Source organism: Chondromyces apiculatus DSM 436, from assembly GCF_000601485.1.
Taxonomy (GTDB): Bacteria; Myxococcota_A; Polyangia; order Polyangiales; family Polyangiaceae; genus Chondromyces; species Chondromyces apiculatus.
The window spans coordinates 1-57,209 of the sequence record NZ_ASRX01000049.1 but is presented as its reverse complement, the minus strand read 5'-3'; the positions used below and the strand labels follow the sequence as shown (position 1 = coordinate 57,209).

Here is a 57,209-nt window from a genome sequence, read left to right as displayed (position 1 = left end):
GGTGGGCGCTTTCGTTTACTCGCGCGCGGCGTTCATTCTCGGACCCCAATCGCCGGACATCGAGGACGCGACGACCGACGCCTACATCAATGTGCTGGAGGCGGTGGGCGGCGGCGCGGTGAGCTGTGAGCCCCAGGAGAGCTGCTCCGCGTGGTTAACCACGGTGAGCACCAGGGTCGCGATCGATCACTACCGCAGGCGCGCGAGGACCGCGCAGACGGACATTCCCTTCATCGACGAGGAACACGAGACCTCGGGTGGTGAAGCCGATCTGGATCTCGCGCTGGACACCGCGCATCGGGGTGAGCTGGTCCGCGCGCTGCTCACCGAGCTGGAGCCGGAGCACCGCGAGGTCATCGTCCTTCGCTACTGGGAGGATCTGACCCAGCGAGAGATCGCGCTGCGGCTCGGCCTCCCCGAGGGGACCGTGAAGTCCAGGTTGCACCGCGCCGAAGCGCGACTCCGCGCGGCGATCCTGAAGGTGTCGCAATCGGGGGGGATGGAGCCGATCGTCAGAGTGAGAGGGTCTGGTGAGTAAAGACTGCCTCTACAGCCCGGAAGAGCCCTTGATCGAGGAAGCCCTCGACGCACTCCCCGAGTTCCAGGCGCCACCTGCCCTCCTGACGCGCCTGGTACAGCTCACGGAGAAGCATCTCGCCGAGCGTGCTTCACAAGGTTCCGGCATCCGTCTGTGCCGTGAAGCGGGCGGCTCAGCGCGTAGCGCTGCGAGCAGCTCAGCGAGCAGCGTGGCGAGCAGCGCAGGAGGAGCCGTGGAGGCGACCGCTCCCTTCGAGGACGCCGCGCAGACAGACGCGCCAGAGCATGGAGTGGGTTCTGCTACGGGGCTGCCTCCGGGCATCGCGGAGATCCTGAGCACGCTGGTCACCGAGTCCGGAGGCCTCCGGTTCCTGCTCAAGACTGCGGTCGTGAGCGTCACCGTGGGCCTCTCGTTCGGGACCACCCTCGGCATCTGCGCGCGGCTCCCCGGAGACCCGAGCACGTCCCCCTCCTCCGACGAGCGCGCGTACCCGGTGTGGAGAGAGCGCTGAGCGCGCTCGATGTCCGCTCATCGGGCGCGGTGCTCCGTCGAGGTGAGCACCGCGCGTGATGTGTACGTCGCCGCGTCACTGTGAGTTTGCACGTGCGAGAGATGGCTCGTTTGGCGCTTGATCGCATCCTGATGGCGATGCAGAGCGCTCGCGCTGCAGTGTTCCTGCAAGCTCGCAGTGAGACGATCGATGACACGAGAACGTCATGGTTTGCAGCGTTGACAAGGGCGCGCGCGCGGCCTACTTGCTCGCCTACCAAGGAGGTCCGGTCATGAGGATTCGTGCTCTCGTTCTCGGTGGCTTCGTCGCGCTCGCATCGTCGGCGTGTGCCGGTCAGGATGCGGTCAGCGAGGAGGCTCTCGGCGAGGTCTCCGAGGCCGCAGCGGTCACCAAGATCGCTGCCACGGAGGGCGCGCTGACCCTCACCTTCGACACCCTCGGGACCTTCCAGGATCGGGCGAACGGGCGCGCGCTCATCCTGACCGCGACGGCGAACCGGTACCTCTCGAACGTCTTCACGTTCGTGCCCGACGACGCCTTCGGCACGGCGCGCATCATCAGCGAGCGGCGCCTGGAGATCGAGCTGCCGGTGGGGCACGAGCTGAACACGGTCCTCTCGGGCCTGCCGCTCTTCCTGACGGTGCAGACCTTCACGGGGACGCCGAACAGCTACACCGCGCGCGTCGACATCGGGCCGCGCTTCTACGACTTCCGCGGCTCGAACGAGATCTGGATCGACGAGGTGGTCAAGCCGGTCTACGGCGCCGCCGGTCTGCCCAACCCGCTCGTGTACCGCGGCCACGCGGACGTGACGGGGACCAACCTCACCGTGACCGCGCCGGACGGGGCGCCGGTGATGCAGCTCCTCGGCGGCGGCGAGTACAACATGAACTGGACGTACACCGCGGTGCACCAGGCCGTGGATCCCCACACCGTGCCGCTGACCTTCACCGCGCAGCTCCCCTCCGGCGCGACGGCGCAGAAGACGGCGCGGCTCGTGACCCGCGTGACCGGCCTCGCCCTGACCTCGGGCGACCCCTACGAGGTGTGGGCGACGCCCGGCTGTCAGGCCAACGTGCTCGCTTGCGTGAACGGCATGCCGGCGGGGACCACCGACTTCGGCTGGTGCGGCTCGTACCGCGAGGTGTCGCGCTGCCTGAACGCGACCACGTGCGACGTGCTGCCCACCGAGCCGTTCTCGCTCTCCCCCCTCGACACCTCGTCCCTGGAGCCGGCGCGTGACGCCTGGAACGACGGCTCGAACGGCGGCGCCTGGCACGGCATCGACACCATCCGTGGCTTCGACACCCCAGAGTGTCCGGAGGAGCCGATCACCATCGCGCAGGTGGTCGCAGAGGTGGAGGAGCTGGGCCAGCAGCAGCAGCAGCAGGGCGGCTGGTACTCCGAGACGTACACCGACCGCGCCGGCCTCTCGCAGAGCATGTTCTTCAACACGTACTACGGCAACGGCGTCGACCTCCTGGCCGCCGTCGACACGTACGCGGGCGGAGGCCCCATCCAGGCCTGGATCGCCTGGGAGGAGACCTCGTGCCACAACTGCCACTCGTGGCGTGACCGCGCCATCCTGTACTACCCGGACAGCGGCATCGTCGTGGTGGTCGACGGCTACCACGGCTACGACTCCTGAACCTGCCCCGGGCCGCGCGCCGCCGGTTCAGGTCCCGGTGGTGCGCTGGATCCCGAGGCGCTTCATGCGGCTCTGCAGGGTGGTGGGCGGCAGGCCGAGGATCATGGCGGCGCCCCCCTCCCCGTAGATGCGGCCGCTGGTGGTGGTGAGCACCCGCTCGATGTAGCGGCGCTCGTTCTCGGCCAGCGACACCAGCTCTTCCTCCGGGGTCCGCCCGGCGCTGCGCCGGCGGAGCCGCTGGTTGCTCAAGCCCAGATCGAACCCTTCGATGACCCCCGACGCCGCGCGGATGGCGCCGCGTTCGAGCAGGTTCGAGAGCTCGCGGATGTTGCCCGGGTAGTCGAGGCGCCCGAGCGCCTCCAGCGCGGCGTCCGACAGCGCGGGGATGGGGCGACCGACGCGCGGGGCGATCTCGCGCAGGAGCGCCGCGCAGAGCTGCGGGAGGTCTTCGAGGCGCTCGCGGAGGGGCACCAGGCGGAGCGGGAACACGGAGAGCCGGTAGTAGAGATCTTCCCGGAAGCGCCCGGCGGCGGCGGCGTGCTCGAGATCCAGGTGGGTCGCGGCGATGACCCGCACGTTCACCTTCACGCGGTGCTCGGAGCCCACCGGCTGGATCTCGCCCTCCTGAAGCGCGCGCAGCAGCTTGCCCTGCACGTCGAGGGGCAGCTCTCCGATCTCATCGAGGAACAGGGTGCCGCCGTCGGCCGCGCGGAACAGCCCGGGGCGGGCGCGCACGGCGCCCGTGAAGGCCCCCCGCTCGTGGCCGAACAGCTCGCTCTCCAGGGTGCCCGTGGGCAGGGCCGCGCAGTTCACGGGGACGAAGGGGCGCTGGCGGCGGCGGCTCCGCTCGTGGATGAACCGCGCCAGGCGCTCCTTGCCCGTGCCGGTCTCGCCGATCAGGAGCACCGTCGAGCCGGTGGAGGCCACGAGGACCGACTGGCGCGCCAGCTCGCGGACCCGGGTGTTCGCGCTCTCGCCGAGGACACAGGCCTCCTCGGTGATCTCCTCGATGTGCCGATCGAGCGCCGCGATGCGCTCCTCGCTCGCGAGGTTCCTCTGGGCGAGGCGCTGGCCCTGGCGCACGCAGTGGATGGAGAGCGCGAGGAGCTTGCCGAAGACCTCCGTGAGGTCGATGACGGCGCGCGGGTAGGAGACGCACTGCGCCCTGTCGAGCGACATGACCCCGAAGACCTCCGGGCCCGTCACGAGCGGGACCACCATGCACGCGTGCCCATGGGGGAAGTCCATCACGCCATCGAAGGGGTCCCCATCGCCGAAGGCGTGGTCCTCCTCGGTGAAGACGCGGCTCCTGCGCTCCTCGATGGCCAGGCGGATGGAGGGGAAATCGTCGAGGCGCAGCCGGTGCTCCCGCACCTCGGGCCGCGAGAGGGGGCCGCACGCGGCGCGGGCGCGGAGCTCGTCGCCCTTCAGCTCGAACACCACCGCCAGATCGTAAGGCGCGAGCCGCCCGAGCCACTCGAGACCCCGCTGGAGCAGCTCGTCGAGGGTGACCTCGGTGCCGTCGGCGAGCCGCGCCAGATCCGCAAGCTCCTGTGCCCCCGCCGTGAGCCAGTGATCGAGGGTCATGGTGGCAATGCTAGAGAAGGGGAGGGGCGCGCCGCTGCAACGAAATGTCGGTGCGAGCGCAACGTCAGGTCGTTGTCCAACGCCCGGCCGGTGCCTGCTGCGCAGCGTCAACAGAGGGAATTCGAGGGGTTGGGCAGTTCCCCCGCCTGGCACGGGTCGTGGAAAGAGGTGGAAAGAGCGGCCAGGGACGGCTGGGTGGGTTGGCGCGGCCAGCGCGTCTGGCGTGGCCAGCGCGTCTGGTGTGGCCAGCGCGTCTGGCGACCCTCGCGCCGCGGCGTGGGCCGCCGAGGGTGGCGCCGGGGACCCCCGGGAACGAGGCGAGGACGCGACGAGGAGGAGGATGACATGAAGTGCGAAGAAGTCACGAAGGTGCGGCGAGGCCGTCTGGGCTGGCGGCCGCAGGTGAGCCGTGTGGGCAGCGTGATGGCCGCGGCCGTGATGCTGGGGGCCTGCGGCGGCGATGAGGGGGCATCGACGCCCCTGCAGAACGAGTCCAATCTGGACGAGCAGCTCGCGGCGCTGCTCACCGAGCAGGAGGTGCGGCCCGTGGAGCCGCCCGCCGCGCAGGATCCGAAGCGCGTGGAGCTGGGGCGAAAGCTGTTCTTCGAGAAGGAGATCAGCGGGCGCCGCAACATCTCGTGCGGGACTTGCCATCACCCGCTCCTCGGGTCCGCCGACGGTCAGAGCCAGTCGCGCGGCCAGGGCGCGGTGGGGCTCGGGCCGCTGCGCAGGCACGAGGGCGAGAGCCTGTTCCTCGCGAGGAACACGCTGTCGCTCTGGAACCGCGGCGTCGCCGGCTGGGACACCATGTTCTGGGACGGGCGGCTCGCCGGCAACCCGGAGGAGGGATACATCTCGCCCTCTGGCGACCCGACGCCGCAGGAGTTCTCCAGCGCGCTCGCGGCGTTCACGATCATCCCCGTGACACCCGACGAGGAGATGCGCGGGTTCCCCGGAGAGCCCGACGTGTTCGGGAACCCCAACGAGATGGCCGACCTGACGAACGACGACTTCGCCGAGATCTGGCCGCTTGTGGTCGCGCGCGCGATGGGGGTCGAGGAGTACCGGCAAGAGCTGCTCGCGGCCTTCCCCGGCACGACGGAGGACACGATCAGCATCCTGCACCTGGGCGAGGCGATCGGCGCGTTCATGATCGACGCGTTCACGATGCTCGACACGCCGTTCGATCGTTACCTGGCGGGGGACACGGAGGCCCTGTCGGACTCGGCCAAGCGCGGCGCGCTCCTGTTCTACGGTCGCGCGAGCTGCTCCTCGTGCCACACCGGGGCGCTACAGACCGACTTCAAGTTCCACAACGTCGCCGCGCCGCAGGTGGGCACGGGCAAGGGCGAGGAGGCGCCGCTCGACTTCGGCCGCGGCCGCATCACGGGTGAGATGTCAGACCGCTTCAAGTTCCGCACGCCGTCCCTGCGCAACATCGAGCTGGAGGGGCCCTGGATGCACAACGGGGCCTATGCCGATCTGGAGGACACGGTGCGCCATCACCTCGATCCAGCGGCCTCCCTGAGCGCCTACGACGACCGGCAGGTGGAGCCGGAGCTCGTCGGCACCTACCAGAAGAACAGCGAGGAGTTGCTGTCCACGCTCGCCCCGGAACTCGCGGTGAAGGGTGACCCGCTCTCGGACAAGGAGGTGGTGGACCTCATGGCCTTCCTATCGTCGCTGACCGATCCGCGGTCGCTGAACCTGATGCACCTGGTCCCGGATACCCTGCCGAGCGGTCTGCCCGTCGACGACTGAGCCTCGACGGAGCCCCCGCGTGGGCGCGCCCTCGTCCCTGACCAGCTCGGCTCAGGGAGGGGGGGCCGCGAGGGTGGGGAGGGCGTCCTTCAGCTCGGCGAAGCGGGCAGCGAGGTCGGCAGGCTGGTAATGGGCGTTGAGGCCGCTGGGGTTGGGGAGGATCCAGACGGTGACGCCTTCGAGGGGCTCGGGTTGCCGGCCCATGAGGGCGCGGGGCTTGGCGAAGGCCACGCGGTAGGCGCCGACGCCGAGGACGGCGAGGACCCGAGGCGCATAGCGGCGGAGCTTGCGGCGGAGGATGACGCCACCCTCGCGGAGCTGGTCGGGGGTGAGTTCGTCGGCGGTGGCAGTGGCAGGTGAGGCGACGTTGGTGAGGCCGTAGCCGAGCGAGGGGAGGAGGAGGTCTTCGTCGGGGGTGAAGCGTCGGGGGGTGAAGCCGCCTGCGTGGAGCGCTGGCCAGAATCGGTTGCCGGGGCGGGCGAAATGGTGGCTGACAGCGGCGGAGTAGAGGCTGGGGTTGATGCCGCAGAAGAGCACCTGGAGGCCCTTGGCGATGCGGTCGGGGATGGTCCGGCCATGGGCCGCGGCGATCTCCGCGGCGGTGGGGCGCTGCATGGGGCCTGGCCTAACATCTGGCGGCGGTGTGCTCCAGCGTCGTTCCACGAATTCGTCAGGAAGCGGTCAGGAGAGGGGGCGAGGCGAGGGGAGGGAGGCCCAAAACGTGGGGGATCCTGGGGGGATGACCGACGGATGACGGATGCGTGACCCTGGTCGTCTGGAGGGATCCGTACAAGCATTGGATGGCCATCGCGCTTTTTCTCGTGGCGCACTCGACTCTCGCGGTTTTCTTCCAGACGTTCTTCCTCCACCGCTATGCGTCGCACCGGATGTTCACCTGCTCGCCAGGCTGGGAGCGGGTGTTCTTCGTGCTGACGTGGATGACCCAGGGGGCGTCGTTCCTGATCCCGCGGGCCTATGCGGTGCTGCACCGGATGCACCACGCTTACAGCGATACGCCGAAGGATCCGCACTCGCCGCGGCATGCGTCGGGGTTCCTGGCGATGATGTGGGCGACGAAGGTGCAGTACTTCGCGATCCTGCGGGGCGAGGAGAAGCCGGAGGCGCGGTTCGAGGGGGGCTACCCGGAGTGGGCGCTGCTGGAGAAGGTGGGGGATTCGTGGGTGTCGCGGATTGCGTGGGGGGCGGGATACACGGTGTTCTATGGGGTGTTCGCGACGGCGTGGTGGCAGTTCCTGCTGCTGCCGGTGCACTACCTGATGGGGCCGATTCACGGGGCGATCGTGAACTGGTGCGGGCACCGGTACGGGTATCGGAACTTCGACAGCGATGACGATTCGCGGAACACGCTGGTGTTCGATTTCGTGACGCTGGGGGAGCTGTTCCAGAACAATCACCACAAGTACGGGCAGCGGGCGAACTTCGCGGTGCGGTGGTTCGAGGTGGACCCGGCATACCAGGTGATGCGGGTGATGCACTGGATGGGAATCATCCGGCTGGGAGAGAAGCCGCAGGCGGCGGGGAAGGGGGGGCGGTGGGGAAGGTGGGGTAACCTTCGAGCAGCGGAGCCGCAGCCATGAGCGATGTAGACCCTATCTCCGAGGCACTCGCAGCCGGGCCAGAGGCTGTTCACAGGGCCGTCGAGGCGGCCATCGAGAGGGGGGAGTCGGCCTATTTCTTTGAGCACCTCGGGAGAATGGCCAGTTACAGGGTGTTCCATGGGACCAGCTTCGAGCTGGTGCTGGCGTGGACTGAAGCGTCCATCACGGCGTATGCGGCTGCGGCTGCGCGGATTTCCAATGCCATCGATCGCAATGGTCGGGAGATCTGTGAACTCGGGCTGCGGGCCGTGTTCATCGGGCGGTTCGGTATGGGGTCCGAGCAGGCGAAGAAGTACCTGGCCGACATCGAGGGGGTTCTGTTCGAGAGCGTGGCTGGCATCGAGAGCCCTGCGCAGGTGCGCGCGGACCTTGCTGGGAGCCATGCGCAATGGGAGCGTGTCTCGGTGGCGCGGGAGCGTTTCCGGCACGTGGGAAAGCTCCGGGAGATGGGGCTTCTCCACGGAGATCTCGAGCCGTGGTTTGCGGTGTTCGCCCGGAGCTGAGCCGAGAGGGGGCCTCGGGGCTCTGTTGACGCCTGCCTTGGTGCGTGGTGGAGATGGGGGATGTCGTCGGGTCGGGCCTCGTACTCGGTCGTCGAGGCGACCCCGGGGTGGGTCGCAGGGCGGCTGGAGGCGCTGGCGGGGGACTTGATGCTGCCTTGTCCGGTGCGGGACGGGTTCCTGTTCCGCGCGGATGAGGAGTTCTACGAGGCCTGTACGGGGTCGGTCGTGTCGCTGCAGCAGGCGGCGCGGAAGGTGATCGAGCACCTGGGGCTGGCGTGCGGGGCGGTGGTGGTGGGGTTCCGGTCAGGGGTGGAGCACGCGGGGAGCATCCAGCGGAAGGGGGGGGACTGGTTCATCGAGATCTCGGAGCGGTTCCGGGGGGATGGATATGCGATCGGGGCGGTGCTGGCGCACGAGTGCTGTCACATTCTGCTGGTGGAGCGGGGGGTGGGGGAGATGGGGTCGGCGGTGGACGAGGTGCACGTGGACCTCGCGGTGATGCTGACGGGGCTGGGGGCGCTGACGCTGAATGCGATCACGGAGCGGACGCGGTTCGGCGAGGGGCAGGCGGTGAGGGTGTACCAGTCGCTGGGGTATCTGAGCATCGGGATGCTGGAGTATGCGTATGCGTATGTGGCGGATGCGCTGGGGGTGGGGCGGGAGCGGGCGCTGCGGGATCTGAGCGATTCGGCGCGGGGGAGTGTGAGGTTTCTGCTGGTGGAGCGGGCGATGGGGCGGGTGATGGGGCGGGAGAGGGGGCTGGCGTATCAGGGGCTGGGGTCGCATGTGGTGGTGCCTTGCGTGGGGGAATGCAGGCAGCGGTTGCGGGTGCCGGCAGGGGCGGTGGGGAAGGTGCGGTGTCCGGAGTGTGGGCACGCGCGGGGGTTCGATGGGCGGGGGTGCGTGGTGGCGGCGAGGGGGGAGCGGGTGAAGATGGTGCGGGTGGGGGTGCCGGAGTTGACGGCGCTCTATCGGGTGCGGGTGTTCCTGGGGAGCCTGTCGCTGCCGGAGAAGGTGGTGTACCTGGCGCTCGTGGCGGCGATCGGGTGGTTCGGGTCGTCGCCGCTGCGAGGGCTCCATTGACGGGCCGGGGTGAGGCGTGATGCAGATGGGGTATGGGGATGACTCCGGACGCCGCCGCGAGTGGCGGGCGAGAGGGGGCGGTGGACGCGGGGGTCGCGCCGCGGGCGGGGTGGCCCTGGTGGTCCGCGCGTGCGGGCGAGGCGCCCAGGGGGCCTTCCGCAGACCCTGAGCTGGAGGCGCTGGAGGCGCGGGTGGGGCTGCGCGCCGAGGTGGCCTGGGGGTGGGCCCGGCTGGCGCCGAAGATCCTCGGGCCGTTGCTGGAGCTGGGGCCGAGGTGCAGGCCGCTGTCGATGACGGGTGGGCGGCTGGTGGCGGTGGAGCTTCACGCGATGCCCACGATTCCGGACGTCGAGGGGTGGCTGCGCGACGTGCGGCATGTGCAGACGGGGAGCGTGGAGGTGTGCGCGGCGCTCGCGGACGGGACACGGAGCTTCGTGGTCGACTCCGAAGCGTGCGCGCGGGTGGTGCTTGCACGCACGGATGCGCGGCTGGTGCGGCAGGTCGACCGGGAGCGAGGGAACAGGGAAGGGTGGCTGGAGGCGCCGGATCTGGATGCGGGGTTCGTGCCGATCCTGCGGCTGTCGCACGCGGTCTGGCTGGCCTGGGATGGAGACGATGGGCGCGCGATCAGCGTGATGACGGGGAAAGGGCGGCCGCACTTCGTGGGGCGCGGGGCGGACCGGCTCGGGACGCGCATCGGGCCTCAGGGGCCGATGCCCTACCGCGTGGCGCCTCATCCCGGCGCGGAGGAGAGCCAGCGGGCGGCAGGGGGGTCGGGCTGGGCCGCCGCGGTGCACCGCACCGACGGGCATCCGCCGCAAGTCGTCACCGCGAGAGGGGACTGGTGGGCTGCGATCCTTCCCTACCGGGAGAATACGTCGGCGTGGAGTGACGACTTCGCGCACTGGTGGCGGCACCATCCTGGGCACCCGCTCCTGGGGTGGCCTCGGGGCTACCGGTTCGATGGGGCAGGGGTGACGATCCACCGCGCAGGGGAGGGGCGCGTGGAGATGGCGCTCGCCGGTGGGTTCAGGGTGTTCGTATGGCGTGACGGGGCGCTGGCGCTCGTGGCCCGGCCCGAGACGGTGCTGGATCAGGTGCGGGCGTCGGGCGGGGAGCTTCCGCCGGGGAGCGAGGCGCTCGCGGCGATCGAGACGCACGCGCTCGGGGCGCCGCCGGAGGTGCGCGAGTTCGGGCTGGGGTCCGGGGAGCGGCTGCTCGTCTGCACCGAGAGTGTCATCGCGCATGTCGGGCTCGAGGTGCTCGCCAGGTGTCTCGGGGGCGATCCGTACCGCGCCGCGAACGACATCGCGATCTTCCTGGAGACCGCGGGCGCGCCGGGGCTCGCGCTGGTCCTGACGCCCAAGGCCACCACGGAGGCTGCGTCGGCGGGGTCGGCCGGGTCGGCGGGGTCGGCGGGGTCGGCGGGGTCGGCGGCGGCGGGGCCGGAGGCGTGGCTGCCTGCGCTCGATGTCGCGCTCGGGCCGAGGGACGATGCCGGACCGGTCGGGCTGCCGCGCTGGGCGATCCATCGGGGCTTCCCGATCCACCGCGTCGAGATGGCCAGCGTGCCGCATGTCTGGCTGCACGCGCTGCGTGCCGCCGTGGGTCGCGCGCACCCGTCTCCGGAGCCAGGTGACCTGCTGCGGGTGTCCCTCACGGAGCAGCGGAGCTTCCAGCTTCAGTTCGATGGAACGGACTGGCAGCAGTTCAGCAACGCCTACCGGCCCACCGAGGGGGTCGTTCTGGAGGGGTCTCTCCGGTTCCCAGAGGACACGCCGTCGGAGCGGCTGGAGGCGGCGTGGGTCGAGGCCTCGCGGACGCGCGCGCGGCCGGCGACGCTGGCGGTGGTGGCGGAGGAGGAAGGCTGCGCAGCCTTCGCGCTCTGGCTGCGGCTGATCGAGGCGCACCGGAGCGGCGAGCCGGTGGCAGGGCTCGTCGAGGCGAGCGAGCGTGTGTCGGCGGGGGCGCGGGCGCGCTGCGCGCGTCTGCTGCCGGATGAGAGCTATGTGCACCGGGTGGAGGCTGGCTCGCTCCTGGCGCATCCCCACCATTTCCACGGGTGCGTGGTGCGCTTCCGGAGCAGGGTCTCGGAAGGCTTCGAGCGGATGTTCGTCGGGGGAGCGTGGTGGAATCCCGTGGGGGGCGAGGAGGGGGTCCCGCGGATGCGCACCTACTTCGCCGACGTGGAGGCGACGTGGGTCTCCGAGTCAGGGCATGGCTACGGGCACTTCGACCTCTGCCCCGCGCAGGCGTGCGGGAAAGCGACAGAGATTGCAGGGCCGCGAGAGGCGCGCCGCGTGGACGCTGAAGCGCTGCACCGCGGGCGCGTGCGCGAGGGGGTGCCGCTGCGGGTGGAGCTGGAGCTGGAGTGCCACAAGCACCACTGGGAATGGCGCGGCCATCACTTCCCACGCCCGGCCGGGATCGATTACGAGGCGCCCCAGCGCTGCCGGGCGGATCTGATCGTGGCGTTGGTGGAGTCGATCGTGATCCTGACGGTGCTGGATCGGGTGGTGCTCCCGGCCTGAGTGGTCAGGTGCCGGGAAGGGCGGGGGGCGGGCTGCGGCGCATCATGCGCGCCATGGTGCGGGCGGAGAACTCGCGGCTGAAGAGGCGGGAGAGGGTGACGAGGGCGCGGTTTCCGGCGCCGTGGATGGCGGCAGGGCGGCCGGCTGCGAAGGCGGTGAGGCCAAGCTGGGCGACGTGGTTAGGGGAGGCGCGGGTCTCGGCGCCAGGGACGTTGCCGGCGCGCTGGAAGAAGGCGGTTTCGGTTGCGCCAGGGCTCAAGGCGAGGACGCGGACGCCGCGGGGTTCGTACTCGGCCCAGAGGGCGGCGGTGAAGGCGAGGACGAAGGCCTTGGTGGCGCCGTAGGTCGAGAAGAAGGGGCTGGGCTGGTGGCCAGCGAGGGAGGCGACCTGGATGACGCCGCCGCGCTGGGCTTCGAGCATGGGCATGAAGAGGTGGGTGAGGGCGACGAGGGCGCGGACGTTGAGGTCGATCTGTTCGAGGTGAGTGGGGAGGGGGACGTCGGCGAAGGGGCCGTGGACGCCGAAGCCGGCGTTGTTGATCAAGACGTCGATCGTGAGGCCGCGGGCGCGGACGTCGTCGAAGAGGCGCTGGGGGGCGTCAGGGGTGGTGAGGTCGGCGGGGATGACGTGGGCGCGGCCCAGCTCCTTGGCGAGGGCGGAGAGGCGGGCTTCGTTGCGGGCGACCAGGACGAGGTGAGCGCCTCGCGCGGAGAGGGCGCGGGCGAAGGAGGCGCCAATGCCGAGGGAGGCGCCGGTGATGAGCACTGTCCGGTTGCGGAAGTCGTAGGGAGTCATGGGAGAGAAGGTTGTGGTGGTGGGCGTTTTCGGTCAACGTGCAGCGGCGCAAAGGGGCTTTCCAGGAATGCAACACGAGACGGCGCCGTTGTGGGACGATCTACGGGTGCTGCTGGCGCTGCATCGGCAGGGGAGCTTCCTCGGGGCGGGGCGGGCGCTCGGGATGTCGACGAGCACGGCGTCGCGGCGGATCGAGGCGCTGGAGGCGGCGCTGGGGCGGGTGCTGGTGCGGCGAAGCAGCAGCGGGACGGCGCTAGAGGCGGAGGCACTGGGGCTGGTGAGGCTCGCGGAGGAGATGGAGCTGGGGCTGCGGGCGGTGCGGCGGGACAGGGCGGAGGACGCGCTGTCGGGGACGGTGCGGGTGTCGACGGCAGGGTCGGCAACGCGGGGGGTGACGCAGCGGTTGTGTGAGCTGCGGCGGAGGCATCCGGGGCTGACGTTCGAGATCCTGGACGAGACGCGGCTGGTAGATCTCGCGCGGCGGGAGGCGGATATCGCGATGCGGTCCGTGAAGGTGCAGTCGGAGGTGGTGGCGCACCGGGCGGTAGGACGGGCACACTTCGGGCTGTACGCGGGGGCGCATTACGTGGAGCGGCGCCTGTCGAAGACGCGGGTAAAGGTGAGCGATTTCGGGCGGCACGATTTCGTGGGATACGAGGAAGCGCTGGCGAAGACACCAAAGAATGCGTGGCTGACGGAGCGAGGCGTGACGCGGTTCGTGTTTCAGTCGAATACCGATCACGCCCTGGTGGAGGCGATTGCGCAGGGGCAGGGGCTAGGGTTGCTGTCCGTGGGGCTGGCGCGGGAGCACGCGGGGTTGATGCGGGTGGAGGTGGACGCGGAACTGCCGTCGGTGCCGGTGTACCTGGCGTACCACCGGGAGCTGCGGGACGTGCCGCGGATCCGGCTGGTGCTGGAGACGCTGGCGGCAGCGCTGCAGGAGGCGCTGAGGGGGTAGGGGAGGGGGGCACGCAGAGGGGAGCGCAGAGAAGGAGAGGTTAGGGGGGAGCGTCGAGATGCTCGATGAGCCAGAGGATCACCTTTTCGGCTTGGAGCTTCTCGGAGATGACGCTGAGGACGAGGCGCTCCTTGTCATCCGTGGGGGCATCGACGGTCAGGCCCACCAGTCGGAGCTGGTCGGTCATGGCGAACCAGGCGATGCGTTTGTTACCGTCGCAGAAGACGTGGTTGAGCGCGAAGTAGATCAACAGGTGGGCGGCGACGCCGAGCGGGTCGGCTTCAGCTTCGGTCTCCGCGCCCGTCCGGTAGAGATCGGCGTTCACAGCGCTGTAGACGGCGCCGTCCAGGCGGTCCGGGTGAAGGACTCCAGCGGCGCCGCCGTAGTGGGCAATCGCGTCCGCGTGAAGCTCCACGATTCGGTCGGTGGTGAGGAGCGAAAAGCCGACGGAGGGAGGCGCGGTCATTGCGCGAGGCGATGGAGTAGTTCGCCATGCTGCTCGATCAGCTCGCGGGTGCGCTCGGGGCCGGAGGGGATGGTGGGGCCTTCGACAGGGTCGAGGCGGAGCAGACGCTGAAAGCCCGAGGGCGTTGCGGTGACGAGAAGTGCGGCAACGGGCTGGCCACGCAGGGAGAGGGCGCGCTCTAGGAGTGCCGGTGTGACGTAGAACGTATGCTCGCCCTCAGCATCTTTGAGACTCAGGCTGGAGCTGTCGAATCTGATGCCGACAAGCTCGCCGAGAAGTTTGCGAAGCTTCGGAGGGGCGGCGCCCGAAGGTGAGGCAGGTCGGGGAGGACCGATGCGGAGCCCTCGAAGAATAGCTATCGGCTCCTCAGATTCCAGGAGCCATTTCTGCGTCGTTGCCACGAGAAGTTGATCCGCATCGGAAGCCTGCGGTTGGTCGATTGTCTCGTCGTGGCGGGCCTGGATCGCCGCACGCGTATGCAGACGGATGCGTTTCGTCAGCGCAGGGGGAAAAAGCCTGCTCATCTTTGTGATGCCATGCAGCGCACAGAGGAGGGCGCGGCGACCCAGCTCAATGGCCCGCTCCTGCAGCCCGCCTCGATCGATGCATTCAAAGACACCCTGCAGGAGCACCTGAGCGCGAACCAAGTCGAAGGCAGGGTTCTGCGCGAGCGCTTCGCTGAGATGTTCCGTTGAAGTCTGGGCCATGAACTCCACGAGGGATGAGTGGATGGCGTCCTCTCGCACCAGCTCACTGAAGGTGAGGTAGAATCCTTTTACAATCCCTTCAGCCAGCTCGATCTGCGTCGCTGCGATGGGCGAGCCGAGCTGTACTTCGAGGCTTCCATGTCGCGCGTCTGGATGATCTTCGATCAGCCAAGATGGTTGCTGGAGCGACCAGCGCCAGGCTCGTAGGCGGATGACCATGTCCTGGTAGCGGAGCGCGATCGCGTGGAGTGACTCCTCCGTGATCGGGCTCTTCACCAGATCCTCGCGGAGCGTCTCCAGAACCTGCGCGAACCAGCGCAGGCTGGCGCGGTCCTGCGCTGGGAGCGCGTTGAACCACGTCTCCAAAGAAGCGAACCTGGTCGACGGGGGCAAGTCGACCAGGACTGCAGCGGCGGACGTGCCGTTCATGCGGGTAATCTAGGAGAGGGGTGAGCAGGGGGCAATGCGCGTCGGGGAGGGCGTGGTACGGAACGGCTGAGGCGTGACACGGGTCGTGGCACGGCCGGATGGGGGCGTGCTACGGTCCCGCTGTTGCGTTACCTCCAGTCGTTTCTGCCCTGGTTTGTGCTGCCGGTCGCCCTGTGGGGGGTGGTGCCGGAGGTGCGGGCGCAGGAGGGAGCGGGGGCGGGGACAGGGACAGGGGCGGGGACAGGGACAGGGGCAGGGACGGGGACGGGGGCGACGGGGGTGAGGGCGCCGGAGCCGGGGGTGCAGCCGGAGGCGCGCTGGCCGGGGGGGCAGGCGTCTGGGCACGACGTGGTGGTGCCGGTGGTGGTCGTCGTCGGGGAGGATGGGAAGGTCGCCGAGGCGGCGGTGGAGGTCAGCCTGGGGGCGGGGCTGGATGAGGCGGCGCTGGGGGCGGCCCGGCAGTGGAGGTTCAGGCCGGCGACCCGGGAGGGGAAGGCGGTGCGGGCGCGGACGCGGGTGGCGGTGCGCTTCAAGGGGCGGCCAGGGGCTGCGCTGGCAGGGAGTGCAGCGCTGGGCGGGGGAGTGACGGGCGTGACGGGCGAGGGGGCGTCGTCAGGGGCCGGGGCGGCAGGAACCGGGGTGGAGCCTGGAGATGGGGGGACGGCGGAGGGCGCGGGGCTGCAGGTGACAGTACAGGGGGAGACGGGGCCGCGGAGTGCTTCGGAGACGGTGCGGGAGGGGCGGGTGATCCGGGCGGCGCCCCACCGGACGGCGAGCGATGCGCTGCAGGTGGTGCCAGGGGTGATGGTCACGCAGCACGGGGGGGAGGGGAAGGCGCACCAGATCTTCTTCCGGGGGTTCGATGCGGTGCACGGGCAGGACCTAGAGGTGAATGTCGCGGGGGCGCCCGTGAATGATGTCTCCAATGTGCACGGGCAGGGGTATGCGGATCTGAATTTCGTGATGCCAGAGGTAATTGCGAGGATCACGGCGTCGCCAGGGTCGTATGACCCGAGGCAGGGGGACTTCGCGGTGGCGGGGTCGATCCGGATGGACCTCGGGTACGACGAGCCGGGGGTGACGGCGAAGGGGAGCGCCGGCTCGTTCGGGGGGCGGCGGCTGTTCATGGCGTATCACCCGGAGCAGGCGGGGGCGGAGACGTTTGCGGCGTTCGAGGCTTACGGGACGGATGGGTTCGGGCCGGCGCGGGCGGCGGACCGGGTGAGCGGGGTGGCGCAGGCGGTGCACGAGTTTGCGGGGGGGCTGCGGGCACGGGTGATGGCGTCGGCGTATGCGGGGAGGTTCGGGTCGGCGGGGGTGCTGCGGCTGGAGGATGTGGACCGGGGGCGGGTGGACAGGTTTGCGTCGTATGACCCGAAGCAGGGGGGGAGCGCGTCGCGGCTACAGGTCGTCGGGGAGCTGCAGAAGGGGGACGCGGGGGAGGGGTGGAGCCTCGCGCCGTTCCTGGTGATGCGGGCGATGCGGTTGCGCTCGAATTACACGGGGTATCTGGTCGATGAGCGGGACGGGGATTCGACGCAGCAGCTCAACGAGGCGACGACGGCGGGGGTGACGGGGCATTACCGGCGGCGGGTGCCGGTGTTCTCGGAGCGGGACGGGGTGGAGGCGGGGGTGTATGCGCGGCACGATTGGATCACGCAATCGCAGGCGCGGCTCGCGGCGGTGGATGACCATCCGACGGAGGAGATGGTGGAGGCGCGGGTGCAGGCGACGAATGTGGCGGGGTGGGTGGATGCGTCGGTGCGGCCTGTGAAGCGGGTGCTGGTGCGGGGTGGGGTGCGGGTGGATGGGCTGGCGTTCTCCACGGTGGACGCGAAGGAGGGGCAGGAGGGGGCGCGGTCGGGGCAAGGGGTGCACGTCGGAGGAAAGGGGACGGTCGATGTGACGGTGGGGGCGGGGGTGCACGCGGTGGCGAGCGTGGGGCAGGGGTTCCGGTCGCCGCAGGCGCGGAGCCTGGGGGACGGGGAGCGGGCGCCGTTCACGGAGGTGGTGTCGGGGGAGGGGGGGCTGCGGTACGGGGACGAGGCGGTGCGGGCTTCGGTGGCGGTGTTTCACAGCCGGCTGAGCGACGATCTGGTGTTCGATGAGCGGACGGGGCGCAATGAGCCGGTGCCGGCGACGGCGCGGACGGGGGTGGCGCTGGATGTGGTGGCGACGCCGACGGCGTGGTTCACGTCGAGCGTGGGGATGACGTACACGCGGGCGGTGTTCACGGAGGGGGAGGAGGGGCTGGGGGCGCGGTACAGCGAGGGGGCGCTGCTGCCGTACGTGCCGCAGGTGGTGGTGCGGGCCGACATGGCGGTGACGCCGCGGCTCGGGGAGATTGCAGGGCACGGGGTGACGGCGCGGGTGGGGGGCGGGGCGACGCTGCTGCACCGGCGGCCGATGCCGTACGGAGAGATGGGGCACGATGTGATGGTGGTCGATGGGGGAGTGTCGGCGCGCTACCGGTTCGTGGAGCTGGGGGTGGAGGCGTTCAATCTGCTGGATGCAGCGTGGTTCGACAGCGAGTTCGTGTTCGCGTCGAGCTTCCGGCAGGGGACGACGGAGCGGGTGCCGGTGCGGCACGTGACGGTGGGAGCGCCGCGGGTGGTGATGGTGTCGTTGTCGCTGTTCATTTCGTGAGGGTGGTCGTCATGACGTCGATGGATGCTGGCAAAGGGTCGCGGATGGGCGGGAATGGGCGCGGGGCGCGGCGGGGGGTGGTGTCGCTGGGAGCCGTGGTGCTCGCGGGGATGGCGCTCGGGGGGCTGGGGGCGGGGTGCGGCGGGGAGGACAGCACGACGGGGAAGCGGCTCACGCACGAGACGGTGGTGACTGCGGGGGCGGAGGCGACGGGCGGGTTCACGAATGCGATGGGGTGGAGGGTGACGCTGTCGCGCGCGGACGTGGCGGTGGGGGCGCTGTACTACTTCGACGGGGCGCCGGTGACGGCGATGCGGGGGCGGCGACTGCGGCTGCTGGACAGGGTGTCGGGGTGGCTGATCCGGGAGGCGCACGCGCACCCGGGGCATTACGAGCCAGGGAACGCGCTGGGGGAGATGACGGCGGCGACGAGCGTGGACCTCATGGGAGGGCCGGTGAGCGTGGGGGCGTCGGAGGCGGTGACGGGGGTGTACCGGTCGGCAAGCTTCGATTTCGGGGCGAAGGCGGTGGGGCCGCTGGCGGGGGCGATGGGGGAGGCGGTGGTGGTCGTGGAGGGGGTGGCGGAGAAGGAGGGGATGTCGCGGTCCTTCCGGGCAGAGGCGAAGGCGGACGAGGTGCTCGACACCGACGCTCTGCCGGTGGTGGAGGGGTGCGTGTTCGAGGAGGCCGAGGTGCAGGGGGACGGGACGGTGACGGTGCTGGTGAAGCCGAGCGTGTGGCTCGATCAGGTGGATTTCGAGGAGGTGCCGGAGAGCGCGGACGGGGAGCCCGTGGCGTTCGACGTGCGGGGCACGCCTCACAAAGCGTTCATCCGGGGGCTGAAGAAGGGGACCGGGTACGTGTTCTCGTATGGCGCCGGGTCGGAGGAGAAGTGATGACGATGAACAGGTGGTTCGGGGCTTCGCTCGTCGCAATGGCAGCGGTGACGGTGGGCTGCGGTGGTGACGATGGCGGCGGGGTGCAGGCGGAGGGGCAGGGAAGCGTGAGCTTCTCGACCTGGGGCGAGGAGTACATCGAGGAGAAGATCCCGGCGTCGGAGTTCGCGGACGGGTGGGAGGTGACGTTCGGCAAGTTCCTGGTGGTGCTGCGGAACGTGACGGTGGCCGATGGGGAGGGGCAGGTCGGGGCCCGGATGGAAGGGTCGGTGCTGGTGGACCACGTGGCGGCCGGGGTGAAGCCGGTGGCGAGCTTCGGGGCGCTGGAGGCGAAGACCTGGAGCGAGGTGTCGTTCGAGATCAGCCCGGTGGACGCGGAGACGGCCCTGGTGAGCGCGACGGAGGCCGACAAGCAGCTCATGGTCGACGCGGGGGCGTCGGTGTACGTGGAGGGGCAGGCCAGCAAGGGAGACGTGACGAAGCAGTTCGTGTGGGCCTTCGAGGATGCGACGGCGTACACGAGCTGCCGCGGAGACAAGGACGGGAAGGAGACGGAGGGGGTGCTCGTCACCAGCGGGGGGACGGACAGCGTGGAGCTGACCATCCACGGGGATCACCTGTTCTATGACGATCTGCAGGCGGACAATGCGGTGCTGCGGTTCGAGGCGATCGCGGGGGCGGACGCCAACGACGATGGAGAGGTGACGATGGCGGAGCTTTCGGCGGTGCCGCTGACGAGCATCGCGGAGGGGAGCTACGGGACGGGGAGCGCCGGGGGGATCAATGACCTGGGGACGTACGTGGCGGCGCTGGCGCGGACGCTGGGGCACTTCCGGGGCGAGGGGGAGTGCGTCTCAGGAGATCCGTGAAGGAGTCTCGCCGGGCCGCCCACACGGACAAGCGGCGGAGAAACCGCGGTCGGTGAGCCGGCGCGTGGACAGGGTGTCGTCGGTCGCCGACACACCCCAGTCCGCCGTGGGACCACGTGGGGAGGCTTCGTCCGGCCCCGCAGTCCCGCGGTGGACATCCCGCGGCTGGTTCCTCCCGCACCAGGTCCACGGGTGGAAGGGGTGGGGCCGGCCTCCCGCACCTCGGTTCTCCGTGGACCAGGTGCGGCCGGCGCCTCCCCCCCCTCGTCGGCTGCGGGAACCCCCTCCGTCGCCCGACGCCTCCCGCACCAGGTCCACGGGTGACTGGGCAGGGTCGGCGCACCTCCCGCACCAGGTCCACGGGGAAACGAGGACCTGCGGGCGCCTCCCGCACTTGGTCCACGGCTGACCGGGCAGGCTCGGTCCCTCCCACACCTGTTCCACCGGTGGACTGGGTGCCAGCGGCCACCGACGACACCCCTTCCACGCGCCGAGCCTCCTGCAGGCGATTCACCCGGGTGGGGTGGCCCACGGAAGCGGCGCCCTCGCATGGACGAAGTCTCCGGCCGTTCGTATCAGGTGGACCGGGACCTGCGGGGACAGGCTCTCAGGCGGACCGGGCGAGCGCCTCGGCGTCAGGGCCGGCCGGGAAACGGAGCTTCCCGGTCGGGTCGTTCACGGCGCGCCACACGCCCTCGGCGACGTCGGTCTCGCGCGTCACCGCGGCCGGCTGGCCGAAGGACGCGAAGATGCGCTCGGCGAACGGGGCGTAAGCCTCGGGGATCAAGCCATCCATGCGCGCGCCTCCGTTGTTCGTGAAGGCTGTCGTCGGCCCGTAGCCTGGTTCGACGAGCTTCACCCGTACGTTGAAGGCTTCGAGCTCGAAGGCGAGCGAGGCGGTGAATCCTTCGATGGCCATCTTGCTCGCGGTGTAGACGGCGACGAGGGGCATCGGGGCCAGGGTGGCGCTGGAGGTGACGTTGACGATGACGCCGGACTTGCGGGCGCGGAGCTGGGGGAGGACGGCCTGGGTCATGGCCATGACGCCGAAGGTGTTGGTCTCGAAGACCTCGCGCACGGTGCGCATGGGGGTGACCTCGAAGGCGCCCAGGAGGCCGATGCCCGCGTTGTTGACGAGCGCGTCGAGGGGGCCACTGGCGTCGAGCGCGGCGGTGATGGTTTCGGGCCTGGTGACGTCGAGGGGGATGACGCGCATGCGGTCCGAGCGGGGGAGGAGGTCCTCGCGCGGCGTGCGCATGGTGGCGATGACGTTCCAGCCCTGGGCGTGGAAGTGGCGCGCGGTCTCGAGGCCGTAGCCCGAAGAACAACCCGTGATGAGCACCGTCTTCATGTTCATGAGGGCAACGTAAGGGTTGGGCGCGGGACCCTCTACCATGGAGAGTCCACATTTCTTTGGCTAGAGTCCGGACATGGTCGATCCGCTCTCGGAGGTGATCACGCTGCTCCAGCCTCGCGCGGTGTTCTCGAAGAGGATCAGCGGCGCCGGTCGCTGGGGGGTTCGCTATTCGGAGTTCGGTCAGCCGAGCTTCTGCGCGGTGCTGGAGGGGAGCTGCCGTCTCGCGGTCGATGGTCAGCAGGCGATCACGATCGAGGACGGTGACTTCGTGCTCCTGCCGGCGACGCCAGGCTTCACCATGTCGGGGTTCGAGCCGGTGCGGCCGGAGCGCGTCGATCCGAAGGTGGCCGCCTCACCGACCGGTGAAGTCCGCCACGGGACGCGCGGTGGACAGCCCGATGTGCGGCTGCTCGGCGGGTACTTCGTGTTCGATTCGCCCGACGCGGCGCTGCTGGTGTCGCTGCTGCCGAAGGTGGTGCACGTGCGCGGCGTGGAGCGGCTCTCGGTGCTGGTGCGGCTCGTCGGGGAGGAGTCGGGGGCGCGACGATCGGGTCGCGATCTGGTGCTGACGCGGCTCGTCGAGATCCTGCTCATCGAGGCGCTGCGCGCGACGTCCAGCGACGAGGCCCCTCCGGGGCTGCTGCGCGGGCTCGCCGATGCGCGCCTCGCGCCCGCGATCCGGCACATGCACGGTCAGCTCGCGCGGTCGTGGACGGTGGCGCAGCTCGCGAAGACCGCGGCGCTCTCGCGCTCGGCGTTCTTCGAGAGGTTCACCCGCACGGTGGGCGTGGCGCCCATGGAGTACCTGCTGGCGTGGCGGATGGCGGTCGCGAGGGATCTGCTGAGGCGCCAGGAGCTGGGCATCGGGGAGGTGGCGGAGCGGGTGGGGTATGGGTCGGCGAGCACGTTCAGCACGGCGTTCCGCCGGCACGTGGGGCAGAGCCCGAGTCGGTATGCGCGGGCGGGTTAGCCCGGAAGGGTGGGCGAGCCATGCTCGACCGCCTCTTCGAGCACCTGGCGCTGCTGCGTCATGCGCAGGCGGCGGCGGCGGCGGCGGGAGATGCGAGCGGCGGCGAGGAGGGCGAGGGCGGAGGGGGCGAGGAGGCCTGCGGCGCTGCCGGGAGAGGCGCCTAGCTGACATGCGCAGCCGCGGCCCCAGAGGAGGATCTCGTCGGGGGTCGCGCTGGCGCCGCCGGAGCCACCGAAACCGCCCGCGCCGCCGATGCTGGAGGAGGTGACGTGGCCGCCAGAGCCGCCGATGCCGCCGGAGCCGCCAGCGCCACCGGAGCCGCCCGCGCCGCTCGCGCCGGGGGTGAGGCGGACGATGACGCCGTCCGAGGGGCGGTCAGGGCCTCGGCCGGCAGGGCCGAGGGCGCGGACGCCGACGTAGTACTTGGCGCCGTCTTCGAGGGGGAGGCCGGGGATGGGGGCGTAGGTGGTGTCGCCGACGTCGGTCCAGGAGGGGGTGGTGAGGTACTCGCCCGCAGCGCCGACGACGGCGATCTCGTAGGAGGTGGCGCCAGGGACGGGGGACCAGGAGGCGTGGAGGGCAGCTTCGGTGGCGATCTCGTCGATGTCGTCGTCGGTGAGGCCAGCAGGGGGGTCGATGTCCCAGACCCAGGCAGGGGAGGGGAGGATCTGGTGGCGGAGGCCGTAGAGGTAGCCGTCGGCGACGCTGACGACGATGTCTTCGCGGCCGTCACCGTCGGTGTCGGCGAGGATGGGGGCGCTGACAGGGGCCTCGAAGCGGTGGCTCCAGCGGAGGGAGCCGGCGCAAGGGTCGATGGCGTAGAGGTGGCCGTCGGTGGAGCCGACGAGGGCGGTGGGGTGGGGGTCGGAGCCGGTGAGGTTGGCAGAGACGGCGACGTCGCCGAGCTGGCCGAGGGTGGCGTTGGCGGCGGTGGCGGCGGCTTCGGTGCCGAAGGTCTGGCCACCGGCGAGGACCATGGTGCGGCGGGTGCCAGCGACAGGGCCGCTGGTGGCGGTGAGGGCGAGGCGGGCGGGGTAGGCGGAGGAGCCCTCGACGAGCAGGGGGGTGCCGGCGCAGGAGGCGATGGCGCCGTAAGGGTAAGGGCGGTCGTCAGGGCCCTGCCAGGCGGTGGCGGAGAGGTCGTGAGAGAGGGTGCGGGCGGGGTAGAGGCCGCCCTGGAGGGTCATCTCGGGGAGGCCGTCGCCGGTGGCGTCGTGGAGGAGGGGGGTGAAGTAGGCGAGGAAGCCGGCGATGGGGCTCTGGGCGAGGGGGGCGCCGGTGTGGCCGTCGTGGATGCGGGCGGTGTCGATGGCGAGGGCGACGTCGGTGGTGCCGTCGCCGTTCCAGTCGGCAGCAGCGAGGGGGGAGGTGGCGAACTGGGCGTTGATGGTGCGGCCCCAGTGGACGGCGCCGTCGTCGCGGAGGGCGAGGATCTCGGCGCTGGAGGAGGGACCGAGGGTCATGGTGACGAGGTCGGGGAAGCCGTCGCCTTCGAGGTCGGCAGGGAGGACGTCCCAGGCAGGGGGCTGGAAGAGGGGGACGTCGAGGAGCTCGGTGCCGGTGTGGTCGGCGAGGCCGAGGTCGTAGGTGATGGGGTCGGTGCGGGGGATGCGCTGGCGGTAGTAGGCGACGCGCGCGGGTTCGAAGGGGCGCTGGAGGATGGCGGCGCCGGAAGCGTCGGGGATGCGGAAGGTGGGCTGGGCAGGGCTGACGTTGCTGGCGCCGAGGGCGTCGATGCGGAGGAGGTCGCCGCGGGCGTCGACGACGAGGAGGCTGTCGGCAGGGGCGTCGGGGGTGAGGCGGGCGGCGAGGGGGGCGCGGCCGAAGGTGAACATGCCGCCGTCGCCGGTGGCGTAGGTGCCGACGCGCATCCCAGGGAGGGTGGTGGTGCCCTCCTGGAGGGGGTTGATGGGGGCGAGGGAGGCGTCGAGGAGGGCGAGGTAGCCGTCGTCGCGGGAGACGGCGAGGCGGGCCGCAGGATCAGGGGTGGGGATGGAGGCGAGGGCGGCGAGGCCGGTGCCCGGGGTGAGGGGGTAGTGGGCAAAGGGCGTGAGGTGGGGGTTGCCGACGAGGTAGGCGCTGAGGCCAAGGGGGGAGGCGGTGGACTCGAAGACGAGGGAGCGCGGGCCGTTGTTGAGGGGTTCGAGGAGGGGGGCGGTGTCGGTGAAGCTCGAAAGACGGCCGCGCACGCGGTCGAGCTGCATGTGGACGCGGAGGTCGGGGCGCTCCCAGTGCACGGTGGGCGTCATGGGAGGGCCGGACGTGACGCGGTAGCCGAAGACGTTGTCGCCGCGGGAGGTGATGATCTCGGGGGTGGTGCCGGGGATGGGGACGACGGCGTGGGCGAGCCGGGTGTAGATGGTGGCCAGGGTCTGGCCGGTGAGGGCGTCGAGGAGGTGGGTGTTCCAGGTGGTGGTGGTCTGCTGGCGGCTGATCACCACCTCCAGGGTGCCGTTGTTGTCGACGTCCCAGAGGAGGCTGCCAGGGGCGCGCAGGTCGCCGACGGCGGCGTTGCCGAAGGACACGTCGTAGAGGGTGTCGACGGTGCCGTTCGGGCGGTAGGCGAGGGCGAAGACGCGGCGGCCGCTGACGTCGGCGGGGGTGACGCTGTACATGCAGACCACCTCGTCGCCGGGGATGCCGTCGAGGTTTTCGGCTTCGCAGCGGGAGGCGCCGATGGAGGGGTAGAGGGGCGGGGAGACGGCCATGACCTCGCCGGTGGAGCGGACGAAGAGGAGGCTCTGGCCGTCGGGGAGGAGGAGGTCGGGGATGCCGTCGGCGTCCCAGTCGCCGACGGTGGTGGCGGCGACGCCGCAGCGGCTGCGCGGGGGGAAGGTGCCGAGCTTGACGGGGGAGGTGGGGGCGCCGGTGAAGGAGTAGAGCTCGCCGTTGCTGGCGCCCTCGATGGCGCAGCAGCCGCAGCGGTCGAGGAAGACGTCGGGCGCGCCGTCGCCGTCGAAGTCGGCGATGCGGGCGGCGCTGAGGGTGCCCATCTCGCCGGCTGGCTGTCGCCAGAGGAGGGCGCCGGTCTGGCTGTCGAAGAGCATGGCTTCGCCGACGTTGCGGGCGAGCACGTCGAGGCCGCCGTCGCCGTCGAGGTCGAGGACGTCGAGGATGACCTGGATGCCGAGGTTTCCGGTCTGCCAGAGGCGCTCTCCGTCCGGGCGGGCGAGGGTGAGGCGGCCGCCAGCGGCGTAGAGGACGTCGGTCGCGCCGTCGGCGTTGGTGTCGGCGACGAGCATGGCGCCGCCGCGGAGAGCGCCGCCGAGGTAGGAGCGCCAGTACTGGGCAGGTTTGCCGATGTTGCTCGCGAGGGGAGAAGCGCCCGTGCGGGCAGGGTCGTGGCGCGCGACAGGCCAGTCGGCGAACGCCAGGGTGGAGGCGAGGAGGACCCCCGCCGCGCTCGCCACGCCGAGAGCATGATGCAAGCCCATCGGGACGAGCTTCGCGAGATCGGCGGTCGGTGTCCACAGGCGCGAGGGGGTGCGGTCGCCTGCTGGAGGGGGGCGCGGGAGAGCTCGGGGGGGCGCTTGAACTTTCCCGGGGTGAGGCGCACCTTAGCCCCCGCGCTGCGATCTTCGCGGTGCGCGCGGCGCTCGACCTACCTTCCTGTGACCAACCCCTCCTCTGCCAGTCTCTCGCAAGCTCCCGGGCCGTCGGGCATGGGGGTCGATCCAGGTGCACGCCAGGGGGGCGTCGGCGGGCGCGCTCCAGGCTCGGTGCCGGCGCTGAACATCGTCCTGGCGTGGCGCACGGTGCGCAAGCACTGGGTGATCGCGCTGGTGACGGCGGTGGCGGTGTTCCTGCTCGTGGCGTTCTACACGCTGGGGCAGAAGAAGATTTACCAGGCGACGGCGACGATCCAGTTCGACCCGAACCCCCCACGGCCTCTCGGGCGCGGGGTGGATACGGTCGTGGAGATGGGGACGGGGTCGTACTGGAACAACCGCGAGTACTACGAGACGCAGTACAAAATCATCCAGTCGATGCGGGTGGCGCTGGCGGTGGTGCGGGATCTGAACCTGCACAACGACAGCGCGTTCCTGGAGAACTTGCCGCCAGGGAAGCCGGGGCCGTCGAAGGCGGTGAGCCCCGAGGAGGCGGCGGAGGTGCTGCGGGAGCGGCTGACGGTGGATCCGGTGAAGGAGAGCCGGCTGGCGATCGTGCGGTTCACGGACGCCGATTCGCAGCGAGCGCAGCGGGTGCTGTCGGTGCTGGTGAACACGTACGTGGAGCAGAACCTGGATGACGTGCTCACCTCGACGGACTCGGCGGTGGAGTGGCTGCGCACCCAGCTCGACAAGCTGAAGGGGGATCTCGAGTCGAGCGAGATGGCGCTGCACGACTACAAGATCGACAAGAACATCCTGTCGGTGGCGATCGACGATCAGTCGAACATGCTGCGCGAGGAGATGAAGCAGCTCAACGAGGCGCTCACCGCCACCCGGGCCAAGCGCGAGGAGGTGCGGGCGCGGCGGGACGAGCTGGCGAAGATGAAGGCGTCGGAGCCGGCGGATCTGCCGTCGTCGGAGCTGCTCCAGAGCCACACGCTCCAGGGGCTGCGGGAGCGGCACGACGAGGTGGTGCGCGAGTACAAGGCGCTGCTTGGGGAGGGCAAGGGGGCGCGCCACCCCGACGTGCGGGCCGCGGAGGAGCGGGTGACGGCGGCGAAGGCGGCGCTGATGGCGGAGGTGAAGAACATCCGCGGGGCGCTGGAGCGCGATGTGGACGTGGTGTCGCGGCAGGAGGCGGGGCTGGCGGCGCTCTTCGAGCGGGCGCAGAAGCAGGCCTTCGAGCTGAATCTGCTGGAGATCGAGTACAACCGGCTGCGGCGCAGCAAGGACAACAACGAGAAGCTCTACGCGCTGGTCCTGGAGCGCACGAAGGAGGCGGACCTCACCCGGATGATGCGGGTGAGCAACATCCGGGTGCCGGATCCGCCGCTGGCGCAGAAGAAGCCGGTGAGGCCGCGGGTGCCGATGAACCTGGCGGCAGGGCTGCTCGCAGGGGTGGGGCTCGGGGTGGCGGCGGCGCTCGGGCGGGCGATGCTCGATCGGACGCTGAAGACGCCAGATGACGTGGAGCAGGAGCTGGGGCTGCCGTTCCTGGGGCTCTTGCCGGAGATCTCGCCGGAGGAGCGGCAGGCAGGGAAGCGCGCGGAGCGGCGGGGCGGAAGGCCTCGGCGAGGGGCGCGGGGGGGCGCGGGGTCGCGGGAGCTGATCGTGCACGAGCAGCCGTTCAGCGGGGCGGCGGAGGCGGCGCGCGCGGTGCGGACCAACCTGCTGTTCATGGCGCCCGACAATCCGTACCGGGTGCTGCTGATCACGAGCGCGGGGCCGTCGGAGGGGAAGACGACGGTGGTGTGCTGCATCGCGACGGCGATGGCGCAAGCGGAGCAGCGGGTGGTGATGGTGGACTGCGATCTGCGCAGGCCGCGGCTGCACCGGGTCTTCGGCAAGAGCACGAACGTGGGGGTGACGACGGCGCTGCTCGAAGGGAAGCTGCCGGACGAGGAGCTGATGCGCACGGAGGTGCCGAACCTGTGGGTGCTGCCGGCAGGGCCGCTGCCGCCGAACCCGGCGGAGCTGTTCCACAGCGAGCGGTTCAAGGTGCTGCTGGAGCAGCTCACGGCGCGCTACGACCGGGTGATCATCGACAGCCCGCCCATCGTGGCGGTGACCGACGCGGCGATCCTCTCGACGCTGGCGGAGGGGACGGTGCTGGTGACGCGCGCGTTCAAGACGCAGCGGGAGCTGGCGCGGCACGGGGTGCGCTCGCTGCTCGATGTGGGGGGAAAGGCCGCGGGGGTGGTGCTGAACGCGGTGGATCTCGATCGGGACGAGTACCGGTACTACCACTACTACTCGTACAAGAAGGAAGGCTTCTACGGGCAGGATGACCCCCGCGCCGACGCCCCCGCCGACGAGCGGCCCGGGGATTCGGCGGCGGCATCGTAGGGCGACGGGGCGGCGCGGTGCGGGGCGGCGTGGGGCGAGAGGGTGTCGGGCGAGAGGGCGTGGGGCGAGAGGGCGTGGGGCGGGGTGAGGGTGGACAGCGGGTCCTGTCGCGCGTGGGGGCGGTGGGGCTGGTGGCGGGGCTGGCGGTGGTGGGGCCGCTGCTGGAGAGTGCGCTGGGCGGGGGTGGGCGCGGCTGGGTGGTGGGCATGCTGCTCATGGTGCTGGCGCCCTCGCTGGTGAAGGCCGGGGGGGCGCGGTTCCACCCGCTCGACCCGGAGACGTTCGTTCCGGCGACGTACTTCCTGAGCGCGGGCTACGCGCCGACGCTTCACCTGGTGCTGTCCCGGTCCTTCGCGCTGTCGGCAGCGGAGACCAGCGGTTTCCAGGTGGCCTACCTGGGGGCGGTGGGCTGCGCGCTGGTGTGCACGGCCCTGAGCAAGCCAAGGGCCGCGCCGGAGGAGCGCTCACCCCTCGCGCCGGAGCTGCTGCCGCGGGACTGGGCGGTGATCGCCGCCGGGGGGCTGGGGATGCTGCTCGTCGCGGTCTGGGTGGCGCAGACGGGGATCGATCGGCTCCTGTCGGCGAGCTACGTGGAGACGTACCAGCACGAGCAAGGCAAGGGGTTGCTCACCGCCGGGTGGTTCGTGGTGCAGCTCGCCATCGTGCACTGCGCCGCGCGGGTGGCCGACATCCGCGCCGCCGGGATGAAGGTGCCGTGGGTGCTCTACACAGCCCTCGCGGTGATGGTGGTGCTGTTTCTCTTCAATACCGCGCTCGGCAGGCGCGGTCCGCTGCTGTGGCTCATCGCGTCGGTGGCGCTCTGCCTGCACCTGTCGCGGGTGCGGGTGCCGCGGTGGTGGCTGGCGGTGGGGGTGGGGCTGATCCCCATCTACGCGTATGCGATCGAGGGCTACCGCTCGCAGCTCGGGGAGGGGGCGGAGGCGCAGCTCGCGTCGGTGCAGGCAGGGCTGTCACGCCTCGACAATCCGTTCGTGATCCCCGAGCTGGAGACGGTGTTCGGTACGCTGGTGATCATGGTCGAGCAGGAGCCGCCGATCCTGATGTATCCGGGCGAGAGCTGGGTGAACGCGGTGCTCATCCAGGTGCCGCGGCCGCTCTGGGAAGACCGGCCCACCTCGCTGTCGGCGCGGTACGTGTGGTGGATGTCGCCCTCGTTCGCGCGCGAGGGAGGGGGCCTCGCCTTCAACATGACGGCGGAGGGGTACCTGAACCTCGGGTACTTCGGCGCGCTCCTCCAGATCGCGGTGGTGACGGCGGTGTTTTTCTTCGGCCCGCTGGCAGCGCACGTGGGCCGGATGCGCGACCCGCTGGAGAGGGCGCTGGCGGCGTGCCTGGGGTCCGTTGCGTACAACCAGTTCCGGGGCGAGCTGGCGTCGCTCTTCAAGGTGAGCGTGGCGTTCCTGATCTCGGCGGCCCTGGTGCACGTCGCGAGCGCCCTGCTACAACACCTCAGGGACCGGGCGCGGCGCGAGGCTCCGCGGGGGTGGCGCGCTCGGCCGGGGAGCACATCCGGCGTGCGTAGCGCCGGGGGCACACGGTAGGGGGCGGTCGTTTGACCTGCCTGTCTGGCGCAAAACAGGTCTCGGTTGGCTGTTCGGCAGCGATACGATACCCTGATCCGAGCGCGACCTTAGACGCCCCCGCTACATCTAGCCTTCTATGTCTGCACGGGATCCCAACGCGCCCACCTTCCGAAAGGATCTGGCCACCATGTCGGCCCCGGTGCCGCGATCGGTACGCGCAGTCAGTCCCGTGGCGTCGAACGGCGGCGACTCCGAGTCGAGCAGCCGTGGCGTCGCGCTGATCCCCACGGAACTGCGAGGGAACCTGCCGACGGGCATCGCGCAGGGGGAGGAGGGGTTGAGCTACCGCGACGGAACGCCCATCCCCTCGTCGCGGATGCCGTCGCTGATCCTCGAGCCGGGGATGACCATCGGCAACGGCAGGTACGAGCTGCTCAAGCCCCTCGGGCACGGGGGCATGGCGGAGGTGTGGCGGGCGATGCACATCCCGCTGCGCACCGAGGTGGCCATCAAGTTCATCTCGGCGAACCTCACCATCGACCCGGGCCACGGCCAGGAGGCGATGGAGCGGTTCCGGCTGGAGGCGCAGATCGCGGCGCGCCTCGGCGCCCGGAGCAAGCACATCGTCACCGTGCACGACGCGGACGCGCACCTCGGGCGGCCCTACCTGGTGATGGAGCTGCTCGAGGGGTGCGATCTGGCGGACATGATCGATCAGGGGCAGATGCCGCTCGGGCAGATCGCGGACATCCTCGACCAGGTGGCCGAGGGGCTCGACGCGGCGCACGCGGCCGGGGTGCTCCACCGCGATCTGAAGCCCTCGAACATCCTGATCAGCCAGGAGCCGGACGGGAAGCTCCGCGCGAAGATCGCCGACTTCGGCATCGCCAAGATCATGTCGGGGAACATGCCGGTCGACCGGCCCCGCACGACGATGCAGGGGTCGTTCATCGGGACGGCCGCGTACATGAGCCCCGAGCAGGTGGAGGGGCGGTTCGCGATCGATGCCCGCAGCGATCTCTGGGCGCTCGGGGTGGTGGTGTACGAGGCGCTCACGGGGGTGCTGCCGTTCGAGCGACCGACGTTCACCGCGGTGATGGCGGCCATCGGCGTCGGGCGGTTCGACCCGCCGTCGACGCGCCGCCCAGGGCTGCCGGCCTCGCTGGACACGTGGTGCGCGCGGGCGCTCGCGCAGGACCGGGACGCGCGCTTCTCGTCGGCGCGCTCGATGGCGAACTCCTTCCGCACCGCGGCGCGGGTCCCGGCAGCCGCCCCCTCTCCCGACACGGGTCCGGGTCCGCGACCGGTGCTGCCCGTGGATGGCGGGAACGCGGCGGAGGCCCAGCGGCGGCGGAGGACGCTGATCGCCGCGATCTCGTTCTGCGCGTTCATGATCGCCAGCATGATCGGGGTGTTCTTCTGGCTGCTGGCGGATGAAGAGGGCGTCCCCGAGGACACGCCGTCGACAGCCCGCGTGGCGCCGGTGCCGGAGATCCCGACCGTGACCTCGCCGGAGGTGGTGCCTTCGGCGGTCGCTCCCGAGACTGCGCCCTCTCCTCCGCCGGTCCTCCTGGCGCCGCCCCGGCCGCCAACCACGGTGGTGCCGCCGCCGCTGCCCTTCACCGCCACGCCGGCGCCGAACGAGGTGCCCTCCGTGAGCGTGGCTCCCACCACCCCTCCGCCGCCCCCCCGCCCCCGCAAGAAGATCGACCCCAGTGAGATCCAGTAACTGCGCGCGCACCCTCGTGGCCTCGGCATGGATGGCCCTCGTCACGACGGTGGCCGCGCCTTCGTGGGCCATCGACTCCGACGCGCAGGCGTTCTTCGCGCAGGGGCGTCAGCTCCGCGGCGAGGGGCGCTGTACAGACGCGATCCTGGCCTTCCGCCGCGCGTTCGATCTGTACCCGCAGGGGCTCGGGGCGCTGCGCAACATCGCCGAGTGCGAGGAAGAGCTCGGGCAGTTCGCCTCGGCGCGCGTGAGCTGGTGGAGCCTGCGCCGCGCGGCGCTCCAGAGCAACGAGCCGAAGTACGAGGGCTGGGAGACCGACGCGGAGAGCGCGTACAAGCGCCTGGAGAGCAAGGTCGCGCGGCTGACGGTGCACCTGAAGGGCGAGGGCCAGGCGCAGGCGGAGCTGAACATCGACGGGAGGCCGCTGGATCCGCGGCTGCTCGGGGTGGAGATCGAGCGGGACGTGGGGCCGCACCAGCTCACGCTCACGTACGGGGGCGCGGCGCCGGTGGTCCGGCACATCGAGCTGACGGCAGGTGAGCGCGAGGCGGTGACGCTGGACATCCCGAGGCCCGTGGCGGTGACGCAGACCCCGACCGTGAAGAAGCCCGGGGGCGACGAGGATGAGCCCGCGAAGGGCAGCAAGGCGATGCGCATCGCGGGGATCGCGGCGATGTCGGTCGGCGGCGCGAGCGCGGTGGGGGCGGTGGTCTCGGTGCTGCTGCGCAACGCGGCGCTCGGTGAGATCGAGGAGACCTGTCCTGACTACCAGGGCTGCAACCCTTCCCTGGAGAGCACCGAGTCCCGGGGGCGGACGGCGGCCACCCTGGTGAACGTCTTCGGGGCCGTGGCAATCGTGGGGGTCGGCGTGGGCGTGCCGCTGTTCGTGCTGGGGAGCCGGTCGTCGTCGCCGTCGGCACCGTCGGCACCGTCGTCGCCGAAGAGCCCCAAGGCGGCGTCGTCGCTGCCGCAGCTTCGCGTGGGAGTAGGGCCGATTGGCGGCGGGTGGGCGGCTCAGATCGGAGGGAAGTTCTGATGCGAACGAGGCGCGGTGGGTACGTGGGGGCGTTGCTGCTCGGGTTCGGCGCGGCGGCGGTGATGGCGGCAGCGTGCAGCTTCCCGGACATCAGCTACCTCGGCGGCACGACGACGACGACGACGACGACGACCACCACCACCTCAAGCGGGGGCGGTAGCGGCGGGGCTGGGGGCGGTACGGGCGGCGCGGGCACGGGCGGTGTGGGTGGGCTCGGAGGCGCCGGGGGCCAGGGAGGCCTCGGGGGAGGCGGCGGGGGCATGGGCGGCTCGGGGGGCGTCGGAGGGGAGTGCAGCCCTGTCAGCCCGGAGTGTTGCGATCCGAACGGGGACGGCATCGGCTCGCCAGCGTGCTGCGACGACGACAACGACACGTTCCTGTCGACGGAGTGCACCGAGGCAGCCCCGGCCAACACCGACTGCGATGACACCAGGGCACAGGTCAAACCCGGCCAGACGGCGTGGTTCGACGCGCCCTACAACGGCAATAAGTGGGACTACAACTGCAGCGGTGTCTCCGAGCCGGAGTACCCGCAGACGCCTTGCGCGAGCCCGAACTGCCCCGGCTCGACCCGGAACAACACCTTCCTCGGAGCGGTGACCTGCGGGCAGACCGGGAGGTTCGGGTCATGCTCGGTCTTCCTCGGGTGCTCCGAGTCGGTCTCAGACGCCGCGAAGATCCTCCGCTGCCACTGAGCCGGGACGGGGCATCGTCGATGCTCCGCTGCCATTGACCTGCGACGAGCACCCTCTCGTCAGGGAGGGGGCGCCTCACCCTCCTTCTCCTTCGCCTTCTTCCGGAACGCCTCCTTCGCCTCCGCCGGGTTCACCAGCGGGAGCAGCACCAGGGGGGCGATGAGGGAGGCGGCTGCGAGCATGAACATCTCCGGGGCGGCGAGGCGCGTGGCGGCCTGGCCTCCCACCCACGCGGTCCAGGTGTTCCTCACGTTGGCGAGCGACATGAAGGCGGTGAACTGGGTCCCGCCGACAGCGGGGTTCGAGAGGTCCATGGCGAGCGAGAGGTAGGTCGCCTGGAGCATGCCGTCGGCGAACGCGGTGGTCAGGGCCAGGCCGTAGACGACGTTGCGCGAGCCCCACTGCGGTTCGAGCACGCTGAACGCGACGTGGAGCGCCGCGGTCACCAGGGTGAAGAGCAAGACGGCGCGCCGGCGCCCCAGCTTGTCCGAGAGGATGCCGCCCGCGAAGGCTCCGGCGGCGCTGAGCGCGGCGGCGTAGAGGCCGCTGAGCTTGCCGATCTCCTCCTCGGAGTAGCCGAGGCGGAGCCGGTAGAAGGGCGAGGACATGGCGCCGAGGAGGCTGGAGCCGGCAGGGGCGAGGACGAAGAGGATCAGGCCGAAGAAGGTGGCGCGCAGCGCGAACGAGCGCGCCGTGGTGAGGAGGGTCCGGGCAGTCTCCACGACCACGTTGTCTGCAGGCGGTCGGGAGGGCTCCCGCACCAGGGCGGGGAGCAGCGCGGCGGCGAAGATCATCGCCGCCATGATCAGGAACAGGCCCCGCCATCCGACGCGGGAGGCGATCATCGCGAAGCCGCCGCCGCCGACCGCGACCCCGGCGTACTTCATCGACCACATCACGCCATTGGCGGTACCCCGCTCCTTCTCGTCGAGGATGTCGACAGCGAGCGCGTCGACGCCAACGTCCTGCGCGGCGGCGAACAGGTTGTGCAGGAAGATGAGGCTGAGGAACAGGGACATGGAGCCCTGCGGGTCGAGGGCCGCGAGGCCGAGCAGCGTCAGGCCCATGCCCAGCTCGGCGCCGAGGATCCAGGGCCGCCGTCGCCCGAGCCGCCCCAGGTTCAGGGCGTCGCTGAGGGGCGCGATGAGCAGCTTGAACGACCACGGGAGGTAGGCGAGCGCCAGCACCTTGCCGATCTGATCGGGGCCCATGCCCTTGGCCGTCAGGTAGAGCGAGAGAGGGAGCGAGATGAACCCCCAGGGCACGCCCTGCACGAAGTACAGGACACCGAACAGGATCAGCCGGCCGCGCACGGTGCGGGAGAGGTCCACCGTCGGAGCATACACGCCGCGTCGCCGGAGGCGCGGTGCTAGCCTCCCCGCCGCATGTGCGGAATCGTCTCCATCCTCCGGCCGGCTGGCCTTCATGATGCCGAGCACGGCGATCTCCTGCGCACGATGCGCGATGCCCTGGCTCACCGGGGTCCCGACGATGCGACGGAAGAGATCGTGGATGGGTGGGCGGCGCTCGGCTTCCGGCGTCTGGCCATCCTCGATGTGGAGGGGGCACGCCAGCCGCTCCACGATGGGGCGGGGCAGGTGGCCTGCATCTTCAACGGGGAGATCTACAACTTCCAGGAGCTGCGGGCCCGGCTCCAGGCGCTCGGGCATCGCTTCACGACCCGCGGGGATGGCGAGGTCATCGTGCATGGGTACGCGCAGTGGGGCGACGCGATCCTGGAGCGGCTCGAAGGGATGTTCGCGTTCGTGCTGGTCGACAGGGCGCGGGGTCGCGTCCTCGCGGCGCGGGATCGGGCTGGGATCAAGCCGCTGTTCTGGACCGAGGTGCCGGGAGGTCTCCTGCTCGCGTCCGAGATCAAGGCGCTGTTGCGCCACCCTGACGTCCGGCGCGTCGCGTCTGGTCCCGGGCTGGATCTCGGGCTGGTGCGGATGCACGTGCCCTGGCCGCTCACCGCGTTCGAGGGGATCCATCGCCTGCCTCCGGGCGCCGCGCTGATCTTCGATCGCGCGGATCCTTCGCCGGTGGTGCGTCGGTTCGCCGCCATCGCGCCCGCGGCTGCGGCGCCGGCGGCCACCGTGCGCGCGGCGCCTGACCTCCTCGACCGCACCGAGCGTGCCCTCTCGCTGGCAGTCTCGCGGCAGATGGTCGCCGACGTGCCGGTGGGCGCCTTCCTCAGTGGCGGTATCGACTCCACCCTCCTCGTGGCGCTGATGCGCCGGCACTCGGGCGCGCGGCTCCATACCTTCTCCATCGGGGTCGCGCGCGCGGCCGACGACGAGTCCTCCGTCGCGCGGGAGACGGCGTCGCGCCTGGACACCATCCACCACGAGATTCGCCTCGATGCGCTGCGCTTCGAGGATCTGGCGGAGCTGCCCGCCCTCTACGACGAGCCCTTCGCGGAGACGAGCGCCCTCGGGGTCCGGGCGCTGAGCCGCGCCGCCCGCGAGCACGTGAAGGTGGTGCTCTCCGGGGACGGCGGTGACGAGGTCTTCGGGGGCTACGAGACGTACCGCATGGTGGCGGCGACGGACCTCGCCCGCCGCGCGATGCCCCGGGCTCTCGCCGACCGGCTGGGCCGCGCGGCGCTGGAGGCGCTCACCCGCGGGGCCTCCGACGAGCACACCCGGCGCGCGCTCCGCCTCACTGCGCTGGTGGGGATGGATGTTCTCCCGGCGCACCGCAGCCTGCTCTCGACCCTCGCCTGGTGCGAGGGCGCCAGGGCACTCGCCACCACCGAGCGCCTCAGCGAGGCCGTGATGGCGTGCGCTGCAGGGCCTCGCGCCGCCTGGACCCCTTCGGGCCGTGGGCCTGCACAAGCGCTCGCCGCGGCCCTGCGGGCGGCGATCGTCTCGGACCGCCTGGAGCGGCTCCCGGGGGCGATGCTGACCAAGGTCGACATCGCGTCGAGCTCCGCCTCGCTGGAGGTGCGCGTCCCTCTCCTGGACGATGCGCTGGTCCGCTTCGCCGACACCCTCCCGGTCTCGGCGCTCGTCGGACCGCGGCACGGGAAGCGCATCACCCGGCGCGTCCTGGAGCGGGTCCTTCCGAACGGGCCTGCGTGGCACAGGAAGCGTGGGTTCGCCCTGCCCATCGACGCCTGGATCCGCGGCGCGCAGAGCCCGCTCCGCGATCTCTTCCACACCCACCGGAGGCGCCTCCAGGATCTCACGGGCGTGGACGCCGGCGCGGCCCTCGACGATCTGCTCCGGGGCGGTCAGCGCTACTCCGCGCCCACCGCCGGCATGCGCCTGCTCTGGCTGGCCACGGTGGCCCTGTGGGCCGAGCAGCACGGCGTCACCGAGCGCAGCGAGCGCGCGGACCTGGAGCGCCTCGTCGTTTGACGCTTCGCGGCGGGGACGGAGTAGCATGCTTGCCCATGCCCGTTCGAGACCCCCTCATCATCGCGAACACCAGCGGTTTCTACGGCGACCGGTTCACCGCGCTCGACGAGGCCCTCCGCGGGGGCCCTGTCCACGTCATCACCGGCGATTACCTGGCCGAGCTGACCCTTGCCCTGCTTCTGCGGGCGCGCCTCAAGGATCCGGCGACCGGCTACGCCGCGACCTTCCTCAAGCAGCTCGAGCGCATCCTCGGGGAGTCGTTGCAGCGGGGCGTGAAGATCGTCACCAATGCCGGGGGCCTCAATCCCCGCGGGCTCGCCACGGCCATCGAGGCGCTCGCTGCGCGGCTCGGCCTGTCGCCCCGCGTCGCCGTGGTCGAGGGGGATGACCTCGCGCCGCGCCTCGACGAGCTGCAGCGCGCAGGCAATGCCTTCACGCACCTCGACCGCGGCACCCCGCTCGCCAGGGCCGGCGGCATGCCCGTCACCGCCAACGCCTACCTGGGGGCGTGGGGTATCCGCGAGGCGCTCGTGGGAGGGGCGGACATCGTGGTCACTGGCCGGGTGGCCGATGCAGCCCTGGTCCTGGGACCGGCGGCGGCGCACTTCGACTGGCCGCGGGATGCGTGGGACAAGCTGGCCGGGGCCATCGCCGCGGGCCACATCCTGGAGTGCGGGGCGCAGGCGACGGGCGGCAATTACGCCTTCTTCGAGGAGGTCCCCGGGCTCGAACACGTGGGGTTTCCGCTCGCCGAGATCCGCGAAGATGGTTCGGCGATCATCACCAAGCATCCAGGCACCGGCGGCCTGGTCTCGGTCGGCACCGTCACCGCGCAGCTCCTCTACGAGATCGACGCTCCCCGCTACCTGACCCCCGACGTGACGGCTCACTTCGACGCGCTGGAGGTTTCGCAGGAAGGACCGGATCGGGTGCTCGTGCGCGGCGCCCGCGGCGAGCCGCCGCCGCCCACCCTGAAGGTCGGCGTGCTCGTCGCGCGCGGCTACCGGCACTCCATCGGCTTCTTGCTGGCGGGGCTGGACCTCGACGCCAAGGCCGCCCTCCTCGAACGCGCGCTGCTCGTCGCGACGGGGGGGCGCGAGGCGTTCACGCGCTTCGAGGCGCGCTTCGTCCGCAGGCCGCAGGAGAACCCCGAGAGCGCGGAGGATGGACTCGCGGAGCTGCGCATCACCGCGGCGTCCCCCGATCCCGAGCGCGTAGGGCGCAAGTTCGCAGGGAAGGCCGTGGAGCTTGCGCTCGCCACCGTGCCCGGGTTGACCCTCACCGCGCCTCCTGGCGATGCGACGCCCGACGTCGCGTTCTGGCCCTGCCTCCTCGATCGCGCCCACGTCGAGGAGCGCCTGATCCTCGGGGGTGAGACCCGGGTGATCGCCCCGCCGCCCACCCGCGCCCCGCCCGCTCCGGAGGCCTCGGCCGCGCCCGCACCGACGGCGTCACCCGCGGCGCCAGCGACGTCGCCCGTGTCAATGACACCGCCCGTGTCGGAGGGCCCCACCGCGCGCGTTCCCCTGGGGCGCCTCTTCGGGGCCCGCTCCGGCGACAAGGCCGGCAACGCGAACCTCGGCGTCTGGGCCCGCACGCCCGAGGCGCACGCTTTCCTCCGCACCTTCCTCACCACCGAGCGGCTGCAGAAGCTCCTCCCCGAGACCGCGGCCTACCCCGTGGACAGGCACGAGCTGCCCAACCTCCTCGCCCTGAACTTCGTCATCCGCGGGATCCTCGGGGACGGCGTCGGCGCTTCCTCGCGGCTCGATCCACAGGCGAAGACGCTCTCCGAGGCCCTCCGCGCCTGCATCATCGACGTGCCCACCGCGCTCCTGCCGCGCTGACGCGCGCGGCGGGGCACGCATCCCGCCACCTCGCCGAGTCACCTCGCTGCGACCTCGTGCCGCGCGACCCGTCGTCGACGAGCCTCGAACGTTCTGGCAACAGTCCGGCAATGTGTTGGCGACGTTGTGGCGATGTTTCGGCGGGGATCCTCTGCATTTCCAGGTCTGCTTCGACGACGACACCACGGCCGGGTCCGCCCACGACGCGCACCGATCCTGCTCAGGGTGTTCTGGTCTGCGGGTTGCCACAGCTTCCCGGCATACGACGAGGACGCCCTTCAAGGCTCTGTTCCCTCGCCGAGGAGATTTCACCCATGGACAAGCGGTACTCGGCAACGCTCGCGATCACGGGCCTCACTCTCGCGCTCTCCGGCGGCGGGTGCGTCATGGAGGCCGATCCCGAAGGCGCGCCCATCCCCGGCGAGGAGCCCCGCGCCGATGGCGTGGTAGACGTGGTGTCGGAGAGCGACGATGCCATCGGCGGCGTCGCGGAGGTCGACGACGAGGATGGGGACCGCATCATCAAGCCCACCACGTGCATCACCATCCGGCGTGGTTCGGCCGGAGAGGTGCATGATGCGACCATCTACCACGGCTCGCCGGACTACAACGCCGGGGGGATCCCCACCCTCGGCACCGGTATGACCACCATGCGCAAGCTGGCGCTGCTGAGCTTCGATCTATCGCTCCTGCCCACGAACATCCGGATCACCGAGGCCCACCTCGGGCTCACCCAGTCCTGGAACGAGGTCATCAACATCATCCACATCCGCCGCATCACGGCGCCGTGGTCGGAGCACGAGGTCACCTGGCAGAGCTTCCACGAGGCCTACGAGCCGGCCTCTCTCGCGCGGTTCGTCACGAAGAAGGGCGAGAACCACTACAAGGTCGACGTGACCGACGCCCTCGTCTCCCGGGTCGAGCGCCGCAGCGAGGACAGCGTCGGCTTCGTGCTCGACACATTCGGGAGGCCGAACACCTTCCTGAGCAGCGAGCACGAGGCCCCCGAAGGCCGTCCGTTCCTGCACGTGTGCTACTTCGGCGGCATGCTCCCTCCCCACTAGGCGCTGCGTGCCCTCGCGGTACTGCGCATCCGGCACTGGATCCGCCACAATCGTGCCTTCCGCGACGAGCCGGGCTACGCTCGACGCGTCATGCGTCTGGGTATCGATTTTGGCACCACCCGTACCGTCGTCGCGTGCAGCGACCGGGGCAACTACCCCGTCCTGAGCTTTCAGGACGAGACCGGTAACCCCGTCGACTGGTACCCCTCCGTCATCGCTGAGCGTAAGGGAGAGCTGCGCTTCGGCTTCGAGGCCATCGAGGCCGCGGCCGACCCCGAGTGGACGGTCCTGCGCTCCTTCAAGCGGCTCCTCGCCGGCCCCCGCACCTCGCCCGACTTCCAGGTGGAGATCGGGAGCACCACCCTGAGCGGCGTCGAGCTCATCGCGCGCTTCCTCGACTCACTGCGAAGAGCCATTCTCACCCGCTCCAACCGCCCGGCGGCGCGCGGCGGCGGTGATGACACCGGCGACCGGCTCGTCTCCGTGGTCGCCACGCCCGCCAACGCGCACGGGGCCCAGCGCTTCATCACGCTGGATGCCTTCCATCGGGCCGGCTTCGAGGTCACCGCGCTGCTCAACGAGCCCTCGGCGGCCGGCTTCGAGTACAGCCACCGTTACCACAACACGCTCTCCTCGCGGCGTGAGCACATCGTCGTCTATGACCTCGGCGGTGGCACCTTCGACGCCTCCCTCGTGCACATCAGCGGGCGCCGCCACGAGGCGATCACCACCGCTGGCTCTTCCCTGCTCGGCGGCGACGACTTCGACGCTGCGCTCGTTCATCTGGTCCTGGAGCAGGTCGGGCTCACCCGGGGCGGCCTGCCTCCGCGCGCGCTGTCGCTGCTCATCGACCAGTGCCGCGAGGCCAAGGAGCGCCTGAACCCCAGCTCTCGCCGCATCGTCATCGATCTGGAGAGCTGCCTCGGCGACCTCGCCCCGGCCCCGGAAGTCACCGCCTCCGTCGCCGATTACTACGACCGCTGCATGCCGCTCGTGCAGCGCAGCATCGAGGCCATGCAGCCCGTCATGGCGCACCTGGAGGCGAAGAGCCGCACCGACGACGCCATGACCGAGCTGGCCGGCATCTACGTGGTGGGCGGCGCGAGCTCTCTGCCCGTCGTGGGCCGCGTCCTCCGCGAGGTGTTCGGGCGCCGCGTGCACCGCTCGCCCTATCCCTCGGCGGCGGTGGCCATCGGCCTCGCCATCGCCGTGGACGACGAGGCTGGCTTCGAGCTTTCGGACCGCCTCTCCCGCCACTTCGGCGTCTTTCGCGAGAGCGACAGCGGCCGTGACGTGGTCTTCGATCCCATCTTCGGGCGCGACGCCCGCGTCCCCGGGCGCCACGATCCGGCCACCGTGCACCGCCGCGTCTACCGCGCGGCCCACAACGTCGGCCGCTACCGCTTCGTGGAGTGCGGCGACCTCGACCCGCGCGGGGTTCCTCTCGGGGACATCACCGCGTTCGATGCGGTGTATTTCCCCTTCGATCGTGGGGTCCGTCACCTCGACGGGAAGCTCTCGGACATCCCCGTGACACGCCTCCCGGGCGAGGGACCGCTCATCCAGGAGGAGTACGCCATCACCCGCCACGGGCTGGTCAGGCTGACCATCACGGACCTCGAAGCGGGATACCAGCGCGCCTACGACGTCGGCGCCGCCGCCACCGCCGCCTGAAGCTCTGGACGCCTTCCCTCAGCCGGGCGCGTACCTCCGGGTCATCGTCGCGCAGAACTCCGCGAACTCCTCGATCTGCTGGGGCGGGCTCGTGTGGTACGGGCTCACGCCGCGGTGCTCGGGCGTGAAGCAGTAGGTCAGCGTCACCTCGAAGCCTTCGAGGGCCTTCATCTGCCGGTCGAACCACGCCTCGGCGCCGGGGCGGAAGCTGTCGGCCCAGCTCAGACCCGTGCGCAGGTGCTTCACGCCCAGCTCGCGCAGCCACCCCACCGCGCTGGCCAGGCGGTGGTCCTCGAAGTGGAACCACTGGCAGATGCCGAGCGCGGGCGTGAATTCACCGAAATGCCGGAGCGCGCGCTTGGGGGCGCCGTCCTCCTTGATCAGCCCCATGTAGAAGTGCCGGTAGTACGACGAGCCCTCGGCCTCGCGGTGGCGCGTGGTCGCGGGCCAGGCGCGCGGCAGGTCGTAGAGGCTGTACCAGTGGATCCGGTCCACGCGCCCGGTGAGCAGCTCGGCGCTCCGGCGCAGGCCGAACTCCTGCACCTCCTCGGCGCCGAACGTGGAGACGCCGACCTCGGTCACCCAGACGGGCTTCGAGGTGACGGCCTGGATGTCGGCGAGCTTGTCGGGCCACTCGTGGATCTGCCAGTGGTTCCAGTCGAGCGGGAAGCCGTGCACCGCGACCACGTCGACGTGCTCCAGCGCGCCCTGGTCCCGCATGTTGCCGATGAAGCGCGGATCGATCGGCGAGATCCCCCCGAGGACCCGGGGCAGGCGCGCGTTCTCGGACTTCACCGCGTCGCCTGCCAGGCGAACCATGGCCGCGTAGGTCCGCCATTCAGGGTCGATCTCGAAGTCCCAGTGCGATCTGTTGTTCGGCTCGTTCCATAGCATCACCGCTTCGATCATGTGCCCCTCCCTCGGTTCGCAGTGCCCAGCGCGCGCTCCGCGCGTTCTTCCGGCGTCAGCGCGCGTCGCTTGCAGACGAAGACCTCGGCCTCCGGCTGGTCGAGGATGTCGAAGCCCGCGCTTCGGAGCATTCCCGCGGCGCACGCGGCATTCGGTATCCACCAGTTGGTGGGGTCGCCCGAGTACCGCTGCTCGATGAAGAACAACTTCGGGAATGCTGCCCGCGCAAAGGGCGTCATGTCCGAGAAGGGGTAATCCTCGGCGACAGCCTCCATGGCCGGGTCTCCCCGCAGCATGCTCTGGAAGAACAGGGTGTCGTTCACCACGTGCTCGTGGAGCAGGTCCAGGGCCAGGAGCGGGTGCCGCAGGTGATAGAGGACCCCCATGAACAGCACGATGTCGAACCGCTCACGGAGGGACCCCACCTCGTACACCGAGAGGTTGCGGAACTCGATGTCCCTGCCGAGCACCTGGGCCGCGAACCTCGCCTGGGCCAGGTAGCCGTCGTCCGCATCGATCCCCAGCACCCGCTCGGCGCCGCGCGCCTTCAGTTCGAGCGAATAGAAGCCACCATTGCAGCCCACGTCGAGCACCGATTTGCCGCGCAGGTCCAGGGGTATGGCGTGGGCGAAGTGGCGCCATTTCTGGCTGGGGTAATCGCCGAGGAAATGGTTCGGGGCGGTCTTGATGCCCCGCAGGTCGATGTTGTGAAACCAGGCGCCCAGCGCGACGACCCTGTCGTGGATCTGGTCCGGCGTGAGGTCGTGACCCGGCGTGGAACCCTCGTTCATACGTGCTCCTCGGTAGGCGTGCTCCGCGCGGGAGGCTCCGTCTTGTCTGGCGTGGGCAGCTCTCGCGTGAGCGTGTCTCTGGTGAGCGCCTCGGCGAGCGCCTCGCGCAAGAGGCGCTCGACGACGGGGTGGTAGCGCACGGGGTGGAGCCGCCTCCGCGCGGCGGGCGTCATCCTGCGCAGCGTGTACGCGACCTTCCGCTCCGTGTGCTCAAGACCGTAGTAATTCAGGAAGCCCCAGCTATTCAGGGAAAAGAACGAGAGCGCGTCGGCGTCGTTGAGCAGCGCGAGCGCGGGGTCGTCATCGGGCCGCTCATGGTGGGCGATCAGCGCGGCCACGCGATCGCTCGTGGCGGCGTCCCAGCCGAGGTGGTGGAGCAGGGCCCGCGCCAGCCGCGCCCCCGTGGCTGCGTGCGCGTCCTTGAAGGCCTGGTAACTGGCGGCCTGGTGCTCGATCCGCACGTCGGCCTCGGTGTCCAGGCGCTCGATATCGTGGAAGAGCGCGGCGAGCTGCACGGCTGCCGAGGCTTCCGGTTCGAGGCGGAGCAGCCACTGCCAGGCATCGATGGCGTGATCGAAGTCCGCCTTCACGAGCGGCTTGTGCAGGTCGTAGAGGGCGCGGTGCTTCTCCAGCGTGCGCGCGAAGAGCCGGGTCGCAGAGGCAGCGTTGGTGCGTCGCGCGAAGCGCTGGTAGCGCGTCAGGATCTCGGCGGATGCGCTCGCCGCGTCTCCATCCCCCTCCACCTCGACCCGGAGCGCGAAAGCGCCACGCTCCGCCGCTGCGTCGATGCCGGCGTCGAAGGTCGGCAGGTCGGCGTCGCGCCGCTGCCACGCCGCCGTCGACAGCGAGCTGCTCGGCAGCGCGTCGTCCTGCACGAATGCCCCGTGCAGGCGCCCCTCCTGCGCGTGTCCTCGGGGCAGCCCCCCCTCACGTTCCTCGGGCAGGATCGGCACTCCTGGCAACACGCGCGCGAGCATCCCGCTCAGCTCACGTGCGAGATGCGCCGGTGCCCCTGCGCCGGTCGCGATGATTACCCGCGCGATCACTGGCTCACCAGGAGTTCGGCGGAGTTCTTGCGGGGGGTGCCCTCCAGCCGCGCGCGGAAGTCGGCGATGGTCCGGGCCAAGCCCTCGCGCAGCGGGACACGCGGGCTGAAGCCGAGCACGCGCTTGGCGTGCTCGATGACAGGCTTACGCTGCTTCGGGTCGTCCTCGGGCAGTGGCTTGTTCACGATGCGGCTCCCGCTCCCCGTGAGCGAGAGGACCTCCTCGGCGAGCTGGAGCACCGTGAATTCCCCCGGGTTGCCGAGGTTCACGGGCCCCCGCTCCTCGGGGTGCTCCATGAGCCGCACGAGGCCGTCCACCAGATCGTCGACGTAGCAGAAGCTCCGCGTCTGCGAGCCGTCCCCGTAGATGGTGAGGTCCTCGCCGCGCAGCGCCTGGATGATGAAGTTCGACACCACCCGACCGTCGTCGAACGCCATCCGCGGGCCGTAGGTGTTGAAGATCCGGGCGAGGCGCACCTCGACCGCGTGCACCCGGTGGAAGTCCATGGTCAGGGACTCGGCGCAGCGCTTCCCCTCGTCGTAGCAGGCGCGGACGCCCACCGGGTTGACGGCGCCCCGGTAGTCCTCCGGCTGCGGGTGCACCTCCGGGTCGCCGTACACCTCGCTCGTCGAGGCCTGCAGGAAGCGCGCCCCTTGCCTCCGGGCGAGGAGCAAGCCGTTCAGCACCCCCATGACGCTGGTCAGCGTGGTCTGCACCGGATCGCGCTGGTAGTGCGGCGGGCTCGCCGGGCAGGCGAGGTTGTAGATCCGGCTCGCCGCGACGGTGAAGGGCCAGATGACGTCGTGGACCTCCAGCTTGAAGCGCGTGTCCTTGAGCAGGTGGGCCACGTTCTTCGGGGAGCCCGTGGCGAAGTTGTCGAGCGCCAGGACCTCATGACCCTCCCGGAGCAGCCGCTCGCACAGGTGCGAGCCCACGAACCCTGCGCCGCCCGTCACGATGATTTGCCGCGTCTCCATGTCCCTACTCCCCTCCGAGCCAGCGCTGGTCGCGTGCGTCTGTGTTCGAGAGGACGCGCGAGCCGGTGAGCTCCCGCGCATAGCCTTCCAGGGTCGCAGCGCGGTGCGCCGCCGTGTGTTCTTCGAGCACGCGCACCCTGGCCCGCGCCCCGATCTCCCGCCGCTGCTCCTCGGGCATCCCGTCGAGGATTCGCAGCACGTCTTCCGAGGTCCGCGCGACGAGGATCTCCGTGTCAGGCTCGAAGAACGTGTCGAGCCCGACCCAGGGGTCGCTGATGATGGGCGTCCCGCACGCCGCTGCCTCGAAGAGGCGCACGCTGGGCGAGAAGCCCGCGGCCACCATGTCGCTCCGGGTGACGTTCAGCGCGAAGCGCTGGCTGCAGTAGATCCCCCGGTGCTCCGAGGGCGGCACATGCTCGACCCGCGACACGTTCGGGGGCCACGCGATGTGGGCGGGGTACTGCGGGCCCGCGACCATGAACCGCTGCTCCGGGCGGCGGCGCGCCGGCGTGAGCAGCAACCTGTCGAGGACGGGCTGCCGGTCGTCGCTGTAGGTCCCGAGGTAGCCCATGGTCCACGCCGCCGCGGCCTCTGGCTGAGGGGTGGCGCTCGCGGTGTCTCCGCCGCGCGCGGCGGACGGCGCGGACGGCGCGGGCGGCGTGTCCGGACCCTCCGGGTAGTAGAGTGATGGATCGGCCGAGCAATACAGCGGCCTGGCCCGCGGCACCCCGTACTGCTGCTCGATGTGATGGAGGAGCGGACCCCCCGTGAACGAGAGGTACAGGTCGTACCGCTTCAGCAGCGAGGCCGAGAGGTAGGCGCATGTCCCGGCCTCCAGGCTCCTCAGCGTGACCGGCGTGTCGATGTCGTAAAAGGCCACCAGCCCTCGCGCCATCCGGAGCGCCCAGTTGCCGACTTCGCAGCCCTCGGGCACGTACGAGCCCACGATGGTGAGGTCTGCCTGCCGCACCACCCCCACGAACCGATCGAACAGCTCCTCCAGGCTTCCGTACAGCTCGGTGGTGCAGTACGGCGGGGCCGGCAGGTCGCGGTTGTCGCGGTACCAGGGCACGTCGCGCTCCAGGAACAGCACCCGGTGCCCGCGCCGCGCCAGCTCGCGGGCGAGCCCTCGGTAGGTGGTCGCGTGACCGTTGCCCCAGGACGACGTGATCGACAGGCCGAGGAACACGACGTCGAGGCTCATGGCGCCTCCATGGTCACCGTGTGGGCCTCGTGGCGCGGCACGTCCAGGATGCGCTCCAGCTCCTCGGCGCGGTGCTCGTAGGTGTGCTCGACGAGCACCCGCCGTCGCGCCGCCCGCCCTATGCGCGCTGCCGCGTCGGCGGAGAGTGCGCACACGTGCTCCACCACCTCGTCGCCATTCCGGGCGACGAGGACCTCGATGCCCGGTTCGAGGAACTGCGCGATGCCCTCCCAGGCGTCGGTGATCAGGCAGGCACCTGCGCCGGCTGCCTCGAACACGCGCGTGGCCGGGGAGAACCCGTACCTGGCCATGCTCTCGCGGCTGATGTTGAGCACGGCGCGCGGAGAGCAGTTGAAGGCGTTGTGATCCCGCGTGTAGACGTGCCCGGCGTAGGTGACGCTCGGCGGCAGGGCCTTGTCCTGCCACCCGCTCCCTCCCAGCACGAAGCGCCTGTCTCCCATCGCTGCGGCGGGGCGCAGGAAGAACTCCTCCACGCGCGCCTCCCGGTCGGGGAGCCGGTTGCCGAGGAACGAGAGAGCGCCCCCGAACCGCAGGTCCCGGGGCACAGGGTGGTGGGTGGCGGGGTCGAGCGCGTTGTAGATGGGCGCGCACACCCGGGCCCCGAGCGCGCGGTAGGCCGAGACCACGGGCGCTCCCCCGCCGTACGTGAAGATGAAGTCGTACCGAGGGATCAGCGCCCGGAACGGGTCGGTGGGATCGTGCTGTACCCGATCCAGGGTGGCCGGCGCATCGACATCCCAGAACGCCACCCGCGCGTGGGGAGAGCGCATGTCGAGCACTGCGGCTTCGAGCAGCGCATCGCCCACCCCCACCCCGCTCGCCTTGACGATGAGGTCTGCCCCCCTAGCCTCGTCGAGGGCGCGCATCACCCCGTCTTCCGAGCCCGTCGGGTATACCCGCACCCGCGCCCAGGGGGGGTCTTCGATGTCCCGGTGCTTCTGCCGATCGTACGCATCGGGCTCGTAGAACGTCACCGCGTGTCCGCGCCCGTGCAGCGCGCGGATGATGCCGCGGTAGTAGGTTGCCGCGCCGTTCCAGTAGGCGGACACCAGGCTCGATCCGAAGAATGCGATGTTCAGGTAGGGTCTCACGAACGGGCTCCTTCTCCGGCTCCGGCGACGCCCTCGCTCCTCGCGATCGTCAGCTCACGGCAGATGCGGAGCAGCTCGTCCACGCGGTGGCCGCACGTGTGGCGCTCCGCGATGGTGTCGAGGCCGTGCGCCGCGATCGCCGCCCCCAGCGCCGGGTTGTCGAGCACCTGCCGGAGCATCCGTGTCATCACCCGCCCGTTCTCCGCGACCAGGTAGTCCCTCCCCGGCGTGAACAGCCCCTCCGCGTCGCTCCACGGCGTGCTGATCAGGGTGATCCCGCACGCGAGCGCCTCGAAGGGACGGATGGTAGGGATCCCCGGCAAGAGCGACGCATAGGCCCGCCGCGGGACGTGCACGGTGACTCGGAACCTGGCGAAGGCCTCCGGCACCTCGAAGTTCGGCAGGTAGCCGCCGTAGGTGATGCCGGCGTCCGCCAGCGCGGCGAGCGCGTGCTCCGGATAACGCACCCCGTAGACCCGCGCCTCCAGCCCCAGCGCCTTCACCGGCTCGATGAGGAACTCGTGCAGCTCTGCCGAGCGCTCCTCGTCCCCCCAGTTGCCGATCCAGACCAGGTCTCCCTCGATGGTCTGCCCTCGCCAGGGCCTGAAGACCCGAGTGTCGGCAGCCTCGTGCCAGGTGAACGCGCGCTTCGCCCACCCGCGCGCGAGGTAGAGCCGCCGCAGCACCTCGCCGAACGCGAGCACCCCGTCGTAGCCCGACAGGTCGAACGCCTCCATCGCAGCGCGGTCGGTCACCGCCCGGTGGTGCGTGTCATGGAACAGCAGCACGTACCGCCCGCCCCGCGCCCTGTGCCTCCCGATCGCCGCCACCAGCTCGGGCGTGCTCCACTCGTGCACGAGCACCACGTCCGCCCCGCGCAGCGCCTCGTCGAGCCTCAGCGAGGCGAGGTCGTAGCAGACCGGGCGCAGGCCCGGGTACGCCACGCGGTAAGCGTCGAGCGCGGCCTCCCCGTGGTCCTGCGCCAGGTTCGTGGCGCTCCACCCGTTCTCCGGCTCGAAGAGCCGCACCTCATGCCCGCGCGCCGCGAGTTCCACCAGCACACCCCGCAGGAAGTGCGCGTTGCCATGATTCCAGTCGCTCCGCAGCGAGTGGCAGAAGATCACGAAGCGCATGGTCTGGAATCCCTCTGCTCGATGTCCTGGCCCCACGATCCCTGCTGCCCGCCGTCGCTCTCGCGCAGGGCGGCGACGCGGCTTTCCGCGAGATCCGCGTACGTCGTGACGTAATGGCGGCCCATCTGACCCCCGCCGAAGCGGAGGCTCCGGCTCTGCGCGCGCGCGCCGAGTTCCTGTCGGCGGGTGGGATCCTGGATGAGCGCCTCGATGGCCTCGCGCAACTGCTCCGGCGCGTCCGGCGGCACGAATACCGCAGCGTTTCCCCAGATCTCGCGCAGGCTCGGAATGTCGCCGAGCACCAGCGCGCAGCCAGCGCCCGCCGCTTCGAGCGCCGAGAGCCCGAACGGCTCGTAGCGTGCCGGTAGCGCGAAGATTGCCGCCCGGCCCAGCCACCGGAGCACCTCCTCCCGCTCCAGCCGCCCGAGCAGCGTGACGCCCTCCAGCCCCCGCCGCCGCTCACTGCCCGCGTCGCCCGCGTCGCCCGCGTCGCCCGCAACGAACACCTTCCACGAGAGCCCCTGGGCCGCCTTCGCCAGCGCCCCCACGTTCTTGGCCTCGTCCCACACCCGGGTTGCGCAGACGACGAGGTCTTCCTTCGCCTCCAGCCCGTGGGCCTCCCCCCGAGTGCTTCCCAGCCAGGCGCCCTTCAGCCCGGTGCTCTCTGCCCTGCGCCGCTGCCCCCACCCGGAGCCTGCCGGCTCACGTCCGTTGGGGATGACCCGCCCCTCGGGGTGCTCACCGTAGTGCTGCGTGAGCGCCCGGAGCATGGCCCACGTTGGCGCCACCAGGCGGCTCGCCGCTCCGATTCCCCGGCGCACCTCCTCGCGGTAGCGGTCGTAGCGCGCCGGCGCCGGCTCCCCCTTCACCGCCTCCCACCAGGACAGCACACACGAATGCCCCACCATCAGCGTCGGAGCCCGCCACGGCAGCGCGCCGTGGCAGTAACCGTTCAGGTGCACCACGTCCGGCGAGAGCGCCCGCTCCAGTCCCAGCAGCCAGTCGCCTGCGCGTGCCACGTCCTCCCAGGGATCGTCCATCCACTCCAGCCGGAACGTGCTCTCCAGCAACGACAGCCCCCCGACCGCCTGCGCCTCCCGCCGCTGCGCCTCGCTCGGCGGGGCCCCCATGGTCGCCAGAGAGACCAGCACCCTGTGCTCCGACAGGCAGCGCGAAAGCTCCAGCGCATAGGTCCAGACGCCGCCCACCGTATCGGCGGTCATCAGGACCGACAGCCCTCGGCGCGGGTGACTATGCATGCCGCTGCGCCTCCTGCGAGGTCTCCCGCGGCATCTCCATCGGCGCCTCCAGCGCCGAGAGCGGCAGCGGATGGCCGTCCTGAATCTCGCTCATTCGCCCGTGACGGGCGAGATAGTGGTCGAGCGCCCGCTCCCACGCCCTGTCGTCTGGCGCGCCCCACTGCAGCGTGTACCCCGGAGACCCCGGGTACAGGAACATGGGCACCGGATCGTTCGCCCACACCCCGTGGGCGCGCAGGTGATCCCGCCAGGCCCGGACCTCGGCCGGATCGTCCGTCGTTGCGTCGAGCAGGTTGGCCTGCACGAACGGCACCCTTTGCTTCGCGTGGATGAGCCGTTCGCTCAGCTCCTGCGTCGACATCCGGCACCGCTTCGCGAGCAGCGAGCGCCCCTCGGGCGTGATGCTCTCCACACCGGCCTCGATCGACACGCACCCTGCCTCTCCGAGCAGATCCAGCATCTCCGGGCGCCACAGATCGATGCGCATCTGCACCCCGAACTGCACGTCGCGCTCGACCAGCGCCTCCAGGAGCGGTCGGTTGGGCATGAAGATCTCGTCGACGAAGTAGACATAGGTGACCCCTTGCGCGATGAGCCCGTCGATCTCGTCGAGCACCACCTCCAGCGGCCGCGACCGGAACCCGTCGCGGAAGTTGTCCTTCGCGCAGAACGTGCAGGCGTACGGGCACCCGCGCGACGCCTCCACCTCGGCCCCCGGCCCCTCCGGCGCCGCCTCGAACCGGTGGTGGTGGTGCGTGTGCCTCGTGAGCATCTCCCGATCCCAGGTCAGGGCTGGCAGCGCCTTCATGTCGGCCGCATGAGGCTTCCCCTGCACCCGCACCTCACCCCCTGGCCCTGCCCCCATCCCCGGCCCTGCCCCCATCCCCGGCCCTTTCCCCGCGCCTCCACCGTCCCCCGAGGCCCCCGCCCGGTACGCGATGGACCCCACGCCCTCCCACCCGCTCCGGGGCGTCCCCGCGAGCGCCGCCACCACCTCCTCGCACTCCCCCAGCACCGCCACGTCGGCCCCCAGCTTCCGCAGCGTCGCCCGTGGCGTCGTCGAGGCGTGCGGCCCCACCGCGACCAGGATGTCCGTCAGCGGCCGCAGGTCGTGCGCCACCCGCTGCGGCACGCGCAGCTCGGGCGGCGCACACCGCCAGAACAGGTAGCTCGGCGCCGTGGTGACCACCGTCATGTCCGGCCCGAACGCCGCCACCTCGTCGCGCAAGGCCTCCGGCGACAGCCCCCGGAGCTGCCCGTCCACCAGGTGCACCGTGTGCCCCTGCGCGCGGAGCAGCGCCGCCGTGTAGCCGTACTCCAGCGGCAGGTGGGGCTCCCGGCAGCCGAAGTAGATGCTGCCGTCGAACGACCAGCTCGGGTTCACCAGCGCGACCTTCATGGCGCGCTCACCGTCGCCGCCGGCCTCGCCTGTCCCCGGTCCTGCATCGCGAGCACCCACCGGTAGAGCCGCTCCAGCCCCTCCCGCACCCCCACCTGCGGCGCCCACCCCACCGCGTCACCGAAGGCGCGCACGTCGGACACGTAGTACCGCTGATCCCCGGGCCGCCACCCGCTGAACGTCACCGTGGGCTGCACCCCGCACAGCTCCCCGAGCACGCGGAGCAGCTCCAGCAGGCTCGTCGTGTTCGCCACTCCCCCGCCGATGTTGAACGCCCTTCCGGCGATCCGCCCGATGTTCCGGTGCGCCGCCAGGAACGCCTCCACCAGATCCTCCACGAACAGGATGTCGCGCACCTGCATCCCGTCGCCGTAGAGCGTCAGGGGCGCCCCCGCGACCGCGCGCAGGAGGAAGTGCACCACCCATCCTTGGTCCTCCGTGCCGAACTGCCGCGGCCCGTAGATGCAGCTCATCCGGAACACCGTCGCTGGCACCCCGTACGTGCGCGCGTAATCGAGCACGTACTGATCGGCGGCCCCCTTCGAGCAGCCGTAGGGGCTGTGGAAATCGAGCTGCCTCGCCTCGCCGATGCCGTGCGCCGCCACCTCCTTCGACGCCGGGGTGTACCGCGCCCCCACCTTCTCCAGCATCACGTCGCCGAGCCCCCCGTAGACCTTGTTCGTCGACGTGAACACCAGTGGCGGCGGCGTCCCTTGCTGCCGCACCGCCTCCAGCACGTTCAGCGTCCCCCGCGCGTTCACCTCGAAGTCCTCGATGGGGTGGGTGAGGCTCGTCGTCACCGCCACCTGCGCCGCCAGGTGGAACACCGCCGCTGCCCCCGAGACCACCTCGCGCACCGCGAGCCCGTCCCGCACGTCGCCCACCACCACCTGCAGCAGGCTGCCGTGGCGCTCCTTGAGCCAGGTGAGGTTCTTCTCCACCCCTGCCCGCGACAGGTTGTCGAAGATCAGCACCTCCGACCCTCCCTGAAGCAGCCGCTCCGCCAGGTTCGCCCCCACGAACCCTGCTCCCCCGGTGATCACCACCGGACGCCCCGTCCTCTCGTGCACCAGGCTCATAGCGTCAGCCCCCGCGCGTCCAGCTCCGCCCGGGCCTCCACCACCCGATCCACGGGCAGCGCCGCCGCTTGCTCCCGCAGCCACGCCGTCAGCTCCGAGAGCCCCCCCTCGAAGGTGACCCGCGGCTCGTACCCCAGCACCCGCCGCGCGAGCCCGATGTCCGGGTAGCAGTGCCGCACGTCGCCCACCCGGTACTTCCCGGTGATCGTCGGCGCGACCTCCGGCTTGCCCATGGCCTGCGCCATTCGCTGCGCCACGTCTCGCACCCGCATCGGCTCCCCGCTCCCCACGTTGAGCACCTGCCCTGCCGCCGCCTCCGACTCCATCGACAGCCGGCAGGCCCGCGCCACGTCGTGAACGCTCACGAAATCGCGCATCTGCTCCCCGTCCTCGAAGATCAGCGGCGACCTGCCGTGGAGCAGGCGCGAGGCGAAGATCGCCAGCACCCCCGTGTAGGGGTTCGAGAGCGCCTGGCGCGTCCCGTAGGCATTGAAGAACCGGAGCGCCACCGTCGGGAGCCGGTACGCCTTCCCGATGAGGAGACACATCCGCTCCTGGTCGTACTTCGAGAGCGCGTAAATCGAGGGATTCTCGGGCGCCTTCCACTCCGGCGTCGGCTGGGGCGAGAGCACCTCCCCCTCCTCGTCTCTCACCTCCCAGTCCCCGGCGCTGAGCTGCTGCAAGGATCGCTCACGCCCTGGTCGCGCGCGGCCGTCGCGCCCCCGGTAGAACCCCTCCCCGTAGACGCTCATGCTGGAGGCCACCACCAGCCGCTCCACAGACTTCTTGAGCAGCGCCTGCAGCAGCACCGCCGTCCCCAGGGTATTGACCGAGGTGTAGGCTTCCACCTCGTACATACTCTGGCCGACCCCCACCATCGCCGCGAAGTGGAAGACCACGTCAATGCCCTCCAGCGCGCGGCGCACATCTTCCGTGCTCCGCACGTCCCCTACCTGCAGCTCCACCGCGGTGCTCAGGTATGCCGGCCGCACCTGCCCAGGCCCATGCACCTGCGGCGAGAGGTTGTCGAGCACGCGCACCTCGTGGCCGTGGGCGAGGAGCTCGTCGGCGAGGTGAGAGCCAATGAACCCCGCGCCACCCGTGATGAGAACACGCTTTTTCATGCACCGACCCCTCGGCTGACCGATCTCGTGACGACTCTCATGCGCGAATGACCGCTCCTGCTTCGCAGGCCGCAAAAGACCCCGTTCGCGCGGAGCGCGGCCACTTCGCAGGCACTTGCAGCGAAGACTGCTCAGGAGATGTTCAGCTCAGGTCGGATGCGTCCGAGAGAACTCCCCTATCAGAATTGATCGAACAGCACCTTTTATCTCTCCCCCTGGCAGTAGTTCCTAGTGGGGAAAAGTCCTGACCTTTATCAGTGAGGTTTGAGTAGGACTTTCCCTGAATCTTCAGAGGTCCTTCGAGACTTGCTGGCCGATCCAGCAACTCTCTCGGGCCCAGGCTCTCTGTTCGGTGACCTTGCAGGGTCAGGAGCCGACCAGGAGAACTGCTGCTACCCCATCGACAATGCGAAATGACGCGTGCCGCGCAGGAGCATTACTCGTCACTGCGGCCCCGAGGCGTAGCACCTGGCAATGACGGAGGTCACGCGCATTCGACGCGAAAATCCCGCAGCAATAAGCAGCATCGAGCCGCAAGGCCTTCGATTTCCCCTATTGCGTCGCTTGAGGCAGCAAATCCTGAGCACACGCTGGAATGCTCCACGATGCCCGGAGGCACTCACCCTGCGTGCTGCGACACACCTGAGGAGATCTCGCGGAGCAGCTTGTGCTGGTAATCAGTGCACATCACCCGGAAGCGCCTCTGCTCTTCCTGGTCCCAGCCGAGCGCCTGCGCCGCCATCGTGGCGTATCCGATCTGGAAGGCCAGGTAGCAGACCCGGTTGAAGCTCACCAGCGAGGCTCCCACGGCATGTCCCGCGTGCTTTTCGACGGACTCCCGCAGCGCTTCTGCTTCCTCGGCGGTGCCCAGACCGAGCTCCACCGTCGCTCCCGCGATATCCCAGGCGATGCTCTGGCACCCGACCAGGTCGTGGCTCGCATGGTGGTCGACCGCATCGGCCTTGAGCAGGCGCCCGTCACCCAGCACGAGCCACTCGGCGGCATGCATCCGGTTGTCCGTGACCACCCGGCGCACCTGCCTCGCGAGCGCCTCCACCCGCCCCTCCCACCTCTCGACCGCCGCTGCCGCCTCTTCCCCCAGCGCGAGGCGCGTGTTGTGCACGGCCATCTCCAGCAGCGACCTGCACGACGCCCCCTCTTCCTCCGTCGCCGCGAGCTGCCGGCTCCGGAAGCCCAGATACCGCCCCACCGCCTCCAGGAGCTTCTCCTGGCCGTGGGCGGCGGTGTCGCGCGTGTCGAGCGCCCGCGCCTCGCCGACCCAGCGCTCCACCAGGAACCCGTGCCGGAGCCCCAGCGGCTCTGGCGTCAGCCCCGCCTCGTGGAGCCGCCTGAGCAGCCCGAGCTTGCGCGCACCCTCCGGCCCGAGCCCCGCGAACTTGAGCAGAAACACCCCCTGTGCCGACCGGAGCAGGTACTTCCGCCGCTCCTGCGCCAGGTGCGCCGCCGGCCACGCCGCCACCGATCCGTAGCGCTCTGCGCGCCACCGTCCCCCTGCCACATCCTGCAGGGGCGCGGTCGCCTCTCCCGTGAGGTCTTCCACCCACCCCTCCAGGCGCTTCCACGGCTCCCGCGCCGCCCGCACCAGCGCCTCGAACCCCACGAACCGCCGCTCTGCCGCCTCCCAGCGCTCCCGGTGCTCCTCCCGCGCCTCCGGCCCCAGCGGGTTGTCGTGGCTCGGAAAGAACACCACCCGCCCCCGCGCCACCCCGCGTGCCTCCAGGTGATCCGCCACCGCACCGAACGAGCTACCCGAGAGCCCGGGCCCCTCGTCCACCACCGCGAACGTCCCGCCCCCCTTTGCCGTCCCCGCCTCCGCCGTCCCCGCCTCCGCCGTCCCCGCCTCCGCCGTCCCCGCCTCCGCCGTCCCCGCCTCGGATGTGAGCGCCTCCGAGAGCGCCTCCGCCACCCTCAGCTCACGCCGGAACGGATGCCCCCCGGGCCGCACCGTGACCGGCAGCGGCGCCCCCAGCGCTGCGGCCACCATGGCCGCGAGCCCTGTCCCGATGCTGCGGATCCCGATCACCCGGACTGGCGCCTCCACGACCATCCCCTTCGCCGCCTCGGCATAGCCCTCGGGATACACCGCATAGTAGGCATACCCCTCCGGCAGCTTCAGCGTGACCCTCCCCTCCGGCAGGAGCGCGCGCAGGCTCTCGACCTCCGGCAGCCCTCCCTCCGTCCCCCCGCGCCCTTCCTCCGCCTCCCCGCGTCCCCCGCGCCCGAATCCCCCTTCCCACGACCGCATCACCCCCCTGGCCAGCGCCACGAGCAATGCCATCAGCCCATCCTGGGCTGGCGAGCGCGCATCCTCCCCGCGCCCTGTGGCCTCCAGGTCTGCCACCCCTTGCAGCAGCATCCCTGCCTCGATGAAGGCCGACACCAGCGCCCCGTGCCGCGCGATGCCCCCTGGCATCTCCGCCACCTCCGAGAGTGTCTCCCCGATCCGGTCGAGCACGACTCCCGGCAGCTCCGAGCGCGCCGCGTCCCCGTAGACGATCATCCGAGCAGGTGCCGGTAGGCGATCGCCTTGAACGCATCGAAGTGCGGCACCGCCTCCCCGTGACCATTCGCGCGCATCCAGGCGGACCAGCACGCGAACTGCGCCGGGCTCGGCGACACGTGCGACCGCCGCGACTTCGCCAGCTCCAGCGCTGCGAGCGGCGCCATCCCCCGGCTCACCAGCACGCAGAGCGCCAGCGTCGCCGACCTCCCGATTCCCCACGCGCAATGGATCAGCACCTTCTCTCCCCGGTCGAGGTGGCGGTTCACGAACCCCACCCCGTCCTCGAGCATCGGCAGCCCGATGGCGCCATGATCGGCCGTGGGCAAGTGCAGGAACGTCATCCCGTGCTGCACCAGCAGCGCCTCGTCGTCCCGCTCCTCCGCGCGCAGATCCACCACGGCCCGCACCCCGTGCTCCCGGGCCAGCGCCTCTGCCAGCGACTCCGGGAAGCTCCCTCCCACAGCAAGCTCGGACGTGATCCAGGACAGATTCAGCTCCACCATGCGCCTCCCCACCATGCTCAATCCCAGCCGGGGGTCTGCAACCCCACCACCAGGTGCAACCCTGCCTCGTGGATCACGTCTTCCGACCTGCTCAGCCGCTCTCCCTCCATGGCGGCGTGCCCCAGGATCACGTGCGGCACCACCCCCACCGTGATCGCCACATCCTTCCCCGTGCTGAACCCCGCGCCCAGCGCCGCCGACAGCCGCGTCTCGTTCCACCGCGTGCTCCGCAGCTCCCCGCACGCCATGAATGGCGCCTCCTCCGGGCAATCCTCGTCTCCTGGCAGGTCCACGAGGGCGCTGTGCGTGCTCGCCCCGTGGCTCACGTACACGTCCAGCAGCGGCGCCACCGACCCCAGCCTCAGGCTCATGTCCACCCCTGCGCGCCCCCACGGCCCCCGCCCCACCGCGCTGTAGTACCCACCCCCCGACAGCGCCACCGACAGCGGGTCCCCCCGGTCCTCGTCGAGCACCCCGAACCGCAGCTCCCCCCCGAGCCGCTGGAACCCCACCGACGCCCCCACCTCGACCCACGACAGGAGCCCGTACCGCACGCCGAAGTCCCACATCCCTGCCACCGCCACGACCGTATCGAACGTCGACCCATCCCCGGGCAGCTCCATCCCCCCGGTCGACTCCCGCGGCCTCTCCTCCGGCGGCCTTCCTTCCGGCGCCCCTACCGTGCCGGTCCCGAACGACCACGCCGCCACCGCAGCGTTCAGCGCGAACCGCCCCTCCGGCGCCAGGTCCCCCGTACGCGGCGCCATCGCCGGGCTGCACGCCGTCACACCCCCCAGGAAGACGCCGGTCAGAGCGGTGACGCGAAGGCGCATGACCGGCCATGCTACCTGCCGCAGCCCGACCGAACGGCCTTCAGCACGATGCTGACCCCGTGAGGTCCGGAGACGCGCCCCGGGCAGGTCTCGCAGGCCAGCACAAGAACCGAGGGGTGCCCGGTCGATGCGAAACGATGCGCAGATGTCGTCGCATTCATGGCAAAACCTGTGCAATACGCACAAAGCGGGTACGGCGAACCTGAGCGTCGTGAAAAGCGGCGCCTCGCCCGCGCAGGCCATGCTAGCCAGAAGCGATCCAGGGTGTTGCACGCACTGTGGCCATACGCTGCTGGGAGGGCAGCCATGGGCTCGGTGAATGCATTCACCCCATGAAAGGAGATTTGCCAATGCGAAGCGCACAAAGAGCGCTTGCACTCCTTGTGACCCTCGGCCTGAGCGAGGTCGTCTCCTGCAAGAAGGGCGACCTGGGCACCTGGCCCTCGGACCCTCCGCCTGCACCCTGTGAAGAAGGTGAATGCCTCCCCGAGGACCCCGGAACGCCCTCGGCCTGGAAGGGACCCGTGTGGCTC

General features: G+C 70.7%; 44 protein-coding genes. 22 read left to right on the top strand and 22 right to left on the bottom strand.

Annotation, left to right across the window (positions count from 1 at the left end; all coding sequences use genetic code 11):
* The first annotated feature begins 1 nt into the window (after position 1).
* From CAP_RS27460 to CAP_RS27450, 3 genes are all read left to right on the top strand, one after another.
* Positions 2 to 538: an RNA polymerase sigma factor gene (locus CAP_RS27460; RefSeq protein WP_052376071.1), complete on the top strand. Its 537-nt coding sequence runs from the start codon at positions 2 to 4 to the stop codon at positions 536 to 538.
* Entirely contained in the window at positions 531 to 1,049 is a 519-nt protein-coding gene (locus CAP_RS52630; protein WP_197041378.1) for a hypothetical protein, read from the top strand. Before CAP_RS27460 ends, CAP_RS52630 begins: the two co-directional genes overlap by 8 nt.
* Positions 1,050 to 1,320: 271 nt before the next feature.
* Complete coding sequence (locus tag CAP_RS27450) at positions 1,321 to 2,697, top strand: hypothetical protein (protein ID WP_044246411.1); 1,377 nt, start codon at positions 1,321 to 1,323, stop codon at positions 2,695 to 2,697.
* 27 nt (positions 2,698 to 2,724) lie between these two features.
* On the opposite strand, the gene CAP_RS27445 is transcribed toward CAP_RS27450, so the two are convergent.
* A complete protein-coding gene (locus CAP_RS27445) occupies positions 2,725 to 4,284 on the bottom strand; it encodes a sigma 54-interacting transcriptional regulator (protein WP_044246410.1) in 1,560 nt (519 codons plus the stop codon).
* 345 nt (positions 4,285 to 4,629) lie between these two features.
* On the opposite strand from CAP_RS27445, the gene CAP_RS27440 reads away from it, so the two are divergent.
* Entirely contained in the window at positions 4,630 to 6,045 is a 1,416-nt protein-coding gene (locus tag CAP_RS27440; protein WP_052376069.1) for a cytochrome c peroxidase, read from the top strand.
* Positions 6,046 to 6,096: 51 nt separating this feature from the next.
* On the opposite strand, the gene mug is transcribed toward CAP_RS27440, so the two are convergent.
* Positions 6,097 to 6,660, bottom strand: a complete 564-nt coding sequence (gene mug / locus CAP_RS27435) for a G/U mismatch-specific DNA glycosylase (protein ID WP_044246408.1) — start codon at positions 6,658 to 6,660, stop codon at positions 6,097 to 6,099.
* Positions 6,661 to 6,845: 185 nt separating this feature from the next.
* Here mug and CAP_RS27430 point away from each other — a divergent pair, with 185 nt between their 5' ends.
* The 4 genes from CAP_RS27430 to CAP_RS27415 are packed head-to-tail and all read left to right on the top strand — an operon-like array spanning position 6,846 to position 11,781.
* The gene (locus CAP_RS27430; protein WP_044246406.1) at positions 6,846 to 7,643 is read left to right on the top strand and encodes an acyl-CoA desaturase; all 798 of its coding nucleotides are present in this window, start codon (positions 6,846 to 6,848) and stop codon (positions 7,641 to 7,643) included.
* Positions 7,640 to 8,167 (top strand): hypothetical protein, encoded by a 528-nt coding sequence (locus CAP_RS27425; RefSeq protein WP_044246404.1) that lies wholly within the window; start codon positions 7,640 to 7,642, stop codon positions 8,165 to 8,167. Before CAP_RS27430 ends, CAP_RS27425 begins: the two co-directional genes overlap by 4 nt.
* Before the next feature lie 60 nt (positions 8,168 to 8,227).
* A complete protein-coding gene (locus CAP_RS55185; RefSeq protein WP_044246402.1) occupies positions 8,228 to 9,250 on the top strand; it encodes a hypothetical protein in 1,023 nt (340 codons plus the stop codon).
* A 38-nt stretch (positions 9,251 to 9,288) separates the two neighbouring features.
* On the top strand, positions 9,289 to 11,781 hold the full coding sequence (locus tag CAP_RS27415; protein WP_156041189.1) for a hypothetical protein: 2,493 nt from the start codon (positions 9,289 to 9,291) through the stop codon (positions 11,779 to 11,781).
* 4 nt (positions 11,782 to 11,785) lie between these two features.
* Here the strand turns inward: CAP_RS27415 and CAP_RS27410 are convergent, their stop codons facing one another.
* Complete coding sequence (locus tag CAP_RS27410) at positions 11,786 to 12,577, bottom strand: SDR family NAD(P)-dependent oxidoreductase (protein WP_044246399.1); 792 nt, start codon at positions 12,575 to 12,577, stop codon at positions 11,786 to 11,788.
* Between the two features lie 67 nt (positions 12,578 to 12,644).
* Between CAP_RS27410 and CAP_RS27405 the strand changes: the two genes are divergently transcribed.
* Positions 12,645 to 13,535, top strand: coding sequence for a LysR family transcriptional regulator (locus tag CAP_RS27405; RefSeq protein WP_044246397.1), 891 nt, complete (start codon positions 12,645 to 12,647; stop codon positions 13,533 to 13,535).
* A gap of 40 nt (positions 13,536 to 13,575) precedes the next feature.
* On the opposite strand, the gene CAP_RS27400 is transcribed toward CAP_RS27405, so the two are convergent.
* Together CAP_RS27400 and CAP_RS27395 are read right to left on the bottom strand one after the other, a co-directional pair.
* Positions 13,576 to 14,001, bottom strand: coding sequence for a type II toxin-antitoxin system death-on-curing family toxin (locus tag CAP_RS27400; RefSeq protein WP_052376067.1), 426 nt, complete (start codon positions 13,999 to 14,001; stop codon positions 13,576 to 13,578).
* Positions 13,998 to 15,137 (bottom strand): hypothetical protein, encoded by a 1,140-nt coding sequence (locus CAP_RS27395; RefSeq protein ID WP_044246396.1) that lies wholly within the window; start codon positions 15,135 to 15,137, stop codon positions 13,998 to 14,000. The genes CAP_RS27400 and CAP_RS27395 overlap by 4 nt, the downstream gene beginning before the upstream one ends.
* A 123-nt stretch (positions 15,138 to 15,260) precedes the next feature.
* Here CAP_RS27395 and CAP_RS27390 point away from each other — a divergent pair, with 123 nt between their 5' ends.
* From CAP_RS27390 to CAP_RS27380, 3 genes are read left to right on the top strand one after another with little or no spacing between them, the layout of a single operon-like run.
* Entirely contained in the window at positions 15,261 to 17,783 is a 2,523-nt protein-coding gene (locus CAP_RS27390) for a TonB-dependent receptor domain-containing protein (protein WP_156041188.1), read from the top strand.
* A gap of 11 nt (positions 17,784 to 17,794) precedes the next feature.
* On the top strand, positions 17,795 to 18,679 hold the full coding sequence (locus CAP_RS27385) for a hypothetical protein (protein WP_156041187.1): 885 nt from the start codon (positions 17,795 to 17,797) through the stop codon (positions 18,677 to 18,679).
* 5 nt (positions 18,680 to 18,684) lie between these two features.
* Positions 18,685 to 19,548, top strand: coding sequence for a hypothetical protein (locus tag CAP_RS27380; protein WP_044246457.1), 864 nt, complete (start codon positions 18,685 to 18,687; stop codon positions 19,546 to 19,548).
* Positions 19,549 to 20,155: 607 nt separating this feature from the next.
* On the opposite strand, the gene CAP_RS27375 is transcribed toward CAP_RS27380, so the two are convergent.
* Positions 20,156 to 20,899, bottom strand: a complete 744-nt coding sequence (locus CAP_RS27375; protein WP_197041383.1) for an SDR family oxidoreductase — start codon at positions 20,897 to 20,899, stop codon at positions 20,156 to 20,158.
* A gap of 79 nt (positions 20,900 to 20,978) precedes the next feature.
* Between CAP_RS27375 and CAP_RS27370 the strand changes: the two genes are divergently transcribed.
* Positions 20,979 to 21,875: an AraC family transcriptional regulator gene (locus CAP_RS27370; RefSeq protein WP_044246389.1), complete on the top strand. Its 897-nt coding sequence runs from the start codon at positions 20,979 to 20,981 to the stop codon at positions 21,873 to 21,875.
* Here CAP_RS27370 and CAP_RS55180 read toward each other — a convergent pair.
* Positions 21,872 to 25,309 carry an FG-GAP repeat domain-containing protein gene (locus CAP_RS55180; protein ID WP_052376062.1) on the bottom strand — a complete coding sequence of 1,146 codons (3,438 nt, stop codon included), beginning with the start codon at positions 25,307 to 25,309 and terminating at the stop codon, positions 21,872 to 21,874. The two genes, CAP_RS27370 and CAP_RS55180, sit on opposite strands and share 4 nt — an antisense overlap.
* A 228-nt stretch (positions 25,310 to 25,537) precedes the next feature.
* Here CAP_RS55180 and CAP_RS27360 point away from each other — a divergent pair, with 228 nt between their 5' ends.
* The 5 genes from CAP_RS27360 to CAP_RS50960 all read left to right on the top strand — a co-directional run bounded on the left by CAP_RS27360 (position 25,538) and on the right by CAP_RS50960 (position 32,836).
* Positions 25,538 to 27,832 carry a GumC family protein gene (locus tag CAP_RS27360; RefSeq protein ID WP_052376060.1) on the top strand — a complete coding sequence of 765 codons (2,295 nt, stop codon included), beginning with the start codon at positions 25,538 to 25,540 and terminating at the stop codon, positions 27,830 to 27,832.
* 59 nt (positions 27,833 to 27,891) lie between these two features.
* Positions 27,892 to 29,394 (top strand): hypothetical protein, encoded by a 1,503-nt coding sequence (locus CAP_RS52625; protein WP_197041377.1) that lies wholly within the window; start codon positions 27,892 to 27,894, stop codon positions 29,392 to 29,394.
* A gap of 169 nt (positions 29,395 to 29,563) precedes the next feature.
* On the top strand, positions 29,564 to 31,105 hold the full coding sequence (locus CAP_RS45640) for a serine/threonine-protein kinase (RefSeq protein ID WP_197041376.1): 1,542 nt from the start codon (positions 29,564 to 29,566) through the stop codon (positions 31,103 to 31,105).
* Complete coding sequence (locus CAP_RS27345; RefSeq protein WP_156041186.1) at positions 31,092 to 32,141, top strand: tetratricopeptide repeat protein; 1,050 nt, start codon at positions 31,092 to 31,094, stop codon at positions 32,139 to 32,141. The genes CAP_RS45640 and CAP_RS27345 overlap by 14 nt, the downstream gene beginning before the upstream one ends.
* Positions 32,141 to 32,836 carry a hypothetical protein gene (locus CAP_RS50960; RefSeq protein ID WP_156041185.1) on the top strand — a complete coding sequence of 232 codons (696 nt, stop codon included), beginning with the start codon at positions 32,141 to 32,143 and terminating at the stop codon, positions 32,834 to 32,836. The genes CAP_RS27345 and CAP_RS50960 overlap by 1 nt, the downstream gene beginning before the upstream one ends.
* A 59-nt stretch (positions 32,837 to 32,895) precedes the next feature.
* Here CAP_RS50960 and CAP_RS45630 read toward each other — a convergent pair whose 3' ends face one another.
* Positions 32,896 to 34,167 carry an MFS transporter gene (locus CAP_RS45630; RefSeq protein WP_197041375.1) on the bottom strand — a complete coding sequence of 424 codons (1,272 nt, stop codon included), beginning with the start codon at positions 34,165 to 34,167 and terminating at the stop codon, positions 32,896 to 32,898.
* A 54-nt stretch (positions 34,168 to 34,221) separates the two neighbouring features.
* On the opposite strand from CAP_RS45630, the gene asnB reads away from it, so the two are divergent.
* From asnB to CAP_RS27315, 4 genes are all read left to right on the top strand, one after another.
* Positions 34,222 to 36,198: an asparagine synthase (glutamine-hydrolyzing) gene (gene asnB / locus CAP_RS27330; protein ID WP_052376048.1), complete on the top strand. Its 1,977-nt coding sequence runs from the start codon at positions 34,222 to 34,224 to the stop codon at positions 36,196 to 36,198.
* A gap of 35 nt (positions 36,199 to 36,233) precedes the next feature.
* Positions 36,234 to 38,045, top strand: a complete 1,812-nt coding sequence (locus CAP_RS27325; protein WP_044246387.1) for an acyclic terpene utilization AtuA family protein — start codon at positions 36,234 to 36,236, stop codon at positions 38,043 to 38,045.
* A gap of 314 nt (positions 38,046 to 38,359) precedes the next feature.
* Entirely contained in the window at positions 38,360 to 39,109 is a 750-nt protein-coding gene (locus CAP_RS27320) for a DNRLRE domain-containing protein (protein WP_044246384.1), read from the top strand.
* Between the two features lie 90 nt (positions 39,110 to 39,199).
* Positions 39,200 to 40,783 carry an Hsp70 family protein gene (locus tag CAP_RS27315; RefSeq protein WP_052376046.1) on the top strand — a complete coding sequence of 528 codons (1,584 nt, stop codon included), beginning with the start codon at positions 39,200 to 39,202 and terminating at the stop codon, positions 40,781 to 40,783.
* Positions 40,784 to 40,801: 18 nt separating this feature from the next.
* Here CAP_RS27315 and CAP_RS27310 read toward each other — a convergent pair whose 3' ends face one another.
* From CAP_RS27310 to CAP_RS27245, 14 genes are all read right to left on the bottom strand, one after another.
* Complete coding sequence (locus CAP_RS27310; protein ID WP_044246378.1) at positions 40,802 to 41,692, bottom strand: glycosyl hydrolase; 891 nt, start codon at positions 41,690 to 41,692, stop codon at positions 40,802 to 40,804.
* Positions 41,689 to 42,483, bottom strand: a complete 795-nt coding sequence (locus CAP_RS27305; protein ID WP_052376044.1) for a TIGR04290 family methyltransferase — start codon at positions 42,481 to 42,483, stop codon at positions 41,689 to 41,691. Before CAP_RS27305 ends, CAP_RS27310 begins: the two co-directional genes overlap by 4 nt.
* The gene (locus CAP_RS45625; protein ID WP_052376042.1) at positions 42,480 to 43,529 is read right to left on the bottom strand and encodes a DUF4202 family protein; all 1,050 of its coding nucleotides are present in this window, start codon (positions 43,527 to 43,529) and stop codon (positions 42,480 to 42,482) included. Before CAP_RS45625 ends, CAP_RS27305 begins: the two co-directional genes overlap by 4 nt.
* Positions 43,526 to 44,506, bottom strand: a complete 981-nt coding sequence (locus CAP_RS27295) for a UDP-glucuronic acid decarboxylase family protein (RefSeq protein WP_044246375.1) — start codon at positions 44,504 to 44,506, stop codon at positions 43,526 to 43,528. Before CAP_RS27295 ends, CAP_RS45625 begins: the two co-directional genes overlap by 4 nt.
* Before the next feature lie 4 nt (positions 44,507 to 44,510).
* Complete coding sequence (locus CAP_RS27290) at positions 44,511 to 45,710, bottom strand: CgeB family protein (protein WP_044246372.1); 1,200 nt, start codon at positions 45,708 to 45,710, stop codon at positions 44,511 to 44,513.
* A complete protein-coding gene (locus CAP_RS27285) occupies positions 45,707 to 46,822 on the bottom strand; it encodes a CgeB family protein (RefSeq protein WP_044246369.1) in 1,116 nt (371 codons plus the stop codon). Before CAP_RS27285 ends, CAP_RS27290 begins: the two co-directional genes overlap by 4 nt.
* Positions 46,819 to 47,955: a CgeB family protein gene (locus CAP_RS27280; protein ID WP_044246366.1), complete on the bottom strand. Its 1,137-nt coding sequence runs from the start codon at positions 47,953 to 47,955 to the stop codon at positions 46,819 to 46,821. The genes CAP_RS27285 and CAP_RS27280 overlap by 4 nt, the downstream gene beginning before the upstream one ends.
* The gene (locus tag CAP_RS27275) at positions 47,943 to 49,214 is read right to left on the bottom strand and encodes a glycosyltransferase family 4 protein (RefSeq protein ID WP_081865305.1); all 1,272 of its coding nucleotides are present in this window, start codon (positions 49,212 to 49,214) and stop codon (positions 47,943 to 47,945) included. Before CAP_RS27275 ends, CAP_RS27280 begins: the two co-directional genes overlap by 13 nt.
* Positions 49,207 to 50,613: a TIGR04295 family B12-binding domain-containing radical SAM protein gene (locus CAP_RS27270; protein WP_044246363.1), complete on the bottom strand. Its 1,407-nt coding sequence runs from the start codon at positions 50,611 to 50,613 to the stop codon at positions 49,207 to 49,209. Before CAP_RS27270 ends, CAP_RS27275 begins: the two co-directional genes overlap by 8 nt.
* Positions 50,610 to 51,692: an NAD-dependent epimerase/dehydratase family protein gene (locus tag CAP_RS27265; protein ID WP_156041182.1), complete on the bottom strand. Its 1,083-nt coding sequence runs from the start codon at positions 51,690 to 51,692 to the stop codon at positions 50,610 to 50,612. Before CAP_RS27265 ends, CAP_RS27270 begins: the two co-directional genes overlap by 4 nt.
* The gene (locus CAP_RS27260) at positions 51,689 to 52,816 is read right to left on the bottom strand and encodes an NAD-dependent epimerase/dehydratase family protein (protein WP_044246360.1); all 1,128 of its coding nucleotides are present in this window, start codon (positions 52,814 to 52,816) and stop codon (positions 51,689 to 51,691) included. Before CAP_RS27260 ends, CAP_RS27265 begins: the two co-directional genes overlap by 4 nt.
* Before the next feature lie 619 nt (positions 52,817 to 53,435).
* Entirely contained in the window at positions 53,436 to 55,337 is a 1,902-nt protein-coding gene (locus tag CAP_RS27255) for a hypothetical protein (protein ID WP_044246357.1), read from the bottom strand.
* Positions 55,334 to 55,843, bottom strand: coding sequence for a protein-tyrosine phosphatase family protein (locus CAP_RS27250; RefSeq protein WP_044246441.1), 510 nt, complete (start codon positions 55,841 to 55,843; stop codon positions 55,334 to 55,336). The genes CAP_RS27255 and CAP_RS27250 overlap by 4 nt, the downstream gene beginning before the upstream one ends.
* Positions 55,844 to 55,860: 17 nt before the next feature.
* Positions 55,861 to 56,676, bottom strand: a complete 816-nt coding sequence (locus CAP_RS27245) for a hypothetical protein (RefSeq protein ID WP_044246353.1) — start codon at positions 56,674 to 56,676, stop codon at positions 55,861 to 55,863.
* Between the last annotated feature and the right edge of the window lie 533 nt (positions 56,677 to 57,209).

What these genes read in the sequence shown, in the direction of transcription:
- CAP_RS27275 (WP_081865305.1), bottom strand. Translation starts at nt 49,214, where the DNA reads ATGCATAGTCACCCGCGCCGAGGGCTGTCGGTCCTGATGACCGCCGAT.
- CAP_RS27430 (WP_044246406.1), top strand. Translation starts at nt 6,846, where the DNA reads ATGGCCATCGCGCTTTTTCTCGTGGCGCACTCGACTCTCGCGGTTTTC.
- CAP_RS27290 (WP_044246372.1), bottom strand. Translation starts at nt 45,710, where the DNA reads ATGAGCCTCGACGTCGTGTTCCTCGGCCTGTCGATCACGTCGTCCTGG.
- CAP_RS27425 (WP_044246404.1), top strand. Translation starts at nt 7,640, where the DNA reads ATGAGCGATGTAGACCCTATCTCCGAGGCACTCGCAGCCGGGCCAGAG.
- CAP_RS27255 (WP_044246357.1), bottom strand. Translation starts at nt 55,337, where the DNA reads ATGATCGTCTACGGGGACGCGGCGCGCTCGGAGCTGCCGGGAGTCGTG.
- CAP_RS27445 (WP_044246410.1), bottom strand. Translation starts at nt 4,284, where the DNA reads ATGACCCTCGATCACTGGCTCACGGCGGGGGCACAGGAGCTTGCGGAT.
- CAP_RS27310 (WP_044246378.1), bottom strand. Translation starts at nt 41,692, where the DNA reads ATGATCGAAGCGGTGATGCTATGGAACGAGCCGAACAACAGATCGCAC.
- CAP_RS27360 (WP_052376060.1), top strand. Translation starts at nt 25,538, where the DNA reads ATGGGGGTCGATCCAGGTGCACGCCAGGGGGGCGTCGGCGGGCGCGCT.
- CAP_RS27415 (WP_156041189.1), top strand. Translation starts at nt 9,289, where the DNA reads ATGACTCCGGACGCCGCCGCGAGTGGCGGGCGAGAGGGGGCGGTGGAC.
- CAP_RS27305 (WP_052376044.1), bottom strand. Translation starts at nt 42,483, where the DNA reads ATGAACGAGGGTTCCACGCCGGGTCACGACCTCACGCCGGACCAGATC.
- CAP_RS27400 (WP_052376067.1), bottom strand. Translation starts at nt 14,001, where the DNA reads ATGACCGCGCCTCCCTCCGTCGGCTTTTCGCTCCTCACCACCGACCGA.
- CAP_RS27280 (WP_044246366.1), bottom strand. Translation starts at nt 47,955, where the DNA reads ATGCGCTTCGTGATCTTCTGCCACTCGCTGCGGAGCGACTGGAATCAT.
- CAP_RS27375 (WP_197041383.1), bottom strand. Translation starts at nt 20,899, where the DNA reads ATGAAGACGGTGCTCATCACGGGTTGTTCTTCGGGCTACGGCCTCGAG.
- CAP_RS27395 (WP_044246396.1), bottom strand. Translation starts at nt 15,137, where the DNA reads ATGAACGGCACGTCCGCCGCTGCAGTCCTGGTCGACTTGCCCCCGTCG.
- CAP_RS27450 (WP_044246411.1), top strand. Translation starts at nt 1,321, where the DNA reads ATGAGGATTCGTGCTCTCGTTCTCGGTGGCTTCGTCGCGCTCGCATCG.
- CAP_RS27405 (WP_044246397.1), top strand. Translation starts at nt 12,645, where the DNA reads ATGCAACACGAGACGGCGCCGTTGTGGGACGATCTACGGGTGCTGCTG.
- CAP_RS27385 (WP_156041187.1), top strand. Translation starts at nt 17,795, where the DNA reads ATGACGTCGATGGATGCTGGCAAAGGGTCGCGGATGGGCGGGAATGGG.
- CAP_RS27320 (WP_044246384.1), top strand. Translation starts at nt 38,360, where the DNA reads ATGGACAAGCGGTACTCGGCAACGCTCGCGATCACGGGCCTCACTCTC.
- mug (WP_044246408.1), bottom strand. Translation starts at nt 6,660, where the DNA reads ATGCAGCGCCCCACCGCCGCGGAGATCGCCGCGGCCCATGGCCGGACC.
- CAP_RS50960 (WP_156041185.1), top strand. Translation starts at nt 32,141, where the DNA reads ATGCGAACGAGGCGCGGTGGGTACGTGGGGGCGTTGCTGCTCGGGTTC.
- CAP_RS27295 (WP_044246375.1), bottom strand. Translation starts at nt 44,506, where the DNA reads ATGGAGACGCGGCAAATCATCGTGACGGGCGGCGCAGGGTTCGTGGGC.
- CAP_RS45640 (WP_197041376.1), top strand. Translation starts at nt 29,564, where the DNA reads ATGTCGGCCCCGGTGCCGCGATCGGTACGCGCAGTCAGTCCCGTGGCG.
- CAP_RS27410 (WP_044246399.1), bottom strand. Translation starts at nt 12,577, where the DNA reads ATGACTCCCTACGACTTCCGCAACCGGACAGTGCTCATCACCGGCGCC.
- CAP_RS27260 (WP_044246360.1), bottom strand. Translation starts at nt 52,816, where the DNA reads ATGAAAAAGCGTGTTCTCATCACGGGTGGCGCGGGGTTCATTGGCTCT.
- CAP_RS27270 (WP_044246363.1), bottom strand. Translation starts at nt 50,613, where the DNA reads ATGAAGGTCGCGCTGGTGAACCCGAGCTGGTCGTTCGACGGCAGCATC.
- CAP_RS55180 (WP_052376062.1), bottom strand. Translation starts at nt 25,309, where the DNA reads ATGGGCTTGCATCATGCTCTCGGCGTGGCGAGCGCGGCGGGGGTCCTC.
- CAP_RS27265 (WP_156041182.1), bottom strand. Translation starts at nt 51,692, where the DNA reads ATGAGCCTGGTGCACGAGAGGACGGGGCGTCCGGTGGTGATCACCGGG.
- CAP_RS27440 (WP_052376069.1), top strand. Translation starts at nt 4,630, where the DNA reads ATGAAGTGCGAAGAAGTCACGAAGGTGCGGCGAGGCCGTCTGGGCTGG.
- CAP_RS27245 (WP_044246353.1), bottom strand. Translation starts at nt 56,676, where the DNA reads ATGCGCCTTCGCGTCACCGCTCTGACCGGCGTCTTCCTGGGGGGTGTG.
- CAP_RS27250 (WP_044246441.1), bottom strand. Translation starts at nt 55,843, where the DNA reads ATGGTGGAGCTGAATCTGTCCTGGATCACGTCCGAGCTTGCTGTGGGA.
- CAP_RS27315 (WP_052376046.1), top strand. Translation starts at nt 39,200, where the DNA reads ATGCGTCTGGGTATCGATTTTGGCACCACCCGTACCGTCGTCGCGTGC.
- CAP_RS27325 (WP_044246387.1), top strand. Translation starts at nt 36,234, where the DNA reads ATGCCCGTTCGAGACCCCCTCATCATCGCGAACACCAGCGGTTTCTAC.
- asnB (WP_052376048.1), top strand. Translation starts at nt 34,222, where the DNA reads ATGTGCGGAATCGTCTCCATCCTCCGGCCGGCTGGCCTTCATGATGCC.
- CAP_RS27380 (WP_044246457.1), top strand. Translation starts at nt 18,685, where the DNA reads ATGAACAGGTGGTTCGGGGCTTCGCTCGTCGCAATGGCAGCGGTGACG.
- CAP_RS27370 (WP_044246389.1), top strand. Translation starts at nt 20,979, where the DNA reads ATGGTCGATCCGCTCTCGGAGGTGATCACGCTGCTCCAGCCTCGCGCG.
- CAP_RS55185 (WP_044246402.1), top strand. Translation starts at nt 8,228, where the DNA reads ATGTCGTCGGGTCGGGCCTCGTACTCGGTCGTCGAGGCGACCCCGGGG.